This is a genomic window from Streptomyces sp. NPDC059010 (assembly GCF_042740355.1).
In the GTDB taxonomy this organism is placed as follows: domain Bacteria; phylum Actinomycetota; class Actinomycetes; order Streptomycetales; family Streptomycetaceae; genus Streptomyces.
The window spans coordinates 16,551-73,529 of sequence record NZ_JBHYJA010000036.1 but is presented as its reverse complement, the minus strand read 5'-3'; the positions used below and the strand labels follow the sequence as shown (position 1 = coordinate 73,529).

The following is a 56,979-nucleotide window of genomic DNA, read 5'->3' as shown; positions in this document are numbered from 1 at the left end:
GGGCGCGCGGGGGGGGCCGCGGGGCGCGGCCCCCCCCCCCCCCAAGGCCTCGGGGTCGAAGGGGCAGAGCCCCTGGAGATGGGACGGGTAGGGGCGGCGGGGGCGAGGAAACTACGGGGTCGCCGGAGCCGTGTTGTTCGTGTCCTGGGGCGTCGCCCCGGCGTCGTCGTCCGACGTCACCAGCCACGCCCCCACACCCGCCGCGGCGACCAACGCCACCGCCGCCGCCCCCAACGCCACCCGCCGCCGCCGCGCAACCGACCGATGACGCGCCGATCCCGGCCGCGGGGCTCCCGCGGCCCGAGGCACCCGCGCCGTCCCCCGCGCACCCCCGGCCAGCTCATCGGGCGCCGGCACCCTCATCGACGTATGCGTGTCCCGGTTGGAGTCGGCCGGCTTGGCCCCCGGCACCAACGGCACCGCGCCGCGCCGTCGCGCCCCCTCCCCCGAGGGCGCCGCTTTCTCCGCCGCGACCGGAGCCTCTTCCTCCACCGGCTCCGCGTCCGGCTCGTCCACGTCCAGCGGCGGCATCCCCGCCACCAGCGGGAGCAGCTCCCGCAGCCGTCCCCCCAGCTCTGACGCCCGCAGCCGCGAGGCCGGCGCCTTCGCCAGGCACTGCACGACCAGCTGCCACAGCTCGTCGGGGATGCCGGGCAGGGGGGCCACCGTCTCGGTGACATGGCGGCGCAGGACCGCACCCGGGTGACCGCCGCCGAACGGTGTGAAGCCCGCCAGCAGCTCGTACAGGACGGTCGCCAGCGCGTAGATGTCGACCGCGGCACGTGGCGGCAGGCCCTCCACGATCTCCGGCGCCAGGTAGTCCGGCGTCCCGATGATCTTCGTCGCACGGGTGCGGCGCGGTGAGTCGATGAGTTTCGCCACACCGAAGTCCGTCAGGAGGGCCGGGTGGGAGCCGCCCGGTCCCAGCGGGCCCTGCATGTCCAGCAGGACGTTCTCCGGCTTGACGTCGCGGTGCACGACGCCGGCCGCGTGCGCCGCCGCCAGCCCGTCCGCGACGTCCGCGACGATCGCGACCGCCGCCTCGGGCGCGAGCCGCCGGTCGCGGTCGAGCCGGGTGCGCAGATCCGTGCCCCGGACCAGGTCCATCACCAGCGCGAGGTCGTTGCCGTCGACCACCAGGTCACGCACGGAGACGACGTTCGGATGCTCCAGGCCCAGCAACGCCGTGCGCTCCTGTACGAAGCGTCCGACGAGCTCCTGGTCGGACGCGAGATCCTCGCGCAGCAGCTTGATGGCGACGGGCCCCTCGGGCCCCTCACCCAGCCACACCGTGCCGGCGCTGCCCCGCCCCAGGATCTGGTTGGCGGTGTACCGGCTACCGATCTTCCGTGCCAAGACTGCTCCTACCGACGCGTGTTGTCGCTAAAACTACGCGTCCGAGGAGCCGGCCTTCACCGCGGAGACGGAAATCACCCGCCAGATGTCGACAAATAACCAAACTGGCCGAGGCCCGTACCGCCGCCGGGGTCAGTTGGTGCCCGAGCTCCCGCCCAGCTCCCCGATCTTGTCGGTCACCGTGGTGAACCAGTCGCTGAGCTGCTCCCAGTAGCCCTTGCCCGTGCCGATCCAGTCCTGCAACGGGCTCAGCTCCCAGACCAGCCAGCCCGCGACGAAGAGGATGACGATCGTGAACAGGCACCCCTTGAGGCAGCCCAGCCCGGGGATCCGCATCGGGTTGGCGCTGCGTTGCCGCGGCGGACGCGGCTCACGCTGCGGACGCTGCGGCTCCGGGGCGTAGCGCTGGGGCTGGGGCTGCGGCTGGCGCGGCGGGGCGTACGGCTGCGGCTGGTGCTGCTGCGGCTGGCCGTACCCCTGGGGCCGGCCCTGCGGCGGCCGCTGCTGGGGCCGCGGCGGCTGCTGCGGGCGGGCGACCTGGCGCTGGGGCCGGCGGCGCAGCGGGTCCTCGTTGGGGTCGAGGTACTGGACCTGCGTCTGTTCGTTGCGGTCCCGGGCGGCGCGCAGCTGGTTCTGCCAGGGGTGCGGGTCCTCGGGTCCGGGCTGCCCGCCGGGCTGTCCGGGCGGCATCGGCGGCATCACGGCCGTCGGGTCGGCGCCGCCGTGTCCACCCGGACCGCCGGGACCGCCCGTGTGCGGCAGTACGGCGGTGGGGTCCGCGGCGCCCGCCGGGCCGGGGGCGCCGGTGTGCGGCAGGACGCTCGTCGCGCCGTTCGGGTCGAACGCCCCGGCGCCCGCACCGTGCTGCAGCACCTGCGTCGGGTCGGCCGAGCCGGGCACGGCCGTCGGCGCAGGGTCGGGGGCGAGCAGCGCGCCGACGCCCTCGGCCGCGGCGATCTGCGCGGAGTTCGCGTGCACGCCGACGCCCCCGGCGACGACGCGCAGGCCGCGCGCGAGGTTCTCGGCGCTGGGCCGTTCGTCGGGGTTCTTGCGCAGGCAGCGTTCTATGACCGTCCACAGCGGGTCGGGGCACGTGGACGGGCGGCGCGGCTCGGCGCTCAGGTGCTGGTGCAGGACCTCCAGGGCGGAGCCGCCACCGAACGGCGGGCGGCCGGTGACCAGCTCGTAGAGGAGGATTCCGGCGCCGTAGATGTCGACCGCGGACGTCTGCGGGCGGCCCTCGGCGGACTCGGGCGCGACGTACGCGGGCGTGCCGACGAACTCCTGGGTGCGGGTCAGGCCCGGGGAGTCGGCGAGGCGGGCGATGCCGAAGTCGGTCAGCAGCGGGTGCATCTGGCCGCCGTCCTGCCGGAGCAGGACGTTGGCGGGCTTCAGGTCGCGGTGGACGACGCCGTCGGCGTGGCTGGCGGCGAGGGCGTCGGCGATCTGTGCGGTGAGCAGGGCGGCGGCGACCGGGGTGAAGGGGCCGTTCTCGCGCAGGTAGCGGTGCAGGTCGGGGCCCTCGACGAGGTCCATGACCAGGGCGAGCAGCTCGCCCTCCACGACCAGGTCGCGGACCCGGACGATGTTCGGGTGGGTCAGCCGCAGCAGGACGGACCGCTCGCGCAGGAACCGCATGACGATGTCGGGATCGCTGGCGAGCTCCTCCTTGAGGACCTTGATCGCGACGGTCTCGCCGGGCTGCCCGGCCACCGCCGCCTCGGCACCCGCCGTCTCTCTCTGGCGCGCTCGCCAGACGGTCCCCGTGGCGCCGCGCCCGAGCGGCTCCTCAAGGAAGTACTTGCTGCCTACCGGCCGCACGTCGCGCTCCCTGCTGCTTGCCTACGTTCCGTCCCACTGTAGTGCCGTGCTCCGCGGCACCGACTGTCGTCATTCTGTGCGTCTTACGTACGGCTTCCCGTACATGTTCGAAGGAAAGACGCTCGGCTCTGTCTCGTGGTTGCCGCAAGCGGACGTGAGCGATCTCAAGTGATCACCGGCAGTGCACTTGTCATGCACTTTTGCGGGCAGAGCCGACCAATCAAGATCACTTGCCTTCGGGCGGGGGGCGCGTTGTCAGTGGCAGGTGCGAGGATGCGTGGAGTACTGGCCGATGTGCTCGTGTGGGGTGGGGAGTTACCGCGCCCTCGCAGAAGGGACCGCTGACGCCGATGCAGATCCGGCTGACCGTCGTAGATCCGCTGGCCCCGCCTGCCCCGGCGCGGGGACGCGCCGCGAGCTGTGACGTGCTGGTCACGGCGCCCGCGGGCACGGCCCTGTCGGCGGTGGCGTCGGCGCTCGCCTCGGCGGTGTCCGGCAGCGACGGCCCGGTCGTGCTGTACGCGGGGTCGGAGCGGCTGGACGACCGGCGCAGCACGCTGGGTGAGCCCCCGCTGACGGACGGCGCGGTGCTGGCCCTGGGCGCCCCGCCGGCCCCGGAGCCCCATCCCGAGCTGGACGACGCCCCGACCCAGCTCCATGTGGTGGCCGGGCCGGACGCGGGCGGGGTCCATCTGCTGCACGGCGGCGAGATCCGCATCGGCCGCTCCGCCGACGCCGACGTCCCGCTGGACGACCCGGACGTCTCCCGCCTCCACTGCGCGGTCACGGTCGCCGCCGACGGCCGTGTCTCGGTCGCCGACCTCGGCTCCACCAACGGCACGACGCTGGACGGCTCCGGCGTGACCACCCGCCCGGTGCGGTTCACACCCGGGGCGCTGCTGCGGATCGGCGAGTCGGCCCTGCGGCTGGCCCCGGCCGGGGGCCCGGGGGCGCGGGTGCGGACGGAGCCGGACGGCGAGGGACATGTGCGGGTCCCCGCCGGGGACCCGGACGACCGTGCCGTGGACGGTGCCGCCGGTCCGCGGAACGACGGGCACACGACGCCTACGGCACCCACGGCAGCGACCGGAACAAGCGGTGCGGTGCCGCACGCACGCGTGGCGGACGGCGGTGACGCCTCCGCGCCATCGGGAGGCATGCCGACCGCGCAGGAACACGGTCCCGTCGAGCCGCCCATCGTGCCGGTACAGGGCGGGGCCCCGCGGATCGAACGGCACGGACGGGCCGACGGGCCGCGTCCAGCACCGCGCGGCGGCGACACGCACGGCGCGGGCTTCGGGGTGGGCGCGCTCGGCGGGGGCGCCGAGCACGGATCGGACGGCAGCGGGCCCGGCGAGTCCCCGGCGAACGGCGGGCACGGCAGCAGCCGCAAGGGAACTCCGCTCCGGGGCACCGACATGCCGCAGGGCGTGCGCAGGCGCGGCGGCCTCTCCGCGTGGGCACGGCGGCTGGCCGGCGGGCGCGGGGAGCAGGAGCCGACCCGGCATGAGACGTACGACGACAAAGCACGCGGCGAGGCGATCGAGCTCCCCTCCGCGGTGAGCGGCCCCCGGCAGCCGGAGGCCTGGCCGGACCCGGCGTCGCTGCTGCTGACCGCCCTGGGTCCCGGACCCCGGCTGTGGGAGCGCGCACCGGGTCACCCGGAGGCGCTCACGGTGCGGCTCGGCACGGCGGACCGGACGGCGCCCGACGGCTCGGGGCTGCTGCCCGCGGTGCCGGTGACCGCCGGTCTGCGCGAGGTCGGGGCGCTGGGGCTGGCCGGTCCGCGCGAGCGGCTCGCCGGGCTGGCCCGCGCGGTGCTCGCCCAGCTCGCGGCGCTGCACTCGCCCGACGCCCTGGAGCTCGTCCTGATCAGCGCGGACCGCTCCCGCCCCCTGGAGGAGCGCACCGCCGAGTGGGCCTGGCTGGGCTGGCTCCCGCACATCCGCCCCGGGCACGGCCAGGACTGCCGCCTGCTGCTGGCCTACGACCGCGAACAGGCCATGGCCCGCACCGAGGAGCTGCTGCGCCGCCTGGAGGACATGACGGCACAGACGCCCGCGAGCGCCAGGTCCGCCGGTGCGGTGGGCGGGGCGGCGCGGGGCGCGGACGGGCAGGTCCCTGCCGAGCGGGCCGTTCGGCGGCCCTCCTGGGCGCGGGACGACGACCCGACGGACGGGTTCACGGGGCCGTACAGCGTGGTCGTCGTGGACGGCGATCCCGGCGGCGCCGATGTGCGTGAGGCGATGGCCCGGCTGGCCCTGGAGGGTCCGCGGGCCGGGATCCATGTCGTCTGCCTCGCCGAGACGGCCGCGGCCTCGCCCGCGTCGCCGGTGACGGAAACCTATGAGGCGGCCTGCACGGTGTCGCCGGTGTTCCGGGAGTGCGGCGCGGTCGCGCTGCTGAGCGGCGACGTGGCCACGGCGCTGCGGCTGATGCGGGTTGCCCGCCATGGCGTGGGCGCGGCGCAGGGAGCGGAGTCGCCTCAGGACGGCGGCGCTCCCGGCCCGGGGAGTCCTGCCGGTGCCGATACCGCCCCGGGCATGGCCGAGGCCCCGCCCGTGGACGAGAACCGGGCTGCCGGGGCCGGCAGCCGCCCCGTGGGCCACGGCACCGTCGCCGCCCTGGACGCCGTTTCGGTCGCCTGGGCGGAGCGGTTCGCGCGGGCTCTGGCGCCGCTGCGGACCGAGGGGACCGGTGGTGAGCGGCACGCGCGTGTGTCGGTGCCGTTGCCTCAGGCGGCCCGGCTGCTGGACGAGTTGGGGCTGGCGCGGGCCACCCCGGCGTCGCTGATGGCGCGGTGGGCGGACGCGGGCGATGACGCGGAGGCCCTCGGCGGGCGGGCGTGTGCCGTGCTCGGGGCCGGGCCGCGCGGGCCGGTCGGCGCGGACCTCGGCGCCGACGGACCGCATCTGCTGATCGAGGGTCCGTCCGGCAGCGGGCGTACGGAGTTGCTGCGGGCCGTCGTCGCCTCGCTCGCGGCGGCCGAGCGGCCGGACCGGCTGAGCGTGGTGCTGATCGACGGCCGGGACGGCACGGCCTCGGGCGGCGGCCACGGCGACGGACTGCGGGTCTGTACGGACGTCCCGCATGTCACCACCCATCTCACCGCCAACGACCCGGTGCGCATGCGGGAGTTCGCGCAGTCGCTCAGCGCCGAGCTGAAGCGGCGCGCGGAGCTGCTCGGGCGGTCCGACTTCACCGAGTGGCACACCGGCCGTGAGCTGTCGAGCCGGATGGTCGCGCAGCGTGCGACGGGCGCGGGGGCCGGAGTCGGCGCCGGGGCCGGGTCCGGTGACGGCTCGGGGGAGCTCGACTCGCCGTCCAGCTCCACGCTGCGGCTGCGGCCGGGGGCGGCCCGTCGGCAGGCAGCGGCCGTACCGCCGCTGCCCCGGCTCGTCGTGGTCGTGGACGACCTGGACGCGCTGGTCTCGCCGCCGCTGGGGTCGCTGGGCCGGCCCGCGGCGGGGTCGGTGATACGCGCGCTGGAGGCCGTGGCCCGGGAGGGCGAGCGGCTCGGGGTGCATCTGGTGGCCGCCGCCGCTGTCGGGGGCCGTACGGCGGAGTCGGAGCCGGCCCGCCGGGCGACGTTGCGGGTGACGCTGGACGCGGTGACCTCGGGGCCGGACGAACCAGCGCCGGGGCGTGGCCGGTTGGCCTGGGCGGACGGCAGAGCGGTGCCGTTCCAGGGCGGCCGGGTCACGGGGCGTATCCCGCGGACGGCGACGCTGCGGCCGACGGTCGTGCCGCTGGAGTGGCACCGCATGGGCGATCCGCCCACCCGCCGTCCGGTCCGCGAGCTGGGCAACGGACCGACGGATCTGGCGTTGCTGGCCAGCGCGTTGGAGCGGGCGGCGCGGCAGGTCGCGGCGGCTGAGGTGCCGTCACTCCTGTGACACTGGTCTGCGATTTCAGCCCGTTCCGGTCATTGAGGACGGCTCCGTTCGCGCCGATAGCAGGAGTGCGGGGTCCCTGGTCACGAGGTCGTCACGATCCCCCGGTTGACAGCGGACGCGGTCTTGCCGCCCCCAACCCCAAGGCGTAGACCAGATCAAACGGGACAGCGCTCGAACGTTCGACGATGCACGAAGAACGGGGCAGTGATGCGCAGCACGAGCAGCAGGAACCGGACAAGCAGGGCCGCCAGGACCGCGGCAGCCGTCTTCGCGGGCGCCCTCGCACTCTCGCTCACCGCGTGCGGAGGCGACGACGACAGCGGCAACGGCAACGAACAGGGCGGATCCGGCGAGGAGTCCGCCAACACCGTCACCCTTCCCAAGCTGAACGGCGAATCCCTCGAAGTGGCCGCCGTCTGGACCGGTGCCGAGCAGGAGAACTTCAAGAAGGTCCTCGCGGAGTTCGAGAAGCGCACCGGCGCCAAGGTCACCTTCGTGCCCGCCCAGGACCCGATCATCAACTTCCTCGGCTCGAAGGTCGCCGGCGGACAGCCGCCGGACATCGCGATGCTTCCGCAGCCCGGCGCCATAAAGCAGGCCGTGGAGAAGAAGTGGGCCAAGCCGCTCGGCCCCGAGGCGATCGACGAGCTGCAGGAGAACTACTCGCAGGGCTGGCAGGACATCGGCAAGGTCGACGACAAGCAGTACGGCGTCTACTACAAGGCCGCGAACAAGTCGCTGATCTGGTACAACGCCAAGGTCTTCGAGAACGCGGGGGCCACCGAGCCCAAGACGTGGGACGAGCTTCTGACGACCGCTCAGACGGTGTACGACTCCGGCGTCACGCCGTTCTCCGTGGGCGGTGCCGAGGGCTGGACCCTCACCGACTGGTTCGAGAACGTCTATCTCTCCCAGGCCGGTCCCGAGAAGTACGACCAGTTGGCGAAGCACGAGATCAAGTGGACCGACGCGTCGGTGAAGGACGCGCTGACCACGCTCGCCCAGGTGTGGGGCAAGAAGGACTATGTGGCGGGCGGCGCGAGCGGCGCGCTGCAGACGGACTTCCCGGCCTCGGTCACCCAGACCTTCACCGGCGGCGACCAGCCGAAGGCCGCGATGGTCTATGAGGGCGACTTCGCGCAGGTCAACATCACACAGGCCAAGGCGAAGGTGGGCACGGACGCGAAGGTGTTCCCGTTCCCGGCGGTCGGTGACACCGCGCCCGTCGTCTCCGGCGGCGACGCGGCCGTCATCCTGCAGGACTCCAAGGCCTCGCAGGCCCTGGCCACCTGGCTCGCCTCCCCGGACGCGGCGACGATCCAGGCGAAGCTGGGCGGCTACCTCTCGCCGAACAAGAACGTGGCCAACTCGGCGTATCCGAACGCCGTGCAGCAGAAGATCGCCAAGGCCCTCATCGGCTCCGGCGACGACTTCCGCTTCGACATGTCCGACCAGGCCCCGCAGGCGTTCGGCGGCACGCCCGGCAAGGGTGAGTGGAAGGCGCTGCAGGACTTCCTGAAGAACCCGTCGGACATCGCGGGCACACAGCGCAAGCTGGAAGCCGACGCCGCCGCGGCGTACGGAAACTGACGTCATGGCGTCGGCGGAAGCGGCAGGGGGCACCGCGCCCCCTGCCGCACCCAAGTCGCGCAAGAGCGTGACCGGCACACGCTTGACCATGGCGGCGCTCTTCCTGCTGCCCGCTCTCGTGCTGCTGGGCGCGCTCGTGGTCTACCCGATCGGGTACTCGGTCGTCCGCAGCTTCTACGACCAGTCCGGGGACGGCTTCGCCGGATTCGACAACTACGAGGCGCTGTTCACGGACGACGGCATCCGCACCGCCCTGAAGAACAACATCATCTGGGTGGTCTTCGCCCCGACCGTCGCCACCGCGCTCGGTCTGATCTTCGCGGTGCTGACCGAGCGGGTGCGCTGGGGTACGGCGTTCAAGCTGGTCGTCTTCATGCCGATGGCGATCTCGATGCTGGCGGCGGGCATCATCTTCCGGCTGGTGTACGACGCGGACCCGGACAAGGGTGTCGCCAACGCGGTCTGGGTCGGCGTCCATGACACCTTCGCGCAGTCGTCCGCGTTCCCGAAGGCGCACCCCGGGCGGGAGTCGCCGCTCGAAGCGGCACCGGGCGGCGCCTTCGTCACCAGGGCCACCGTCAGCGCCGGAACCCCGGTCACCCTGCCCCTCGTCGGCGTCGCCCCGGACCAGATGCCGGACGACGCCGAGAAGGCGGTGACGGCGAAGGCCGAGCCGGGCAAGGTCACCGGCACCACCTGGCAGGACTTCACCCGCGGCAAGGGCGTCGGCACGCTCGGCGGGGTCGACGCGTCCGAGCTGGGCTATCCCGGGATGAGGATCGAGGCGGTCAAGGAAGGCAAGGTCGTCGCCTCCACCGAGGCCGCCGCCGACGGCACGTTCACGCTGCCCGCCGCGGCCGACGGGGCCCGACTGCGGCTGCCCGGCGACAACTTCAAGGAGCCGTACAACGGCGTCGACTGGCTCGGCCCGTCCCTGGTAACGCCGGCCATCATCGGGTCGTACATCTGGATGTGGGCCGGTTTCGCGATGGTGCTGATCGCGGCCGGTCTCGCGGGCATCCCGCGTGATCTGCTGGAGGCGGCCCGGGTGGACGGCGCCAACGAGTGGCAGGTGTTCCGCAAGGTCACGGTGCCGCTCCTGGCACCCGTCCTCGCGGTCGTCACCGTCACCCTGATGATCAACGTCCTGAAGATCTTCGACCTGGTCTTCATCATCGCCCCGGGCTCCTCCCAGGACGACGCGAACGTCCTCGCCCTGGAGCTGTACCGCAAGGGCTTCTCCGAGGACCAGCCGGGCATCGCGAGCGCGATCTCGGTGTTCCTGCTGCTGCTGGTGATCCCGGTGATGTGGTTCAACGTACGCAGGCTGCGGCGGGAGGTCAGGCGATGAGCGCGGACACCGGCAGGCTCACCAAAGCGGCACCCGAACCGGTCGCCGGCGTCAAGGGCGAGCAGTCTCTCGGCGGGCGGCTCGCCTCGTTCGTCAGTGGTGGGCTGGTGCGGGTGTTCCTCATCGTCGTCGGGCTGTTCTGGCTGGTCCCGACGCTCGGGCTGCTGCTGTCCTCGCTCCGGCCGCCGGAGGAGATGACCGCGAGCGGCTGGTGGGAGGTCTTCAGCAAGCCCTCCCAGCTCACCTTCGACAGCTACGAAAAGCTCCTCAGCAACAGCGACATCACCGACTCGATCCTCAACACCGTGCTGATCACGGTCCCGGCCACGGTCCTCGTCGTCACCATCGGGGCGCTCGCGGGATACGCGTTCGCGTGGATGGAGTTCCCGGGCCGCGACTGGTGGTTCCTTGCCGTGGTCGGCCTGTTGGTCGTGCCGGTGCAGGTGGCGCTGATCCCGATCGCCGAGCTGTTCGGCAACATCGGCATCTTCGGGTCCCTGATCGGCGTGATCCTCTTCCACGTCGGCTTCGGGCTGCCGTTCGCGGTGTTCCTGCTGCGGAACTTCTTCGCGGAGATCCCACGGGAGCTGCTGGAGGCGGCCCGGCTGGACGGTGCCGGGGAACTGCGGCTGTTCTTCCGTGTCGTGATGCCGCTCGGCGGTCCGGCGATCGCCGCGCTCGGCATCTTCCAGTTCCTGTGGGTGTGGAACGACATGCTGGTCGCGCTGATCTTCACGGACTCCGGGAGCCAGCCGATCACGGTCGCGCTGCAGACCCAGGTACGCCAGTTCGGCAACAACATCGACGTCCTGGCGCCCGGCGCGTTCATCTCCATGGTGATCCCGCTGATCGTGTTCTTCGCGTTCCAGCGGCAGTTCGTGTCCGGCGTGATGGCGGGCGCGGTCAAGTAGCGGTACCGGAAGGCAGTGGCCCTAGACGAAGGACGGCTCGGCGGGGCGGACCGACACCGGTCCGCCCCCTGCCGTTCACCCACGGTCCCCCGGATGCCTCAGGCACCGTAACCAAGTCACTCCATTGGCCGTTTCCGGCAAGGCGAAAGCGCCCCACCGCACCAGCCGACCCAGTGGATGTCCCTTGCCCAGGTTCAGTGTCATTGTCCCCGCGTACAAGGTTCAGGCGTACCTGCACGAGTGCCTGGAATCGGTGCTCTCGCAGTCGTACCCCGATCTAGAACTGATCGCCGTCGACGACTGCTCGCCGGACGCGTGCGGCGCGATCATCGACGAGTTCGCGGCCCGCGATCCTCGGGTACGCCCCGTGCACCTCACCGCGAACCAGGGCCTGGGGCCCGCCCGCAACGCGGGGATGGCCGAGGCCACCGGCGACTACCTGGTCTTCCTCGACAGCGACGACACCCTCACCCCCGACGCCCTGGTCACGATCGCCGACCGGCTGAAGGAGACCGGCGAGCCGGACGTCCTGGTCTACGACTACGCGCGCACCTACTGGACCGGCGAGACGGTCCGCAACCAGGCCGCCGACCGGCTCACCGAGAAGGGCCCGGCGCCGTTCCGCCTAGCGGACCGCCCGGAGCTGCTGCGGATGCTGATGGTCGCCTGGAACAAGGCGTACCGGCGGGACTTCGTCGAGGAGGAGGGCTTCACCTTCCCGTCCGGCTACTACGAGGACACGCCCTGGACCTACCCGGTCCTGATGAGGGCGGAGTCGATCGCGACGCTGGACCGGGTGTGCGTGCACTACCGGCAGCGCCGCCGCGGCGGCATCCTCGGCACGGTCAGCCCGCGGCACTTCGACATCTTCGAGCAGTACGACCGGGTCTTCGCCTACGTCGACCGGAACCCCGAACTGGCCCACTGGCGCCCGCTGTTGTTCCGCCGGATGGTCGACCACCTGATCGTGGTCTTCGCGCGCCGCGACCGTCTCCCGCGCCGCAGCCGCGCCGACTTCCTGCGCACGGCCCGCACCTACTACCGCCGCTACCACGCCCCCGGCGCCCCCGCCCCGGCCCGCACCCGCCTCCACTACGCCCTCGTCCGGCTGGGCCTGCACCGCACCTACCGGGCCCTGCAGCGGACGGCGGCCCTGGCCCGTCGTACCGCCAAGCTCACGGGCCGTCTGCTGAAGGGCCTGCGTTCCGGCGTCCTGCGCCTGCACTACCGCGTCCAGCGCTGCCTCCCGGTGCGCGGCGACCGTGCCGTCTTCGCGGCCGACGGTGTCCGCGGCCACGGCTGCCACCCGGGCGCCCTGGAGCAGGCGTTCCGCACCCATGCGCCAGGCGTCCGTACGGCGTGGATCGCCGACGCCGAGGAGCATGCCGCCGTCCCCACCGGCACCCGCAGGGTGCGCCCCGGCACGGCCGCCTACTGGACGGCCCTCGCCCGCTCCAAGTACCTCGTGCACAACGCCGACTTCGACCGCCGGCTGGTCAAGCGCCGCGGCCAGGTCATGGTGCAGACCCGGCGCGGCACCCCGCTCAAGCACATGGGCCTGGACCTGCGCGAACGCCCGGCGGCCGCGGGCGACACGGACTTCGGCGAGCTCCTGGCCAACGTCGACAAGTGGGACTACCTCGTGTCCGCCAACCGCCACTCCACGCTGACCTGGGAGCGCGTGTGCCCCGGCCGCTACACCACCCTGGAGTACGGCAGCCCGCGCAACGACCGCTTCCTGCGGGCGACCTCGGCGGACGTGACCCGGATCCGGGAGTCGCTCGGCATCCCCGAGGGCGCGGTCGTGATCCTCTACGCCCCCACCTACCGCGACTACCGCCGCACCCAGCGCACCGCCCTCGACCTGCACCGCGTCGCGCGCCGTCTGGGCCCGCCCCATGTCGTGCTGGCCCGCGCCCACCACCGCCACGGCGGCCCCCTGGTCGAGGCTCCCCAGCCCGGCCTGGTCATCGACGTCACCGACCATCCGAGCGTGGAGTCGCTGTGCCTCGCCTCGGACGCGCTGGTCACCGACTACTCGTCGATCATGTTCGACTACGCCAACCTGGACCGGCCGATCGTGATCCACGCCGACGACCGGGAGGCGTTCGAGGCGGCCCGCGGCACCTACTTCGATCTGCGGGCCTTCCCGCCGGGCGCGGTGTCGCGCAGCGAGGACGAGCTGATCGACATCTTCGCCACCGGCCACTGGCACGGGTCGCGCTCCGCGCAGCTGCGGTCGGCGTTCCGTGAGCGGTTCTGCCCGTACGACGACGGTCGCGCCGCCGAGCGGGTCGTACGCCATGTGGTGCACGGCGCTCCGCTGGAAGGGCGGTCATAAGGCTGCGGGTCAGTGGGGGCCGGCCGCGCCCACGCGGCGGTAGCCGCACATTGGCACAGCCCCGCGCCCCTTCGGGGCGCTGCCGAACCGCGGGTGACCAGTTCCGGTCTCCTTCAGAACCTCGACAGAAAGGGCAGTATGCCCCGCTTCAGCATCATCGTTCCGTCCCATGGGGTCGCCGGGCGGCTGTCCCTGGCGCTGGACTCCGTCCTCGTCCAGTCCTTCGGCGACTTCGAGCTGATCCCGGTCTGCGACGCCCCCGACTCACCGGCGGCCGGTGTCGTCGCCGGGTATGCCGAGCGGGACTGCCGGGTGGCGCCCGTGCACTCGCCGCCCGCGGCCGGGCCGGCCGGGGCGCGCAATGCCGGGATGCGGGCGGCGTCCGGGGCGTGGCTGCTGTTCCTGGACGGGGACGACGTGCTGGTGCCGAGTGCGCTGGCGGCGCTGGACGCTCGGCTGCGCGAAACCGGTGACGTGGACGTCCTGCACTTCGAGCACGAGCGGACCCCGTGGTGGGTCGGCGAGCCCACCAATCCGGCCGCGCTCGTGCTGGCGGGGACACCGGACGGGGCCTTCTCCCCGGAGCGGGCACCGCAGCTGACGGGGGTGCAGCTCCCGGCCTGGAGTGCCGCCTACCGCCGTGCCTTCCTCGCCGAACGGCATCTCGCCTTCCCCGACGGCCACTTCACCGACGTCGGCTTCGGCGGTCTGGTCGTGGCGGGCGCCGAGCGCATGGCGGTGCTGCGGCAGGTCGTCGTACGGCATCTGGTGCGGCGGCAGGGCAGTCGGCTGGGGCTGCCCGGGGAGCACCACTTCGAGCTGCTCGACCAGGTGGAGCTGGTGCTGACGCGGGCGGCCAGGCAGGGGCTGTCCGGGGAGCGGTTGGCGGCGCTGTTCGAGCAGCTCTTCGGCGCCGTACTGAAGACGGCCGCGCATCCGCGTCGGCTGCCGCGTCGGCGACGGGCCTTCTTCCGCCGGGCGAGCAGGCTCTACCGACGGCACCGGCCCGCCGGGTTCCGGGTGCCGGGCGGGAGCCTCGGGGTGCAGCACCGGCTGCTGGCGGTCGGGGCGTACGCGGCGTTTCGGGCGCTGCGCGGGGTCAACCAGGCGCTGGCGAGGGCGGCCGCGGGCGCGCCGCGTCCGCACGGACTGCGCACCCGGCTGCGGTACCGGCGTCAGCTGCGCCGCCCGCTGGACCGGAACCTCGCCGTGTACTGCGCGTACTGGGGCCGCGGCTACCTCTGCAACCCGGCCGCGATCCACGCCAAGGCGCGTGAACTCGCCCCGCATCTGCGCTCGGTGTTCCTGGTGGAGGCGGACCAGGCGCACACGGTGCCGAAGGACGTGGAGTACGCGGTGATCGGCAGCCGCAAGTACTGGGATGTGCTGGCCCGGGCCAAGTACCTGGTGAACAACGCCAACTTCGCGGACGCGGTCGTCAAGCGCCGGGGCAGCGTGCATCTGTCGACGCAGCACGGCACCCCGCTGAAGAAGATGGGCGCCGACCAGGCGACGTATCCCGTGGTGGCGGCGGCGACCGGCAGCATCGCCAAGCTGCTGGCCCGGGTCGACCGCTGGGACTACAACGTCACCTCCAACCGGCACTCCACCGAGATGTGGGAGAGCGCGTACCCGTCGGCGCACGAGCCCCTGGAGTACGGCTATCCGCGCAACGACGTCTACTACACGGCGACCGCCGACGACGTCACCCGCGTGCGCCGCGAACTCGGGATCCCCGAGGGCAAGAAGGCCCTGCTCTACGCGCCCACCCACCGCGACTACGCCACCGGCTTCGAGACGAGTCTCGACCTGGAGGCGCTGTGCGAGGAGATCGGCGAGGAGTACGTGGTGCTGCTGCGCGCCCACTACTTCTACGACCGGGGCGGAGCGCGCGGCACCGGCCGGGTCATCGACGTCACCGGGCACCGCTCCTCCGAGGATGTGTGCCTGGCCGCCGACGCGCTGATCACCGACTACTCGTCGATCATGTTCGACTACGCCAACCTGGACCGGCCGATCGTGGTGTACGCCGACGACTGGGAGGTCTACCGGGAGCTGCGGGGCGTCTACTTCGACGTGCTGGAGGCGCCGCCGGGCCGGGTTGCGCGCACCCCTGGGGAGCTGGCGGCCGTCTTCCGGGACGGCTCGTGGGCGGACGCGGAGGCCAAGGAGCTGCGGGCCGCGTTCCGGGAGCGCTTCTGCCAGTTCGATGACGGGCAGGCCGCCGAGCGGGTCGTACGCCGGGTGCTGCTGGGCGAGCCGCCCGAGGCGATCCCGCCGGTGATCCCGCTCGCCGAGCGCATCCCCGCCCCCGCCGCGACGACCCTCGTGAGGAGCTGACGTGCCCCGCTTCAGCATCATCGTCCCCGTCTTCAAGGTGCAGGGCTTCCTGCGGGAGTGCCTGGACTCGGTGCTCGGGCAGTCGTACTCGGACTTCGAGGTGATCGCCGTCGACGACCGCTCCCCCGACGGCTGCCCCGCCATCCTGGACGGCTACGCCGAGCGCGACGTACGCGTGCGCGTGCTGCACCTGCCGGAGAACGTCGGCCTCGGCCGGGCCCGCAACGCCGGTCTGGAGGAGGCGAGCGGCGACTACGTCCTCTTCCTCGACAGCGACGACTCCTACACGCCGGGCCTGCTGGCCGCGGTGGCGGCCCGTCTGGAGTCGGCCGGCGATCCGGACATCCTGGTCTTCGACCACGTACGCACCCACTGGTGGGGCCGCGGCGGCCGCAGTACGGCGGCGGACCTGCTGGCCGCGGCCGGGACGGGCACCTTCGGCATCCGTGAGAACCCGGAGTACCTGCATCTGTTCCTGGTCGCCTGGAACAAGGCGTACCGGCGTGACTTCTTCCTCAAGCACGAGCTGCGGTACGCGCCGGGCCTGTACGAGGACGCGCCCGTCACCTACCGCTCGATGGTGCTGGCCGACCGGATCGCCTGTCTGGAGCGGATCGGGGTCGAGTACCGGCAGCGCCGGCAGGGCGCGATCACCAAGACGCCGGGGCGGCGGCACTTCGACATCTTTCCTCAGTACGAGGGCCTGTTCGCGTTCCTCGAAGGGCGCCCGGATCTTGCGTGGGCGCGCCCGCTGCTGTTCGAGCGGGCTCTGGACCACATGCTGTTCGTGCTGGCCCGCGAGGACCGGGTGACGCCCGCGGACCGGCCGGACTTCTACCGCGAGATCCGCGCCTTCCACGCCCGTCATGTCCCGCCGGAGGGCTTCACCCTCCCGGACGGCCGACGCGGCAAGGAGATGCGGCTGCTGGCGCGGGCACCCTACGCGTCGTACGCCATGGCGCGCGGGCTGCACGATCTGCGCAGGACCGCCGGGAGCGGCAAGCGGCGCGTCGCGCGGGCGGCGTCGCAGCAGGCCCAACGGGCCTGGTACGGCGTCCGGTCGAGGCTTCCGCTCGATCCGCGGCTGGCCGTGTACTCGGCGTTCTCGCATCGCGGGGTGCTGGGCGATCCGGCGGCGATCCACGCCAAGGCGCGGGAGATCGCCCCGCACATCAGGGGCGTGTGGGTGGTCCAGGAGGACGCGGTGGACGCGCTGCCGCCCGGCACCGACTTCGTGACGCCCGGCTCGCGGCGCTATCACGAGGTCATGTCGCGGGCCACGTACTGGGTGAACAACGTCAACTGGCCGGGCACGCTGGCCAAGCGCCCCGGCAGTGTGCATCTCCAGACCCACCAGGGCACCCCGCTGAAGTACATGGCGGCCGACCTGCTGGCCAAGCCCGGTGCGCGGCACGGCTTCGACGTGCCGAAGATGCTGTGGCGGGCCGACCGCTGGGACTACAGCCTGGTGGCCAACCGGCACTCGGAGCTGGTGTGGGAGCGGGCGTACCCGTGTCACTTCACCTCGCTCAGGACCGGCAGCCCGCGCAACGACGTGCTGGTCGACGCCGGTCCCGAGGCCGGTGCGGCGGCCCGTGCGCGGCTCGGCGTCCCCGCCGGGCACACCGTGGTGCTGTACGCGCCGACCCGCCGCGACTACCGCCGGGGCGGCCATGTCGACCGGATCGACCTCGCCCGGTTCGCCGCGGACCTGGGCACCGGCCACACCCTCGTCGTACGGCTGCACCCGTCGCTGGCGAAGGGCACGGCCCGCGGGATGGGCCTGGCCGATCTGCACCGGCGGGGCGTGCTGATCGACGCGACGGACGAGCCGCACGTCGAGGACGTGATGCTCGCCGCCGACGTCCTGGTCACCGACTACTCCGCCCTGATGTTCGACTACGCCAACCTGGACCGGCCGATCGTGATCCACGCCGACGACTGGGGGGCGTACGCGGCGAGCCGGGGCGCCTACTTCGACATCACGGCCGAAGCGCCGGGCCATGTGTCGCGCTCCTACCGGGAGTTGGCGTGGCTGTTCACGTCCGGGACCTGGCAGGACGAGGAGTCGCTGCGGGCGCGGGAGGCATTCCGGCGGCGGTTCTGCGAGTTCGACGACGGGCTGGCCGCGGAGCGGGTCGTACGGACGCTGATGCTGGGCGAGCCGATGCCGGGTTCGGCCGCCGCGACGGTGCCGGCTCCGGCGTCGGCGAGGTCGCTGCTGGACGCCCGCTGACGGGCTTGCAGAGGGGCCGCCGATGGGCTCACTCGATGTGGTGACGTGAGTTAATGCCGTTGACCCGGCCGGGAACATACGGCAAATGCCCCAGACCCACACAACCTCCACTGTCAGAAAGGCGGCCGTCGGGACTCTCGTCCGGAGGACCGTGCAGGGTGCCACGGCGTTGCGCGGTGGCCGCGTCTGGCATCCGACGCCGTACCAGGTCTTCGGGTTCCTGTTCTACCTGGTGATGCTGTTGGCGTACTGGGCCGTGCCGCTGTGCTGCGACGCCGGCCAGCACGCGGCGGTCGTGGAACGGCTCAGCGCGAACCTGCTCCACCCCCGCCATCCGATGGCGGACCTGCCGGGCGCGGGCAGCCCGTACTACTCGCCGTACGCCGTCGCGCAGGGCGCGTTCGCCCGGCTGACCGGGCTGGGCGGCTGGGAGGTGGTGCGGCTGGCCGGCCCGCTGAACCTGCTGGTGCTGCTGACCGGCATCGGGCGCTTCGTGCGGGTGCTCACACCACGGCCCTGGGCGCCGGTGCTGGCACTGGGCGCGATGACGCTGCTGTGGGGCACCGAGCGGGCCTGGTGGAGCGGCTATCTGAGCCTGATGTCGATGACCGGGAACCTCGGCTACCCGTCCGCTTTCGCCATCGGGCTCACCTTCTGGGCCTGGGCATGGACGGGGGTGCGGGCGCGCGGGGAGGGGCTCGTCCGGTACGTCGGGCCGAGCGGGCTGCCGGGGTTCGCCGGGTACGCGGGGCTGGGCGCGCTGTACGGGCTGATCCTGCTGATCCATCCGATCACGGCGGCGGCCGCGGTGCTGGGTGCGGTGGCGTTCGTGACCGGGTGGCAGCGGGGGTGGGGTGCTGCCGTGGCCGTGCGCTGGGGGCTGGCGGCGGGCACGGCGGTGCTGGTCGCCGCATGGTGGCCGTACTTCGACGTGTTCGCGCTGGCCGGGAACCGCAGCGTGGACTGGATGCACCGGCGGCTGTACGAGCAGCTGCTCGGACAGTTCTGGCTGGCGCTGCTCGGGCTGCCCGCGCTGTGGCTGCGCCGGCGGCGGGGTTCCTGGCGGGATCCGCTGGTGCTGCTGTTCGCCCTGGACTGTCTGCTCGTGGGGTACGGCTGGTTCAGCGGCCACTACACCTACGGCAGGATCCTCGGGCTCACCCTGGTGCCGTTGCAGTTCGCGCTGGCGGTGGAGCTGGCGGCGCCCCGGCCGTGGGGCAGGGCGCGCCGGGTGCTGGGCGGGGCCGCGGTGGCCGGGGCCTGCGTCGGGTTCCTCACCGTGCAGGGCGGGGCGGTGGTGCCGCGCGCGCTGGACCCGATCGGCCTGGAGCAGCCGTCGCGGTGGCCGTCGTACGCGTGGGTGGCACGGCATGTCGGAAAGGGCGAAGTGATCATCTCCGACGGGCACTTCGCCCCTCGCTCCATCCCCGGGTACGGACCGAACCTGGCCGCGCCGATCTGGCCCGACCCCGCCCTGGACGAGCGGGTCAGGGAACGCAGGGTCGCCGATGTCCGCGCCTACCTCTCCCCGACGTCGACCCGGGCCGAGCGCATCACCGTCGCCCGGCGCTACCACGCGCGCTGGCTGCTGCTGACGCGGTGGAAGCGGGTGCCGGAGGAGGCGGTGGTGGTGGCCTGGAGCGGGACGTCGGGGGAGGTGCTGGCGCGGATCGGGTGAGCGTCCGTGCGGCGCGTGGTTACTCGATGACGAGGTCGACCTCGATGTTGCCGCGGGTGGCGTTGGAGTAGGGGCAGACCTGGTGGGCGGTCTCGACGAGCTTGCGGCCGGTCGCCTCGTCCAGGGTGTCGGGCAGCTCGACGCGCAGCGTGACCTTCAGGCCGAAGCCCTCGCCCTGCTTGCCTATGCCGACCTCGGCGGTGACGGCGGCGTCGGAGACGTCGACCTTGGCCTGGCGGCCGACGAGACCGAGGGCGCTGCCGAAGCAGGCGGCGTACCCGGCGGCGAACAGCTGCTCGGGGTTCGTGCCCTCGCCGTTGCCGCCCAGCTCCACCGGCGGGGCCAGCTTCAGGTCGATCTTGCCGTCGTTGGAGACGGCACGACCGTCGCGGCCGTGGGTGGCGGTGGCGACAGCGGTGTAGAGCGCGTCCATGGAAAACCATCCCTCTCGAAGTCACGTTCCGGCGGCCCTGGTGTCGGCCGCCTCACGACCACAAGTAGAGCACACAATTCAGTTGCACACAACTAAATGGTGGGCACGAGGTACCCTGGAACCATGACGACCTCGCCCACGGCCGACTGGCTCCGCCTCGACCAGCAGATCTGCTTCTCCCTGAACGCCGCCTCGCGCGCCTTCGGCGGCGTCTACCGCGTGATCCTCAAGGACCTGGGGCTCACCTACCCGCAGTACCTGGTGATGCTGGTGCTCTGGGAACACGGCGACCTGCCCGTGAAGAAGCTCGGCGAACATCTGCGCCTCGACTCCGGCACCCTGTCGCCGCTGCTCAAGCGGCTGGAGGCGGCGGGTCTGGTACGCCGGGAGCGCAGCGCGCGCGACGAGCGCTCGGTGGAGGTGCGGCTGACGGAGCAGGGCGCGGCGCTGCGCGAGCGGGCCCTTCAGGTGCCGCGCCGGATCGCCCGGGCGACGGGGTTCGACGTGGACGAGATCCGCGCGCTGCGGGCCCGGCTGGATGAGCTCACCGAGGCGCTGGACTCGGCCGCGGTGGAGGAGGCGGTGGAGGAGACTCCGTAGGCGGAGCCCGGCGGGCGGCGGACGTAGAGCCGTAGCGGGCCGTCGGGCTGCCCGGTGCGCAGCGGGCGGAACTCCTCGCCGACGATGGTGAGCTTGGTGCGTTCGGTGGGGTTGCGGGGATACCAGGGCGAGTTCAGGGCGTACGGCTCGGCGACGACCCAGACCCGGTCGACCGAGTCGAGCCTGCGCCGCAGTTCCCGGGCGCCGACCTCGCGGCCGTACAGCGACCCCGACCTCGGTCCGGACTGGCCGAGCGCGATGTCCCACGCCCCCCGGAAGCCCTGCGGATAGGCGAGTGCCGAGCGCCGGCCGATGGACGGCAGGTACAGCACCGGGTCGCCGGGGCGCAGATGCCGGGCGGCGAAGGCGGAGGCGGCGGCGAGGTTGTCGGGGCGGTGGGCCGGGGAGCGGTCCTGGCGGTGGAGGGGGAGGTGGTGGAGGAAGGCGAGGGCGATGGCGAGGACGCCGGCCAGGGGGAGGTGACGGTGCGGGAGCCGGGCGGGGCGGCCCCGACCGAGGCGGCCGTGGCCGCGTTCCCGTGTCACGGCCACCGCCGGCCGATCCGCCCCGACCTCCGCCAGCCGGTCCGCCCCCACCTCCGCCAGCCGGTCCGCCCCTGCCACCACCCGGTCCGCCCCCGCCGCCACCAGCAGCGGCGCCCCCGCGAGGGCGTACAGCACATACCGGTCGTCGTACATGGGCCGCACCTGCGACACGGCCATGAGCAGGCCCGGCGGCACCACCAGCAGCGGCAGCGCGACCACGGCGACCCGGCGCACCGCGAGGCCGACCAGCATGAGCAGGACACACGCCCCGAACACAGCACCCGTGGGTCCGGCGGCGCACTCCCGGAGCAGACGCTGCGCACTCCCCCACCCCGGCGCCGCCAGCCACTCCACCTGCCCGGTCTGCGCCCGTGACACGGCGACCAGCGGCAGCAGGGCCACGCCCGCGCCCGCCACCGCGCGCCCCCACCCGAACCACACCCGGCCCGGCACCCGCCACGCCGCCAGGGTCACCGCATGGGCGCCCACCACCAGCACGGCCAGCTCGTGCAGCAGACAGCCGGCCCCGAGGACGACGCCGTACGCCCACCACACCCGCCGCACCAGCAGCAGCGTCGCCCCCGCCACCCCGGCGGTGACCAGCGCGTACGACCGGCCCTCCTGCGCGTAGTGCCCGACCAGCGGCGTCACCGCGAACAGCAGCCCGGCCCACAGCCCGACCCGCGGCCGGGCCAGCCGCACCCCGAGCGCCGCGATCAGTCCCGCCGCCGCGGTCGCGCCCAGCACCGACGGCAGCCGGAGGGCGACCTCGCCGGGGTGTACGGCGAGGACGGCGTGCATGAGCAGGTAGTACAGGCCGTGCACGGCGTCCACGCCCTGCACCAGCCGCCAGATCTCCGGCACGGAGCGCCGGGCGACCTGGAAGGTCACCCCCTCGTCCCGCCACATGCCGCCGCGGTCGAGCCCCCACAGCCCGATGCCGAACATGACGGCGACGGGCACACAGACGGCGGCGACCCTTGGCGTCCTCGGCTCCTGCTCCTGCTCCCCGTCATCCATAGGGCCGATTTTGTGCTATTAGCCGACAAATATTCTTTATTGACGGCGTATCTCCGCGCATATGGCATTCGCCCGGCCTACGATCCCCGCGACGAACCACCTCCGCCCCACCCGCCTCTTAGCGGGCGGATACCCAACATCCCTGCCCTCCCTACGCTTCCGGAACGTGACCCCATGCACTCTCACGCCCCGCAGGTCGGCGTCATCGTCATCGGCCACGACGACGCCGCGCATGTGACGACCGCCGTCCGCTCGGCGTTGGCGCAGGGGCCCGCCGTGCGGGAGGTCGTCGCCGTCGACGACTGCTCGACGGACGACAGCGTGGAACTGCTCGACCGTCTCGCCGCGAGCGAGCCGCGGGTGCGGGTGGTCCGGCGCCGGGTCAACAGCGGCGGCTGCGGCAGCCCGCGCAACACCGGGCTCGACCGGGTGACATCGCCGTACGTGATGTTCCTGGACAGCGACGACGTCCTGCCGCCGGGCGCGGTTAACGCGCTGCTCGGGGCGGCGACGGGGGCGGACGCGGCGGTGGCGGGCGGGCTGTGCGTGCGGCGGGAGCTGCCGGAGGGGCGCGAGGTGCCCTGGGAGGCGGGCCTCTACGCCGGGCGCGCGGTGTACGAGAGCCCGGCGCAGCGCCCGCGCCTGGTCCACGACACGCTCTGCGTCAACAAGCTCTACCGCACCGACTTCCTGCGCGAGCACGGCATCCGGTTCCCCGAAGGCCGCTTCCCCTACGAGGACTTCGTCTTCACCGCGCGCGTACTGGCCGCCGCGCCGCGCATCGCGCTCGTCCCGGACCGCGTGTACATCTGGCATGTGCGCCGCACCGCCGCCCGGCTGTCGATCTCCCTGGACCGGGCCGGCATCACCAACTGGCTGGCGCGAACGGAGGCCTGCCGGCTGGTGTACGACATCCTGCTGGGCGCCGGACAGAAGGAGCTGGCGCGAGCCGCGCGAGGCAAGTTCCTGGACCACGAACTGCGCATGTACGCCCGGGAGTTGGGTCTGCGTGACGCCGGCTACCAGCGCGCGTGGTGGGCGCACACCCGGTCGTTTCTCGCCGAGTACGACGCCTCCGACTGGACCCAGAACCCTGCCGCGCCCGGCCGCCTCATCGGCCGCCTCGTCCTGGCCTCCCCCGAGCCCCGCGACCTGCCCCGCCTCAGGGACCTCGCCTCCCGCCCCGCCCGTCTGCTCCCGCCCTACGCCCACACCCCCGACGGCACCCCCGTCTGGTCGCCCGACCTCCCCCAGCTCACCCTGGAACCGCTGCTGACCCGCCCGGTCCGCCGTCTCCCCCTCGCCGTGGACGCGGAGCTGCGCCCACGCGCGCGTGCCTTCCTGCTCCGGCTCCGTCTGCACGAGCTGTACGGCAGGGTGGCGCAGGCGGGACCGGAGGCGCTGGAGGTGGAGTGGCGCTGCCGGGAGACGGGGCGTGCGGCGGGGCCCCGTACGACGGTGGCGCTCACGCCGGGAGACGGAGTCTGGTCGGCTGCGACGACGGTGCGCTGGGCCGGGTTCGGGGCGGGTACCTGGGATCTGCGGCTGCGTGTGCGCTTCCGGAGCGGGGCGTATCGCGAGGTCACCGCCTGCGTCCTCCCGGGCGCCGGTCCGCTGCGCCGTCGCGCCGTGGTCAGCGCCCGGCACGCCGTAGTACTCGTACACCCGTACCTCACGCACTCCGGGACACCGGCATTACGTATGGCCACGGGTTTACGCGGAGTCATGACAGTGGTCCGCGGCAGGCTTCGCCGCCTGCTTCACTGTCACTGACCCCGAGCGCGGTCCGCCGAGACCGACATCGGCACCGAAACCGACACCGACACCGACCAAGCACGAACCACAGGCTCATCGACGATGACTGACAAGGACTGACGAGGGGACGGCGGCACATGACCTGGCTGATCACCGGCGGCGCCGGTTACATCGGAGCGCATGTCGTACGGGCGATGACCGGGGCGGGCGAGCACGCCGTGGTGTACGACGACCTGTCCACGGGGAATCCCGACCGCGTGCCCGACGGCGTACCGCTGGTCGTCGGCTCGACCCTGGACCCCGAGCGCGTCGCCCGCGCGATCATGGCCCACCGCATCACCGGTGTCGTCCATCTCGCGGCGAAGAAGCAGGTGGGCGAGTCGGTCGAACTCCCGATGCTCTACTACCGGGAGAACCTGGAGGGCCTGCGCATCCTCCTGGAGGCCGTGACGGCGGCGAAGGTGCGGTCCTTCGTCTTCTCGTCCTCCGCCGCGGTCTACGGCATGCCGGACGTCGACCTGGTGACGGAGGAGACGCCGTGCGTGCCGATGTCGCCGTACGGCGAGACCAAGCTGGCCGGCGAGTGGCTGGTCCGGGCGACGCACCGCTCGACGGGCCTGTCCACGGCATCACTGCGCTACTTCAACGTGGCGGGCGCGGCCAGTCCCGAACTCGGCGACACCGGCGTCTTCAACCTCGTCCCGATGGTGTTCGAGAAGCTGACGGCGGACGAGCCCCCGCACATCTTCGGCGACGACTACCCGACCCCCGACGGCACCTGTGTCCGCGACTACATCCACGTCGTCGACCTGGCCGAGGCCCATGTGGCCGCGGCCCGCGCCCTGAAGTCGACCCCCGGCAAGGATCTCACCCTCAACATCGGCCGCGGGGAAGGCGTTTCGGTCCGCGAGATGGTCGACCTGATCAACGAGGTCACCGGCTACGACCGCCCCCCGACCGTCACCCCGCGCCGCCCCGGCGACCCGGCCCGCGTCGTCGCCTCCGCCGACCGCATCGCCACGGAGCTGGGCTGGAAGGCCAGGTACGACGTACAGGACATGATCGAGTCGGCGTGGGAGGGGTGGGTGCGGCAGCATCCGAAGGCGGCCCGGCACTGAGGGCCTGTGCTATATCCGCGGCCGGGTACCTGGGTCAGCGGGCCACTTGCGCGCAGGTCTCGTCGGCGTCGTGCGCGGTGATCTCCGCCTTGGTCTGCGGGGCCGGGCCCCGGAGGACGACCGTGAAGCAGCGGTCGACCGTGGTCTGTGCCGGTCCCAGGATCGGCATCGAGCGCCGGTAGGTGCGGGAGAACTGCACCACGGCACGGGTGCGGTCCTCGGTGGAGTCCAGCGCGTACAGCAGGCCGTTCTTCGTGCCCGCGGCCGAGTCCAGGGCCCGTTGGATGTCCTGCCGGTCGTGGGGCGGGCCGCTGTGCTGGGCGATGACGGCGTCCGCGAAGTGCCGTGCGTCGGCGCGGGTCGCCTCGAAGGCGGAGTCCTCGCGGTCCTGTTCGCGGCTGCCGCCGACGACGTGGGCGACGATCAGGGTCGCCACGAGCGCGAGGAGGACCGCCCCGAGGGCCTTGGCCCACGGGGCGGTCCGTCCGACCTGCTGGGTTGCCATGGATGCCTAGAGGTTGCTCACCGCGCGGCGGAACGCCTCGGCGTACGCGGAGGTGCCTACGCCGTTCGGATGATAGCTCTCACGGCTGACGCACCAGGTGCCGCCGACGCTGCAGTCGAAGTCCCCGTCGCCCTGCGGGGCTTTGACGATCTTGTTGATGCCCTCGGGGTCGTCACAGGCCCGCCTCCCTTCGAAGTCGGCGTCGGGAGATTCGTAGCTGACCGGGATGTTCGCCGCCTTGAGCGTGGCGACCAGCTGCTTCTGCTGGGTGGCCATGTAGTCGGCCATGGCGTTGATCCGGTTCATCCCGGCGCCGCCGACACCGCTCACGCAGGTGAGCGAGCTCGCGTTGAAGATCTTCGGGTAACCGAGCAGCACGATCTTCGCGTTGGGTGCGGCACCGTGGATCTGCCGGAGCGCGTCCTCGACCTTGGGCATGGTGGTGTCGATGTCGCGATGTACGTCCTCCTCGGCCGGGCATCCGGTGGTGGCGCACTGCTGCATCACGACCGGGAAGCCGGCGTCGTTGCCGCCGACGGTGAGGCCCACCAGGGTGGTGTCGGCGCTCAGGACTCCGGAGTCGAGCTGGGACTTCTCGTGGAAGTTGCCGTCCCAGCCCCATTCGCTCGGGTCGCCCGCGGTGACCTGGCTGGTGAAGGCGCCCGAGCAGGAGACGTTCTGGACGTCCAGGGTCGCCGAGTGGTCGTCGGTCAGGGTGCCGATGGTGGACGAGTATCCCGGCAGGGTGGTCTTGCGGGACCAGGAGTTGTCGCTGCGCCGGCAGGCGTTCCAGCGTGAGTTGTCGTCCTCGTCGTAGTCCTTGTCGCTCTCCGGCGAGTAGGCGCCGGCGCCCTCTCCGGAGGTGTAGGAGTCGCCGAGGATCGCCACGACCTGCTTGGGCTTGGCGCCGATCGGCTGGAAGGCGACCGCGTCCCAGGCGACGTCGTCGTCCCCGGTGCCGTCGTCGGTCTGGCTGGTCAGCTGTACGCGAGGGGTGCCGCTGACCTTGTAGACGCCCAGGGACACCCAGGTGTTCTTGCCGTGTTCCTGGCCGATGTAGCGGTGGCGGGTGAAGGTGCCGCTGCCGGTGTCGATGTCGTAGCGGGCCTGCTGGGTGTGGGCGCCGTGGTCGGGCACATGGACCATGATCCGGACCCATTCGTCCAGGGAGCGCCCGAGCTTCCAGGTGCCGGTGGTGAGCAGCCGGTCGCCGTCGGACGTGCCCGCCTCGCGGGTGTGGGTGAACCAGAAGTGGTCACCGAAACCGGCCCCGATCTGGTGCAGGTCGATCTTGCCGGGATAGGTGCCGTTGGAGTTGTTGAACGAGAAGCCGAAGCTGCCCGCCGACTCCGCCGGGCCGCAGGTGTGCCCGTCCTGCCCGGCCGGTCTGGTGCCGTCGGCGACGTCGTCCACGACGAGGGTGCCCGAGGGCAGCCCCGGGTCGCAGCGGGGCGGGTAGGAGGAGTTCTCGTTGGGCTGCTCGGGATAGTCGTCGTTGTTGAACCGGTGGACGGGGTTGCCGCACTGCGCCGCGCTGCCGCAGTCCTTCCACTTCACGGCCTCGTGCCACCAGCACTTCAGATACAGCGGGTCGGTCTCGTTCGGATCGCCGGGGAGCTTGCACGGACCCGCCCCGGTCTGGTTCGAGGAACCCTCGCCGATCTTGGAGCTGTCGCAGTCGTTCGACGCGGTGCAGAACGTGCCGATCGGCGGCTTGGCGCTGGTGCGGTCCGCGCGGGTGTTCCACCAGGCGGCGCGGTAACCGGCCTGCATGTCGCCGGGCTTGAACAGCGCGGAGATGGGCCGGGCGGCCCAGCCGATGACCTTCTCCTGGTACGGCCAGTCCTGCGGGTGCGCGGCGTGGCTGTAGTCGTCGGCGCCGGTGGAGTCCTCCAGGAAGGGGGTGCGGTTCTCCTTCCACAGCGGGTTGGCCGGGTTGTTGGTCCAGCCCACACCCCACTTGCCGCTGTTGCTGCCGGCGTCGGCCTTCGCGTGGTAGCCGGAGTTGTACGCCCACAGCGCGAAGAACCAGTTCTCGATGTACTTCGGCTTGCCGTCGTTGACGGTCAGGCCGTCGCTGCGGGTCTCGTTCCACTTGGAGGCGAGGATGTCGGCGCCGTAGGCGATGTTCGCCGTGTAGTCGAGCGCCGCGGCCTCCTTCTGCGCGTTCGTCAGGCTCGTGTCGGCCTTGCGCATGCCGTCGGTGACCTGGGTGATGCCGTAACCGCAGTCCGCCTTGGCCCAGTTGACGCCCCAGGGGTCGCCCTGGGTGCCGTCGGCGGAGTACTTGATGCCGTAGTAGTTCCCGATCAGCGAGTTGCCGGTCAGGCCCGGCACCACGGTGCGGGCGGCCTGCCACATGTTGGACTCCTGCGCGGTGATGCCGAGCAGGATCTGGGCGGGGATGTGCCATTCGTCGGCGCGGTCCGGAATCCCGTTCGGGTCACCGCTCAGGGCGCGCAGCGGGAACAGGGTCTGCGGCCAGTAGTAGCCCATGCCGGTGCCGTTCCAGTTGTCCGGACGGCTGATCCACGGGTCGAGACCCCGGATGACGGCTTGGTCGACGGCCCATTCCGCCTGCCGCGGGGTCGGCTGGAGCGCCTGCTTGGTGAGGCTGCCGCGGGGCACGGAGCAGGTGCGCTCGTCCTCGACCGGGTCGGTCGGCGAGGCCGCCAGCGTCTGCCGGGTGGCCGTGGCGCCCGCGGTGAGTGCGGGGGACGTCTGCGCACCGAGCCGCACGCGTGCCGGGGAGACGGGCCGGTCGCCGGGGGTCGTGGTGAGGCTCGCGGTACGGCCGGTGGCGCGAGTGAGGATGGTCGTGGTGACCGGACGCTCCGCGAGGGTGTCCGTGCCCTTCGGCGCCTGCTTGGCGTGCTGCCACTTGGTGGCGACCAGGGCCTCGCCGCGGGTGGAGGCGATCGCGTCCTTCGCGGCACCGGAGTTCTTCACGGCGCCGGGCAGCGAGCGGGCGGTGGTGTTCGCCTTGCCGGTGATGAAGACCGTGCCGTCGGCCGAGGCGGTCAGATCCACGTCCGCGAGCCGCCCCTTGGCGAGGGTGGTCGTCCTCCCGCCGACGGCGCGCTTGACCGCGCTGGTGGCGTTGCCCGTGCGGTCCAGGAAGACCAGGCCGCCGTCACGGTCGCCGCGCAGCTGGAACGGTACGCCGCTCGCCGCGCCCAGGGTGGTGCGCTTGCCGTCCTTGGCTATCTTCACCACGCGGTAGCCGTCGGCGGCGGCGATCCCGCCCTGGTAGGGGATGGCCGAGGTGACCTGACCGTCGAGCCGGAGCGGCTTGCCGACGGCTCTGCCCGCGCGGGCGTCGACGGTCACCAGCCGGGACGCGCTCTGCTTGGCCGAGTCGTCGGTGAACTGTGAGACGACGGCCGTCTCGCCGCGCCCGCAGCCGGGCGAGAAGTAGGCGAGGGAGGACTGCACCGGCAGCTTGGTGACCTTGCCGTTGGTCAGGTCGACCACGGCGGTGAAGGCACCGCGGCTCATCAACTCGGGCCGGTTGGTGAAGGTACGCGGCGCGTAGACGGCGACGGCCCGGGTGCCGGAGGCGGTGACACAGGCGTTGCCGATCCAGGCGTCCGCGTCGAAGCCGGGCTCGGACAGCGACGCGGCGGTCTTCCACGCGTAGCCGGACTTCTTGTCGGCGGTGAGGATATGGAAGCCGCCCGCGTCCGAACTGGTCGTCCACACCCGGTCGTTGGACGACTTCCAGCCGACCCCTAGGAGCCGCGCCCGCTGCGTGCCCGGCACGCCGGAGGACGCGTTGGGGGTGTGCGCGGCGGTCGGCCGGGGGCCGGTCGGGCTGGTGGACTTGGTCGGGTTGGTCGCGGGCGGGGACTCACTGTCGGCGACGGCGACGGTCTGAATGAACCCGCTGAGCACGGCACCGGCCGCGACAGCGGCCAGCCCGGTGCGGGCCCGTGGGGAGGGTCTCAACCCTGAATCCTTTCATCACATGGCGAACCGGCCACCACAGCGCATGGAGTGCATGCAGCGCATGGAGAGAGGAGAAGGGGCTGTGGCGGCAGGACGGATGGCGCAAGGCGGATCGGGGAGGAACGGCAGGCGGAAGCGTCGCGCAAGAAATGCGATCGGGATTTCAGTGCGTGTCGATGCGGCCGCGTGCCTGAATGCCGCATAACCAGCTCACATATTGAAGATTTTACTGACGCCCCACGGCCCGCAACAGCCCCACAAGGCACGCCAAGTTGGGCATACGAGCCATTCCCTGTGGCGCATTCACGCCACTCCCAATCGGAATGCTCAATTCCCGAGAATGGCGCTCACCGCGACGGCCCCTGCGGCCCGAGTTCGAACCAGACGCCCTTCCCGCCCTCACCGCCCCCACGCCCCGCCCGCCACCCTCGCCGCTCAGCACCCCACCGCCCCGCGGTGACCGAGTCGAGGATCCACAGCCCACGCCCACTCTCGCCGTCGTACCCCTCCTTCATCACGGGCAGGGTGACGTCCGTGTCGAAGACGGTGGCCCGCAGGCCGACCGGGTTGGTGACGAGGAGGAGTCCGGGTCCGGCGCCGGCGCCGGTGGCGCTTCCGGCCGCGTGGACACAGGAGTTGGTGACGAGTTCCGAGATGCAGAGTGCGGCGTCGTCGACGATGGCGCCGAGGTGCTGCGCTTGCAGGACGGAGGTGACGAACTCGCGGGCGATGCGGGGGGAGGTGGCGTGGGAGGGGATGCGGAGGCTGTATTCGGGCATGGGGGGTCAGCTCCAAGTCGCCTTAGGCATGGGTGAGTTGAGGCAGGGCGGGAGATGTGCGCAACGGAGAGTGCCGCCTGCATCACAGAAGGTAGGCTGCAACGTATATGCACTGCAACCTGTATGCCGAAACTGCCAACCGGCCGAGTGACCGTGCCATGCTGGCCCGGCACATCCGCAGGCCGGAAAGACCAGAGGGACGTCAAAGATGCCGCTCAGGAGCAATCCCACCTACCGCCAGGAGCGCTTGGGGGCCGAGCTGCGCAAGATGCGCGAACGCGCGGGCATCACGGCGAGGGCCGCAGCCGCCCTGCTCAGCTCAAGCCCCATGTATCAGAGCCATCTTGAGAACGGCCGCAGCGGCATCAGCGAGGACCGCCTCCGACGCCTGGCGGCCCACTGCGCGTGTGACGACGCCGCGTACGTGGATGGGCTGGTTGCCATGGCCGCGGAGCGGGGGAAAGGGTGGTGGGAGGAGTACCGCGGCATCATCGTCCCCGCCGGCCTCAATGTGGCGGAGCTGGAGCACCACGCCGTAAGCATCCAGACTTTTCAGATGCCGCACATTCCAGGCCTGTTGCAGACCGAGGATCACATGCGAGCCGCGTTCCGCTACGCGTCACCGGAGCTGACGCCCCAGGACCTGGAAGCGTATGTGGCGTTCCGGCTGCGCCGCCAGCATGCCATCACCGATTCACCGGTGAAGCCGTACGAAGCGATCATCCACGAGGCGGCTCTGCGCATTCTCGTCGGCGGCCGCAAGACAGCCCACGCGCAATTGGAGCGCATCCTGGAGCGCTCGGAGCTGGACCATGTGACCGTGCGCGTCCTGCCGTTCGCCGCCGAGGACTTCGCTGGCGCCGGGCACTCGATGGACTACCTGCACGGCCCCGTCCCCCAGCTGGGCACCGTGCTGACCGAGACCGGCCACAGCAGTGTCTTCTTCGATGCCGAGCCACTGCTCAAGCAGTACCGCAAGCGGTATGACAGAGTGGCAGGCTCTGCCCTGAGCCCGGCCGAATCCCGGGACTTCATCGTCCACATGCTCCAGGAACTTTGAAAGGCTCCCCGTGATCGCACCCCTCACTTGGCAGAAGTCGTCCTTCTCAGGCGGCGGCACGGGCGACAGCTGTATCGAATTCGCCGCCCCCATCACGTCTCCCACCTCCATACACCTCCGCGAAAGCGACGACCCAGCCACCATCCTCACCACTACCCCCACCGCCCTCCACGCCCTCCTCACCACCCTCAAGGCCAAGCCCCTTGCCTGACCCCCACCTGCAGCGCGCCCTCGGCACTGTCATCGGCTCCGCCGTAGGCGACGCCCTGGGCGCCCCCTTCGAGTTCGGGCCGGAGCACGCCTTCTCCGCCCGCTTCCCGAAGGGCACCGGCGACGAGATGTGCGGGGGCGGCGGCTGGGAGCCCGGCGAGGCGACCGACGACACGCAGATGGCCGTACTCGTCGGAGAGTCGTTGTTGGAGTGCGGCGGGCTGGAACTCCCGGACGTCTTCCGGCGTTTCCAGCGCTGGGCGGCGGCCGAGCCGAAGGACATCGGCCTGCAGACGGAAGCCGTGCTGAGCAGCGGCGACCCCTGGGACATGGCCGCCGCGCTGCACTTCCAGGTGAGTCAACGGGCCGCGGGCAACGGGGCGTTGATGAGGGCGGCGACTTCCGCCGTGTACTTCTCCCACGCCGGCCGCGAGGCCACCATGGACGCGGCCCGCAGAATCGCCGCCCTCACTCACGGAGACCGCGCGGCGTGGGAAGGCACCGCTGTCTTCCATGAGTTGGTGCGCGTCGCGCTGACCGGGGAGGACCCGCTCACCGCCGTCCCGGACACCCTCGATGCGGTCCACCCCGACCACCGGGAGCGCTACGCCGTCGTCCTCGCCCCGGACTGGCACCCCGACAAGGCGACCGAATTCAACGGCGCCGTATGGCCATGCCTGGGTTCCGCGGTCTGGGCCCTGCGGACCACGTCGTCCTACGAAGACGCCGTACGCGCCGCCATCGACCTCGGCGGTGACACGGACACGGTGGCGGCGGTGACCGGCGGGCTGGCCGGGGCGGTGTACGGCATCGACGCGGTGCCGGAGCGGTGGACGTCGGCCCTCCATGTGCCGTTGCCGGGGTTCGGTGAACGCGTCCTGGGCACGGCGGAGTTGACCGAGCTGGCACTGCGGCTGAGCGAGGCGGGCGCCCCGTCGTGAGGGGCGCCGCAGCCTGGATCACGGGGCTGATCGCGAGTCCGAGGAACCGGCCGTGCCGTGAAGGCCAGGTGGCGAGGGCGACCGAAGCGCTTCGAAGCGCTTCGACGTGATGTCTGCAGGCGAGAGTGTCCGTAGGTGAAAGAAATGTGTCTTCCTGCGCAGAGCCTTGCCGTTGATACGTCCCATCATTACTGTCCCCAGACGCAAGCGCTTCGACGCTTCGCATCTGCGTCTGACAAGCCCGCGCCACCTCGACGACCCGCGCCACCCACCATCGCGAGCAGCACCGCATGCGAACGGAGCGAAGGTGTCAGCACGTCAGCTGATCGACCGCCTTCGCCAGGGCCGACCATCGAGCCGATCAGTCGGCCCACTGCGCAAGCACCTCGGACGGAGCTGAGTCGCGCCGTCCCGAGCCCGAGGGGTCCGGAGCAACCCGTCGCCGTCCTTGGAGGGACACATGAGATGGCAAGCCCTTAAATCCATCAGCAGCAAGTCGGCCGGGTTCGGTCGGCTGGCCCTGATAGCCGCCGTGATAGCCGGGTTCCTGAGCATCGCGTCTCCGGCGCAGGCCGCGGTGTACTCCACCTGCGACCGGTGGGGCAGTTACACCCAGGGCACCTGGACGGTCTACAACAACGTCTGGGGCGACAACCACGGCCCGCAGTGCCTGACCGTCGACAGCATCAAGTCCTGGTACGTCGATGCCAACCACTCCGGCGGCGGGATCAAGACCTACCCGAACACCTCGGTCCGGCCCCAGACGCCGCTGTCGCAGTTGAACTCGGCGGGCTTCTGGTACAACACGTCGTCGGCTCCCGTCGGCGGCAGTGACCACTGGAACTGGACGAGCGACCTCTGGTCGACCAACAACCAGGACGAGATCATGGTCTTCACCAGCTGGGCCGGGAGGACCGGCGGCTGGGGAAGGCAGATCGCGTCCAACGTGACCATCGGCGGCATCCTGTACGCGGAGGTCTGGCAGGCCGATCCCGGCTGGAACGTCCTGCAGCTCATCCCCGCCCAGCAGACCAACACCGGCAGCATCGACGCCTCGGCGGTCTGGCGATGGGCCGCGTCGTGGAACCTCCTGCGCAACACCAACTTCGACACGATGCAGTTCGGCCTTGAGATCACGTCGACCAGCGGCGTGCAGAAGCGGTACTCGCTGAACGCCTACAGCGCCTGGTGGAACAACACCTCCGGCGGCGGATCAAGCATCTAGCCGCACTACGCGCGACACGACGGTGCACTCCGTCCGCGCGTAGAGACGAGCGCCGGAGCGATTCCCCAACGCATACCTGGCCGCCGGGCCTCGAACGACAAATCCCGGCGGCAAGGTTTGCTCATGACCGCCGCCCGGCCTCTCCAGCGCTAGCGCACCACGCGATGGCGGAGGTAGACGACCTTGGAGCCGAAGGGGCGGGTCTCTACGAGTTCGAGGTCGACCCGGCGCTCGTGCCGGGGGAAGAACGGAATGCCGCCGCCGACCAGCACCGGGTAGACCATGGTCCGGTACTCGTCGATCAGACCCGCCTCGGCCGCCTGGGCGGCGAGCGTCGCGCCGCCGATCGCGATCTCACCCTCCCCCGGCTCGGCCCGCAACCGCTCGATCTCCTCCGCCACTCCGCCGGAGGCCAGGCGGGCATTGCCCTGCACCGTCGACAGCGTGCGGGAGAACACCACCTTCGGGAGCGGATTCCAGAGCGCGACCCACTCAAGCTCCGCGTCGTCGAGCGACGCTTCCTGCTCGGCGGTCTCCCAGTACAGCATCGTCTCGTACAGCCGTCGTCCCAGCAGATGGACGTCGACCCCCCGGATCTCGTCGATCCAGAAGCGGAAGACCTCCGGCTGGGGCCCCGACCAGTCGAAGCCGCCGTCCGGCCCGACGATGTAGCCGTCCAGTGAGACGTTCATCGAATAGGTCACGCTGCGCATCAGAAGTCCTCCTCGGTGACGATCCTGGAGTCGCCGTTCCCCGTCCACACGATGCGACCGCGCGCGTCGGCCCGCACCCCAAGCGCGGCGAGCAGCCCTTACACGTTGTTCAGGTACGTCAGCACCGCGAGCACCCTGCGATGCCCGCTGTCGCTCTGCGGCAGGCCGAGCTTCAGGAAGACGTTGCCGATGTGCTTGTGGACCGCGCGTTCCGTGACGACCAGCGTCTTGGCGATGGTCGCGTTGTCGTGGCCCTCGGCCATGAGGGACAGCACCTCGCGCTCGCGGGGGGTGAGGGAGTCGAGCGGGGAGTCGGGGCGGCGGGTCAGGAGTTCGGTGACGACCTCGGGGTCCAGGGCGGTGCCGCCCGCCGCGACACGCTCCAGGGCGTCCAGGAACTCGTCGACCCGGCCGACCCGGTCCTTGAGCAGATAGCCGAGCCCGCTCGCACCGCCGGCCAGGAGTTCGGCGGCGTAGGACTCCTCGACGTACTGGGAGAGGACGAGGACCGGCAGCCCGGGCATCTCCTTGCGCGCGGCGAGGGCGGCGCGCAGCCCCTCGTCACGGAAGTCCGGCGGCATCCGTACGTCGAGCACGGCGGCGTCGGGACGGTGTTCGAGGAGGGCGGGCAGGATCTCGGGGCCGGTGCCGGCGACGGCCACGACCTCGTGTCCGGCCGACGTCAGGAGGAGGACCAGACCCTCGCGCAGCAGGGCGTTGTCCTCGGCGATCACGACTCTCACGGCAGTTCCGCCTCTACTCCGGCTCCACGCGGGTCACCGGTCCGGCCACCTGTCCGGTCGCCCGTCCGGTCATCCCCGCGCGTCGCGGTGACGCCGCCTCGGTCAACCGGCGTTCGATGCGCGCAGCCTACTCACCGCGCCGTTCTCAGCGTCGTTCACAGCGCCTTCAGGGCGTGCGCGGTGGCCCGGGCCAGGGCGTCCAGATACCCCTTGGGCACCTTGGGTCTGCGGATCACGACGGAACGCCAGTACAGGGGGCCCGAGATCAGGTCGAGGGCCAGCTCCTCGTCGATGCCCGGACGCACCTCGCCCCGCTTCTCCGCGGCCATCACGATGCCGTTGGCCACGCTCGCCTGACCGTCCCGCAACGCCTTCTGCACGGCCTCGGCGATCTCGGGACTGCGGGCCGCCTCGGCCTGGAGGTCCGGGAGGATCTGCGAGGCCAGGGGGTGGCGCAGGGCGCGCGCGGTCACCTCGTACAGCAGCCGCAGGTCCCCCTCCAGCGAACCGGCGTCCGGCACGGGCAGCCCCATGACCGCGACCGCCGACACCACGTCGAGCACCAGGTGCAGCTTGGAACGCCAGCGCCGGTACACCGCCGTCTTGCCCACGCCCGCACGGCGCGCGATGCCCTCGATCGACATGCGCGCATAGCCGACGGCCGCCAGCTCCTCGAAGACGGCCGCCCGGATCGCCTCCGTCACGTCCTCGCGAAGTACGGCCGCCCCGGCGGGGGCCCGACGGCGCGGCGGCGTCTTGGGCTGGTCGGCGTTGGTCGTCATGCGGAACAGCATAGGGGCGTAGCGACGGTACGGTCCCGTCCCTACGCGACGGCCCCGGCCCCCTCACTCCGCCCCCACGCCATCCCACCCCAGCCCACCCGAGTCCACCCGAGTCCACCCCCGTGCACTCCACCCGTTATATCGATCACGTCACGACGAAACGGTTGCGTTCCGACGCCCCTTCGCCCTACGCTCGCGTTGCGACGATACGGTCCCGTCCCGACGTAAGAAGACGTGAAGAGTCACGTAAGAGAACGCCAGGGACAGGAACCCCAGGAACAGCAACGCCAGGGACCGTCCCCGCACCCCTCCCCCCGAGCGAAAGCAGCGGATGTGAGCCAGGTCCTCGACACACCGCCCCCGACGACAACCGCCCCGGCCCCGGTCGACCTCGCGGACCTCGCCGCCCGGCACGGCCTCTCGGTCAGCGGCGCCCGCCCCACGCTGCCCCAGTACGTCCGCCAGCTGTGGGCGCGCCGCCACTTCATCAGTGCGTTCTCCACGGCCAAGCTCACCGCCCAGTACAGCCAGGCGAAGCTCGGCCAGGTCTGGCAGGTGCTCACGCCGTTGCTGAACGCGGCGGTGTACTACTTCATCTTCGGCGAGCTGATGGGCACCAGCCATGGCGTGCCCGACTACATCCCGTTCCTGGTGACGGGCGTGTTCGTGTGGACGTTCACGCAGAGCACGATCATGGCGGGCACCCGCGCGATCTCCGGGAACCTGGGCCTGGTACGGGCGCTGCACTTCCCGCGGGCCGCGCTGCCGATCTCCTTCGCGTTGCAGCAGCTCCAGCAGCTGCTGTTCTCGATGGCCGCCCTGGTCGTCATCCTGCTCTGCCTGGGCATTCCGGTTTCCGCGTCCTGGCTGCTGGTGATCCCGACGCTGTTCCTCCAGTTCGCCTTCAACGCGGGCGTCGCGATGGTCATGGCGCGCATGGGGGCGAAGACTCCGGACATCGCCCAGCTGATGCCGTTCCTGCTGCGCACCTGGATGTACGCGTCGGGCGTGATGTTCAGCATCAGCGCCATGATGCACAAGCACACCGACGTGCCGTCCTGGGTGACCACGGCCCTGCAGGCCAACCCCGGCGCCGTCTACATCGACCTGATGCGCTTCGCGCTCATCGACAGCTTCCACGCGAGCCAGCTCCCGCCGCACGTGTGGGCCATCGCGACGGGCTGGGCGCTGCTGGCCGGCGTCGGCGGCTTCATCTACTTCTGGAAGGCTGAGGAGACGTACGGCCGTGGCTGAGAACCCGAGCGACAACATCCCCACCGTCATCGCCGACGGCGTCGACATCGTCTACCGCGTCAACGGCACGGGCGCCGGCCGCGGCTCCGCAACCGCCGCCCTCAACCGCATCCTGCGCCGCAGGCAGACCGAGAAGACGTCCGGTGTGCGCAAGGTGCACGCGGTCAAGAAGGTGTCGTTCGTCGCGTACAAGGGCGAGGCCATCGGCCTCATCGGCACCAACGGCTCCGGCAAGTCGACCCTGCTCAAGGCGGTCGCGGGCCTCCTGCCGGTCGAGAACGGCCGTATCTACACCGACGGCCAGCCCTCCCTCCTCGGCGTGAACGCGGCCCTGATGAACGACCTCACCGGCGAGCGCAACGTCCACCTCGGCGGCCTCGCCATGGGCATGTCCCGTGAGCAGGTCAAGGAGCGGTACCAGGAGATCGTCGACTTCTCCGGCATCAACGAGAAGGGCGACTTCATCACCCTGCCCATGCGCACGTACTCCTCCGGCATGGCTGCCCGGCTGCGGTTCTCCATCGCCGCCGCCAAGGACCACGACGTCCTGCTGATCGACGAGGCGCTGGCGACGGGCGACCGTTCCTTCCAGAAGCGTTCCGAGGCCCGGATCCGTGAGCTGCGCAAGCACGCGGGCACGGTGTTCCTGGTCAGCCACAACAACAAGTCGATCCGCGACACATGCGACCGCGTGCTGTGGCTGGAGCGCGGCGAGCTGCGCATGGACGGGCCGACGGACGAGGTCCTCAAGGAGTACGAGGCGTTCACGGGCGACAAGTCGGCCAAGCCGGCCCCGAAGCCACAGCCGAAGCCGACACCCGCCCCGGCCGCCCTTCCCTCGTGAGGCGCAACTGAGAGTCACTCCTTCACCCCATTAGTGACACTATGTCCTAGGTCGGACAAGGTGCGCCCGGCACGGTGAAAACGGTGAAGGAGTCCCCGCGATGCCCGAGCTCAGCGTCATCGTCCACGGGCCCAACACCCAGGACCGTCTGACCGCGCTCCTCGCCTCCCTGGCCGCGCACCCCCACCCCGAGGTCGAGGTCGTCGTGGCCGCGGTCGGCGCCTGGGCGCAGGAGACGGCGGCGGCGTACGCCTCCGAGATGCTGGTGCTGCCTCTGCCGGACGGGACGGACGACGCCACGGCGCGGTCGGCGGGGGCGGCCCGGGCCTCCGGTCGCTGGCTGCACTTCGTGCGCGCCGAGGACGGTCTGCCCGTCGGCGCCCCGCGCATGGTCGCCGAGCGCCTCGCGGAACTGCCGGACGAGGTGGACGTCCTCCTCTTCGACCACGTCCGCTCCACCTGGGACACCTCGGGGCTGCCCTCCGACGACGGCCCCCTCCTCGCCCGCGCGGGCCGCGCCGCCCACCGCCTCGACGACATCGCCCGCACCGCCCTGCGCGTCACCCCGCTCCTGGGCAACCGAGCGCTGCGCACCCCCTTCTGGCAGGTGCACGAACGCCAACTCACCACCCCTGACGAGCCGTTCGCGTCGTACGCCGCCCTCCTTCTCGCCGACCACATCGCGGCCCTGAACCAAGTGGCGTACGACCACCACGAACTGCGTCCCGAGAGCCTCCCCCCGGTCACCCCCGAGGACCACTACACCCTCGTGGACCGCTACGAAACGCTCCTCACCCTCGCCCTCGACCTCACCCTCGCCCGACACCGAGCGGCCGCCGCCCCCTCCCTTCCCGGCAGCACGGGCGACGCCCTCCCCCGCTCGCTCCCGCACGCCGTCCTCTACGACGTCATGGTCCGCGACTGCCTGCGCACCTTCGCCCGCGTCCCCATGCCCGACCCGGTGGCCAGGGAGTTCTTCCGGCGCGCCGCCGAAGCGGCGACTCGGCACCGCCCGCCCGGCCATCGCCGCCCGGCCGGTCCCGAGGGCATCCGCCGGAGTCTCCTCGAAGAGAACGCCTACACCAGGTACCGCGCCTTCCAGGCCGCCAACCGCGCCCGCCGGGCCGTGAAGTCGGCCGTACGAACCCGAAGCCGCCAGGTCACCGACGCCCTCGGCGACCGCCACTACCGCAAGGCCCTCTCCCAGCCGGTCAACCCGAACCTGGCGGTCTTCGCGGCGTACTGGAACCGCGGCGTGGCGTGCAACCCGGCGGCGATCGCGGCCAAGCTCACCGAACTGGCCCCGCAGATCCACCCGGTGTGGGTGGTGACCCCCGACAACGCCCCCCTGCTCCCACCCCACACCGACCACGTGCTCCCCGGAACCCGCCGCTACCGCGAGGTGCTGGCCACGGCGAAGTACCTGGTCAACAACGTCAACTACCCCAACGCGATCGTGAAACGCCCGGACGCGATCCACCTCCAGACCCACCACGGCACCCCGCTCAAACGCATGGGCGTCGACCAGATGGAGTTCCCGGCGGCGGCCAAGGGCCTGGACTTCCCGGCACTGCTGGCCCGTATCGACCGATGGGACTACAGCGTCTCGGCGAACAGCCACTCCACGCGCATGTGGGAGCGCGCGTACCCGTCCCGCTTCGTCTCCCTCGACTACGGCTATCCGCGCAACGACGTCTTCTACACGGCCACCGCGTCCGACATCCGCGCGATCCGCGACCGCCTGGGCATCCCCCCGGCCCACCGCGCGATCCTCTACGCCCCCACCCACCGCGACTACGAGGCCGGCTGGACCCCCCGCCTGGACCTGGCCACCCTCGCCGACCGGCTCGGCGAGGACACGGTCCTCCTCATCCGCGGCCACTACTTCTACGACGGCACACCGTCCCCCCTGACGGCCCTGCGCCGCACGGGCAGAATCATCGACGTCTCGGCCTACGACCCCGTCGAAGACCTCGCCCTCGCCGCGGACGCCCTGGTCACGGACTACTCGTCCATCATGTTCGACTACGCCAACCTGGACCGCCCGATCGTCATCTACGCCGACGACTGGGAGACGTACCGCTCCACCCGAGGCGTCTATTTCGACCTGATGGCCGAGTCACCGGGCCCGGTGGCCCGCACCCAGCAGGACCTGACCGAGATCCTCACCACCGAGGCCTGGCACGACGAGGGCGCGGCGAAGGCGCGGGTGGCCTTCCGCCGCCGTTTCTGCGAGTACGACGACGGACGCGCCGCTGAACGGGTCGTACGCCGCGTGTTCCTGGGCGAGAGCGTGGACACCCTGCCGCCGGTGACGCCGCTGGAGGACCGCACGCCGGCCCCGAGCCCGAGGGAGGCGCTGTGAACCCGGAAGCCGTGGAAGCCGTAGAGGCCGCGGAGGCCGCACCCCCGGACGTCACGGTGACGGTCATCGTCTACAACGACGCGCGGCGCCTGCCACGGGCCGTGGAGTCGGTACGCCGCCAGACCCACCGCAACATCGAGATCATCATCAGCGACGACCACTCGACGGACGAAACCCCGGAGGTGGCAAGGAGACTGGCGTCCCAGGACCCCCGTATCCGCCGGCTCCGCCTGCCGCGGAACAGCGGCGGCTGCAGCGCCCCGCGCAACCGGGCGCTGGAGATCGCGCGGGCGCCGTACGTCATGTTCCTGGACAGCGACGACGAACTCACCGACGACGCGGTGGAGTTGCTGCTGGCGGCGCACCGCGAGCGGGAGATCGACTTCGCGATGGGGGCGGTGGTGCGGGTCCGGGAGGACAGCGGACGCCGTACGAGATGGATGCCGCACCTGGTCGCCGAGCGCCGCACGGTGATCGGCATCGAGTCCGAACCCCGGCTGCTCTTCGAGCACCTGTCGACGAGCAAGATGTACGCGCGCACCTTCCTGGACCGCCACGACCTGCGCTTTCCCGAGGGCATCCACTACGAGGACCAGCTCTTCACGGCGCAGGCGTACTGCCTGGCCAAGGAGTTCACGGTCATCCCGGAACCGGTGTACCGCTGGTACGTGGCGCAGTACGCGGCCACGAGCACGGCGACGGCGTCGATCTCCAACCAGCGCGACCGGCTGGACAACGTCCGCGACCGCGTCCGGGTGCAGCGCCTGATCGACGACTTCCTGGCCGAGAGCGGGCACGCCGGGCTCCGTGAGGACAAGGACTACAAGTTCCTCAAGCACGACTTCCGGATGTACGCGGGGGACGTGCCGTACAGGGACGACGCCTGGCTGGCGGCGTTCGCCGACCTCACGACCCCCTACCTCGACTCCCTCGCCCCGACGGCCTACAGCCGACTCCCGCGCACGGAACGGGTGGTCCTCCAGCTGATCCGCGAGCGCCGCTTCCCGGAGGCGAGACTGGCGGCCAGGGGCCTGGGCCGCGCTGTGGCACCGCGCCATGTGACATCGGACGTGACAGAGGGCGCCGCGTACTCGGGCAGAACCATCCCCACGCACTGGGGCAAGACCATCCCCACGTACTGGGGCGAGACCGTCCCCACCACCGACACCTCCCGCCGCGAACTCGACGTATCGGACCTGGAGTTGGACACCCGTCCCTTCCGCAGCGCCCTGTTCCGCCACGAGATCACGGAACTCACCCGCGGTCCCGGTGCCTCGATCGACCTCACCATCCGCACCTACGACCCGGGCCGCCGCCTCCCGGTGGGCCCCCACCGGGCCGGCCTCCTCCTCACCCCCGGCCGACGCCGCCTCACCGTGCCGTTCCGCCTGTCCCCGGTGAGCCCCGGCATCTTCGAAGGCCAGGTCCATCTGGACCTGACCAGGGCCCCCGTCCCCCACCACGGCTTCACCGGCACCCGCCACCCCCTCCTCCGCATCGAGTGCCAGTCCCTGCACAACACGGCGGTGCTGCTGGCCCCCCTGGCCTTCCCCATCCTGACAACCCGCATCGACTACCACTCCGGCACGGCCCCCCACCGGGTGACCGTCGAACCGGAGCCCCACGGCCCCGGCCGCCTCCAGATCCGCTGGCAGCCACTGGGCATCACGGGGAACTTGGTACACCCGGTGGTACGACGCCTGGCCCGACCGAGGGTGCGAAGAGCGGCCCGCCTGCTGAGAAGCGCACTGCGTTAGCGACGAGCCGCTGCCGAACAGCTACCGGACCACCTCGTACAACACCTGCCCGCCCGGCCCCCAGGTCACCACCCGCACCCCCTGGCCCCTTCCAGTCCCCGTCCCCCGATCCACAACCCACCGCACCCCGTACGCCGCCGCGATCCCCCGCCGCACCCCCACGGACGCCCCCGCCCCGAAGTACCGCCGCACAGCCGCCTCCCGACGCCCCGCATCCGCCAGGAACACGTCGGGATACCCGGGCGCCACGGTGTACGCCCCGTACGCCGGAATCTGCCGAGCCGGCATCGTCCGCGCCATGACCACGTCCCCGTACTTCACCCAGGGCGTGACCCACCAGTACCCCGCCCAAGGCACCCGGTACTTCGCCGCGACCACCCCCGGCAGCACCCCACGCGGCACGACGTACCCCACGGCCCCGACCTGCGTCCAAGCCCCCACCACCAGGGCCGCACCCAGCACCCCCGCCCACACCCCACGCCACCGCATCCCCCTCCCTTCCTCCACCACCGCCAACGCGGCAGCGACCTGCGCCGGAATCAGCGCCGCGGGCAACGCCCGCCCCCACGAGTAGTGCCCACTCACCCCACCAACCGCCACGACCACCACCCCCAGCACGAAGAACAGCACCAGCGGATCCCATCGATCCCGCCGCCACCGCACGACCAGCGCACCGACCCCCACCATCACCAGCCAGTACCGCCCCGCCAGTTCCCGGTACAACCCCCGATGCACCGCCTCCAGTTCACCCCCCGCCCCGACCAGCGCGAAGAAGTCGTAGTACGGCCACACCCACAGCACCACGACCCCCACCACGACCCCGCCCCCGACGCGCAGCCACACCCCGCGCCCCACACGGCCGCCCCGTCCCGCCCACGCGGCAACCACCGTGGCCAGCGCCCCCAAAGACGCCACGACCCCCGAGAACTGATGGCACAGCAGAATCACCGCCCACAGCACCCCGAGCCCGGCCCAAGCTCCCTGCCCAGCCCCCGACCGCAGCGCCCGCGCCAGCCATGCCCAGAAATGAAAGGTCAGCCCCAACGCGAACACACTCGGATACGCCACCGTCAACGCCAGCGAGTTCAGCCCCAGAAACCCGCTCCACTCGAACAGCGACGTCCCCCACAGAAACACCAGGCACAGCACGGCCAACGCGGGCGCCGCCCGATGCGCGCTGAGCGTCCGCACGTATCGCCACACCCCCGTGACCAGCAGCCCCAGCCCCACCACCGCACCGATCCGCAGCACGACGAACACCGAGAGCCCGGACACCCGCGCCACGCACCCGAGCACCAGCATCCACGGCGAGTAGTACGGACTCGGCGTATCCGCGTCGACCAGCGGATTCCCGGGATCGACCAGGTCGTGCCGGAGCCGCTGCACGGTCGCCGCGTGCATACCGAGGTCACCGACCCAAGGGAGCCGGACGATCACCAGGAGAAGCAGCAGAACGACCAGGGCGGCGACAGCCTGCGGCACGACCGTCGTACTCCGCAGCGCACCCCGCATCATGCTCATCCGAGCACTGTAAGTCCCGTTTTGCCCCAAATACGCGAGCGCCCCGGGCTGTCACGGCCCGGGGCGCCCTGATGTGCGTACGGCTTACGCGTGGTCGGCCTATGTGTGCGTCCGCAGCAACGTCCGCATCGTCCGCATGGCCACCGACAGGTTCGCCAGATCGAACGCGTCCGACCCCCGGATCTCCTCCAGCGTCGTACGCGCCCGTCCCAGGATCGCGCCGTTCTTCTGCTCCCACGCCTCGTACCGCTGCTCTGGCGTCGAGGTGCCGTTGCCGACGGCCAGGACGTCCGAGGTCAGGGCCGCGTGGGCGGCGTACAGGTCCTCGCGGATGGAGGCACGGGCCATGGACTGCCAGCGGTCGGAGCGCGGCAGCTCGATGATGCGGTCCATCAGCTGGGTGATGTTCAGCCGGTCGGCGAGGTCGTAGTACACCTCGGCGACGTCCATCGGGTCCTTGCCCATCCGGTCGGCCACCGACACGATGTCCAGCGTCGGGAAGGCGGAGGAGAAGCCCGCCACCCGGGTGGCCAGTTCGGCCGGGACACCGGCGCCGGTCAGCTCGTCGTAGATCTGCTGGTACCAGTCCAGATCCGCGCCCTTGAGCAGCTTCGGCAGCTGCGACCAGACCTCCTCGACCCGCTCGGCGAAGAAGTCGACGGTGTCGGCGATCTGCAGCGGCTGCGGCCGGTTGTTGAGCAGCCAGCGCGTGCCGCGCTCGACGAGGCGGCGCGAGTGCAGCCGGATCCGGGTCTGGACGCCGGCCTCGACCTTGTTGTCGAGCGCCTCGACCGCGTCCCACACCGCGGCCGAGCGGAAGATCGCGCGGGCCACGGTCTGCGCCCGGACGATCTCCTCAAGCGAGGCACCGGTCTCCTCGCGCAGCCGGTGCAGATACGTCGTACCGCCCGTGTTGACCGTGTCGTTGACCAGCACGGTCGTGGTGATCTCTCGGCGCAGCGGGTGGCTGACGAGGTGCTCCGGGAACTGTTCGCGCAGCTCGGTCGGGAAGTACGCGTGCAGCAGGGTGCTCAGGTACGGGTCGTCCGGCAGCGTGGTGTGCAGCAGTTCCTCGGCGACCGTGATCTTCGTGTACGCCATCAGGACGGCCGTCTCCGGGCCGGTCAGGCCGTGGTCGGCGTTCAGGCGTTCGCGGATCTGGCGGTCGGTGGGCAGGAACTCCAGCGCCCGGTCCAGATGCCCCTCCCTGACCAGGTGCTTCATAAAGCGCTGCTGGGCGTGGAGCATGGCGCTGGACTGGGCGAGGGCGTTGGCGATCGCCGTGTTCTGCGCGTAGTTGTTGCGCAGGACGAGCCGGCCGACCTCGTCGGTCATCTCGGCGAGCAGCTTGTTGCGCTGCTTGACGGTCATGTCGCCGTCGGCGACCAGGCCGTTGAGCAGGATCTTGATGTTCACCTCGTGGTCGGAGGTGTCCACGCCCGCGCTGTTGTCGATGGCATCGGTGTTGATCTTGCCGCCCTGGCGCGCGAACTCGATCCGGCCGAGCTGGGTCAGACCCAGGTTGCCGCCCTCTCCGACGACCTTGACGCGCAGGTCGGCGCCGTCGACGCGGATCGGGTCGTTGGCCTTGTCACCGGCGTCCGCGTGGGACTCGGTCGAGGCCTTCACATACGTACCGATGCCGCCGTTCCACAGCAGGTCGACCGGCGACTGGAGGATGGCCTTCATCAGCTCGGCCGGCGTCATCTTGGACACCTTGCCCTCGATGCCGAGGGCCTCGCGGATGTGCGCGTTGACCGGGATGGCCTTGGCGCTGCGCGGGAAGATGCCGCCACCGGCCGACAGCAGCTCGGTGTTGTAATCCTCCCAGCTGGAGCGGGGCAGCTCGAACAGGCGGCGGCGCTCGGCGTAGGAGGTGGCCGCGTCCGGCTTCGGGTCGATGAAGATGTGCCGGTGGTCGAAGGCGGCGACCAGGCGGATGTGCTCGCTGAGCAGCATGCCGTTGCCGAACACGTCACCGGACATGTCGCCGATGCCGACGACCGTGAAGTCCTCGCTCTGCGTGTCCACGCCCAGCTCACGGAAGTGCCGCTTGACGGACTCCCAGGCGCCGCGCGCGGTGATGCCCATGCCCTTGTGGTCGTAACCGGCCGAGCCGCCGGAGGCGAAGGCGTCGCCCAGCCAGAAGTTGTACTGCTCGGCGACCCCGTTGGCGATGTCGGAGAAGGTCGCGGTGCCCTTGTCGGCGGCGACGACGAGATAGGTGTCGTCCTCGTCGTGCCGGACGACGTCCGAGGGCGGCACGACCTCGCCGGCCACCATGTTGTCGGTGATGTCGAGCAGCGCCGAGATGAAGGTCTTGTAGCTCGCGACACCCTCGGCCAGCCAGGCGTCCCGGTCCACGGACGGGTCGGGAAGCTGCTTGGCGACGAAGCCGCCCTTGGCGCCGACCGGCACGATGACGGTGTTCTTCACCATCTGCGCCTTCACCAGGCCGAGGATCTCGGTGCGGAAGTCCTCACGCCGGTCGGACCAGCGCAGGCCGCCGCGCGCGACCTTGCCGAAGCGCAGGTGCACGCCCTCGACCCGCGGCGAGTAGACCCAGATCTCGTACGCCGGGCGCGGCGCCGGCAGGTCGGGGATGGCCTGCGGGTCGAACTTCATGGAAACGTAGTCGTGCGGCTTGCCGGCCGCCGCCTCCTGGAAGAAGTTCGTACGGAGCGTCGCCTTGATGACGGTGAGGAAGGACCGCAGGATCCGGTCCTCGTCCAGGCTCGCCACCTGGTCGAGCGCCGCGTCGACCTCTTCGAGGAGGGCGTCGACGATCTCGTGGCCCGCGCGCTGGCGGTCCGGCGACATCCGCGCCTCGAACAGCGACACCAGCAGCCGGGTGGTGTGGACGTTGTTGCGGAGGGTGTCCTCCATGTAGTCCTGCGAGAAGGTGGAGCCCGCCTGCCGCAGGTACTTCGCGTACGCCCGCAGCACCATCGCCTGCCGCCAGGTCAGCCCGGCGCTCAGCACGAGGGCGTTGAAGCCGTCGTTCTCCGCCTTGCCGGTCCAGGTCGCGGCGAACGCCTCGGAGAAGCGCTCGCGCGCGTCGTCGCCGAGGTAGTCACCGCCGCCCACCGACTTGGGCATGCGCAGACCGAAGTCGTAGATCCAGGCGACGCTGCGGTCCGAGCAGCGCAGTTCGTACGGCCGCTCGTCGACGACCTCGACGCCGAGCCGGTTGAGGACCGGCAGGACCGCGGACAGGGAGACGGCCGGGCCCTTGCGGTAGATCTTGAAACGACGCTCCTCCGGGGCGGCGCCGACCGGCTCGTACAGGCTCAGCGAGAAGTTGTTCTCCTCGGTGAGCTGCTCGATGTGGACGAGGTCGGAGACCGCGGAGCGCGGGGTGTGGTCGGCCTTGTAGCCCTCGGCGAAGGCGCCCGAGTAGCGGCGCAGCAGCTCGGCGGCGCGCTCCTCGCCGAGCTCGGCGTTCAGCGCGTCGGCGAAACCGTCGGCCCAGGAGCGGGCGGCCTCGACCAGGCGGGCCTCGATGCGCTCCTTGTCGGCGTCGGACAGCTGCGGCAGCTCGGTGCCCTGCGGGACGCGGACGACGAAGTGCAGCCGGGACAGGATCGACTCGGTGTTCCAGGCGGTGAAGTCGACGCTGGTGCCGTCGAGCTCCTCCTTCAGGATGTCGATGATCCGCAGGCGCACGCCGGTGGTGTAGCGGTCGCGCGGGAGGTAGACGAGGGCGGAGTAGTAGCGCCCGTACTCGTCCTGCCGGAGATAGAGGCGCAGCCTGCGACGTTCCTGCAGGTAGAGGACGGAGGTGGCGATCCGCTGGAGCTCGGGGACCGGGGTCTGGAACAGCTCGTCGCGCGGGTACGTCTCCAGGATCTGCAGCAGGTCGCGCCCGTCGTGGCTGTTGGGCGAGAACCCGGCGGCCCGCAGCACGTCGTCGACCTTGCGCCGGACGACGGGCACCCGGCGGACGGACTCGGTGTAGGCGGCGGAGGAGAACAGCCCGAGGAAGCGGCGCTCGCCGACGACCTCGCCGTTCTCGTTGAACTTCTTCACCCCGACGTAGTCGAGATACGACGGCCGGTGCACGGTCGCCCGGCTGTTGGCCTTGGTGAGGATGAGCAGCTTGTGCTCGCGGGCCTTGGCGCGGGCGTCGGCGGGCAGCCGCTCGAAGGACGGGCTGACGGGGTGGCTGTCGGTCTCCGAGTGGTGCGGGTCGGAGCGCAGGATGCCGAGGCCGGTGCCCGGCACGGCGGCCAGCGAGTCGTCGCCGCGCAGCTCGTACTCGCGGTAGCCGAGGAAGGTGAAGTGGTCGTCGGCCAGCCAGCGCAGCAGCTCGCGGGCCTCCTCGAACTCCAGCTCACGCAGGTCGGAGTGGGGCTCCTGGGGCAGCTCGTCGGCCATCCGCAGGGCCAGGTCCCGCATCTTGCTCCAGTCCTCGACGGCCTCGCGGACGTCGGACAGGACGCGCAGCAGGTCGGCGGTGATCTGCTTCAGGTCGCCGCGATCGGTCTCGCGGTCGATCTCCACATGGATCCAGGACTCGGTGTGCGCGTCGTGCGGCAGCTCGCCGGAGGGCGGAGTGCTGAGCACCTCGATGAGCTTGCCGGTGAGGTCGCGGCGGACGAAGACCTGCGGGTGGATGACGACGTGGATGCCCCGCCCCTGCCGGGTCAGCTCATTGGTGACGGAGTCGACCAGGAAGGGCATGTCGTCGGTGACGACCTCGACGACGGAGTGGCTGCAGGTCCACCTGTTCTCTTCGACGGTGGGCGTGTGAACCCGCACGTTGGCCGTGCCCTGCGGGCGGTTCTCGGCCAGCCGGTAGTGCGAGAAAGCGGCTCCGAAGATGTCGACCGGGTCGCGGTCGGTGAGGTCCTCCGGGGCGGTGTGCAGGTAGTAACGCTGGAGGAACGCGAGCACGGTGTCGTGGTCCGGGGTGCCGGCTGTGCCCTTGTCCGTCGTCCCGGTCGGTAGATACCCCCCGACCGGGCTGTTCTCAGCTACCCGGGCGGCCCTTTCGAGCAGCTCGGCCTTGGCTTCGTCCAGCTTGGTCTGCATTGTCCTCTGGCTCCTGTCGCGCGCCGTTGCGTGACGTTGAAGGAAGTTCGGTCTCTTCCCCTCGGACGTAACGCCGTGACGCGGGGTGTCCGGTCTGCTTCGACGCTATGCCGCGAGGTGAGATGAGCGGGGATATATGAGCCAATTTTGAGCTGCCCACGGGGTGTGACGCTGCTCTCTGCGACGCCTGGGCCCGGGGTGTGGATGACCTCCCGGGAGCCCTTACGCCCCCCTCCCGCCCACGAAGACCAGCGACTGCCGCCCGGTCACGGATGTCGTCCGTGCTCGCCGGGCGCAGGGCAGGGGCACCAATGCCCCCGCGAGCTATCGCGCTGATCACGCCACTAAGGCTATCGCTCCTTACAGGGGAGCCGTCATGAGCCGTATGTGTACAAAACAAGGGGGAGAACTTTGACGTTCTGCACAGGGTCAAAGGGTGCGGTGAGGGCGTAACTGGCGGGGCCGGACACGGAGGGGGAGGCTGGGGTGCAGAGCTGCGACGACCCCAGGGCCGAGAAACGGACCCGAAAACCGGCCGTCGGGTGGCCACCCGTGTCCGAAAACAGGCCTACGGACAGCTGTGCCAGCTGTGCCCCTCGGCACCGACCCGCACCAGGCGGCACCCCGCACCGCACGGCCCCTTGGCAAGACCCCCGCCCCGAGGCACGTTGCCCATAGACCCGGCGAAGACGCAGACCACGGAGACGCAGACCACGGCCCACAAGAGGAGCGCATCCGACATGACAGCGAAAATCCTCATCGTCACCGGCGACGCCGCAGAGTCACTGGAGGTCCTCTACCCCTACCAGCGCCTCCGCGAGGAGGGCTACGACGTCCATATCGCCGCCCCCACCCGCAAGAAGCTCCAGTTCGTCGTCCATGACTTCGAACCCGGCTTCGACACCTACACCGAGAAACCCGGCTACACCTGGCCCGCCGACCTCGCCTTCTCCGAGGTCGACCCCGGCGACTACGCCGCCATCGTCATCCCCGGCGGCCGCGCCCCCGAGTACCTCCGCAACGACCCCGAACTCCGCAAGATCCTCAAGTCGTTCTTCGACTCCGACAAGCCGGTCGCCCAGATCTGCCACGGCCCCCTGCTCACCGCCGCGACCGACAGCCTCCGCGGCCGCCGCGTCACGGCGTACCCGGCCCTGGAACTGGACATGCAGGCCGCCGGCGCCACCTTCCAGGACGCCGAGGCGGTGGTCGACGGCACCCTGGTCTCCGCCCGCGCCTGGCCGGACCACTCCGCCTGGATGCGGGAGTTCCTGACGGTGCTGCGAGCGAAGGCACCGGTGACGTGACGTCCACTGGGCCGGCGGGGCCGCGTTGGGCGGGCGCCTGAGCGGACGAACGTGACCGGCCGAGATGACATGACCGGCCGAACCGACGTGACCGGCCAAGACGACGTGACCGGCCGACCGGACCGGCGACCCCAGACCGGTCGGCCGCCACATCACGGGCCCGGACCGCACCACCGGGACCAGCCGCACCAGCGGAACTCGGCTGCACCGCAGGCCCCGGACGGCCCGCCCGCTACGCCGCCATCCGCTCCGCCTCCGCGACCGCCTCCCCCAGCGTGTCCACGACCGGCACCCCGACTTCCTCAAGGCTCGCCCGGCTGTGCGACCCCCCGGTGTAGAGCACGGCCCGCGCCCCCACGTGCAGCGCCGCCACCGCGTCGTCGGCGGCGTCCCCGATCACCACCGTGCGAGCGGGATCCACGCTCGCCAGCGCCCCGATGTGCCGCACCATGTGCTCGGCCTTGCTGCCCCCGGACGGCCCGGTCCGCCCGTCGACACGTATGAAGTGCTCCTCGATCCCGAACCCCCGCACCAACGGGACGAGTTCGTCATGCACATACATGCTGAGGATCGACTGGCTGCGCCCCGCCGACCGCCATTGCCCGAGCAGCTCCGCCACGCCCTCGGTGAGCCCGCACCGCACGCGGTGCTCGGCGTAGTACCGATGGAAGGTCTCGTCCATGACCTCCCACTCCGTCTCGGTCGGCAGCCGCCCCATCAACCGCTCGTAGAACTTCGGCACCGGCACGCAGTACAGCGCCCGGTAGCGCTCCATCGTGATCGGCTCCAGCCCGAGCTCGCCGAACGCCGCGTTCGTCGCCCCGATGATCGCGTCATTGTCATGGAACAGCGTCCCGTTCCAGTCCCAGACGATGTGCGCCCCTACTCGCTTCCCCATGCCAAAAACCGTACCCGCCACCACTGACAATCAAGAGAACAGCAGGTCAACGAGGCGCTGGGACCCATCTGCCCATCAGGACACCCAGCCCATCAGGGCACCCAGCCCATCAGGACACCGAGGCCTTGGCCTCAGCCGTCCAGCCCCACCAGATTCGGAATCTCCTGAGTCGCGAACCACAGCAGCTCATGGTCCTCGGCCCCGTCCACCACGAACTGCGCGTCGTCGTCCCCGCCGTCCGCCGCCCGCAGCGCCTCCGCTGCCGCCGCCACATCCGCCTCCGCGTCGCCCGAGTCGACATGCACGGCGGCCGCCTTGGCCAGCGCCACGCCCTGGGCGATCCGCACCTCACCCAGCGCCGCCGGATCCAGCCCCCGGTCGGGATCGGCCATCGCCGCACCGTCGGGCACGTCGGCGGCGACCACGACCCGCCGCCGCACCGCCCCGGCGTCCGCCGCCAGCAGCCGTAGCGAGGCCAGCGCGGCCCGGTTCAGCGCCGCGTACTCCAACTCCTCGATGTCGTCGGAGAGATACCACTCGCGCAACGCGGGCGTGACGGCGTACGCGACGAGCGGCCCACTCCCCAACTCGCCCGTCTTGTACGCCTCGGCGAGTCCGGGGAGGGTCAGAGGGACGTAGACGCGCATGGCTGGCCGCTTTCGTACTCGTAAGGCTCCGCACGGACTCGGAAGGGCGGGTCCCGCACCTCCCGGAGGGCCTTCAGGATACGTGCGGGCGTCCCCTTTCGAGTCCCCACCACCACCCCGCAGAGCGTCCACTCCGCTCCGGAATCTCACCCTGTACCGGCCCGCCATCACCGGCTCCCGCCCCCCTCGGTCACCCAGATAGGTGAGTTTTCTGGCCGTCCGTTCCGAGCTCCCGCTTTCTTGCCCCCGACGCCCCGGACCCCGTACAAGATCACCAACCTCGAAGTTACTGCCCGGTATCACCCGGGCCCACCGAACGGGGACCCCATGAACAAGGTCATGACCAGGACCCAGCACCGCCTCGGCACCCGCCCGCCGACCCGCCGCGACACCCGCCGCCCCGGCGGCGCCCCACCCCGCACACCGAGCGGCGGCCCATCCCGTACGACGTCGCCCGGCGCCCGCCCATCGGGCTCACCGACCACCCCGGGAACCCGCGCCCGCACAAGCCCCCGGGACACCCGCCCACCGACCGCCCCCACCCAGCCACGGGCGACCGTGCCGCAACAGTCCCCACAGACACCGTGGACCCCACAGACGCAGGAGACCCCACAGACGCCGCAGACGCCGCAGACCCAGACCCCACGAACGCCCCAGACCTCACAGGCCCAACATGCCCAGCAGGGCCAACAGCCCCCGCTGAGGCCGTTGCCGCACCCCCGCCCCACCGATGTCTTCGCCGATCGTCTGCTTCTGGTCCTGAGCGGCCAGCGCCCCGTCCACTCGATGCTGCGCCACACCGCCGGCCGCGCCTACGACGAACTCGCCTGGCTCGCCGAACGCGGCCCCCTGCGCACCCACGGCACCCGCCCCGTCGTCCGCGACATCGGCTACTTCGAACCCCGCCCCGGCGCCGTCGAGGCCTTCGCCCGCATCGGCGCCGGAGATCAGCTGCGCGCCATGGCATTCCGCCTGGAACGGGGCGGCGACCTCCGCTGGCGCTGCACAGCCGTGGAACTGGGCGGCCCACGCAGGCCACACACGGTCGACGACTGACACCACACAGGGGCGGCCCACGGACCCCGACGAACCGACGCGGGCCGCCCTCAACCGAGGGCCGGACCCCACGCGGGCCGCCCACGACCGACGCCCGACGGCCACACGGGCGCCCCAGGGGCGACGCCAGACGACTACCCGGACCAGCCGGCCCACGGCGACCGGCAAACCACCGCCACGGCCCGCTCAAGGCGCCGAGCCCGGCCTTCCCACCGGAGCATCCGGAGCGCCCGGGGCGTCCGGGGCGTCCGGGCCCGGCGCGCACCCAATCCGCCGCCACTGAGCCCTGCCCTGCCCCGCCCACCCACCCGCCCACTCACCCAGACAAGCCGAAGGGCCGGACCCCCACAAAGGAGGCCCGGCCCTTCCGGCCGCTACGGCGCCCCAGGCACCGCCACTGTTACTGCCACTCTCTACTGCACGGCGTTACTTCTTGCGGCGCCGTCCACCACGTGACTGCTTGCGGCGCTCCGCGCGCGTGAGGCCGTCGGCCTCGGAACGCACCGGCTCGTCGCCGTTGTCGAAGTCGCCCTCGACGATGTCGCCCTCGCCGTCCACCTTGGGCGCGGTGTAGTGCAGCCGGTCCGGGCGGCGCGGAGCCTCAAGTCCCTTGGCGCGGATCTCGGGGCGCGCACCCGCCTGCGCCGGCACCGCGTCCTGCTTCTCAAGGTCGGCCACCGGCTTGGCGTCCTCGACCGGGACCTCCTCGACCTGCTGCTCGACCTGGACCTCCAGGTTGAACAGGTAGCCGACGGACTCCTCCTTGATGCCCTCCATCATCGCGGTGAACATGTCGAAGCCCTCGCGCTGGTACTCGACCAGCGGGTCCTTCTGCGCCATCGCGCGCAGGCCGATGCCCTCCTGGAGGTAGTCCATCTCGTAGAGGTGCTCGCGCCACTTGCGGTCCAGGACCGACAGCACGACCCGGCGCTCCAGCTCACGCATGATCTCGGAGCCGAGCTGCGCCTCACGCGCCGCGTACTGCTCGTGGATGTCGTCCTTGATGGACTCCGCGATGAACTCGGCGGTGAGACCGGCCCGGTCGCCGGCCGCCTCCTCCAGCTCCTCGATGGTGACCTTCACCGGGTAGAGCTGCTTGTAGGCGCCCCACAGCCGGTCCAGGTCCCACTCCTCGGCGAAGCCTTCGGCGGTCTCCGCACCGACGTACGCGTCGATGGTGTCGTCCATGAAGTGCTGCACCTGCTCGTGCAGGTCCTCGCCCTTCAGGACGCGGCGCCGCTCGCCGTAGATGACCTCACGCTGGCGGTTGAGGACCTCGTCGTACTTCAGGACGTTCTTACGGGTCTCGAAGTTCTGCTGCTCGACCTGCGACTGGGCGGACGCGATCGCGCGCGTGACCATCTTGTTCTCGATCGGCACGTCGTCGGGGACGTTCGCCATCGACATCACGCGCTCGACCATCTGGGCCTTGAAGAGCCGCATCAGGTCGTCGCCCAGGGACAGGTAGAAGCGGGACTCGCCCGGGTCGCCCTGACGGCCGGAACGACCGCGCAGCTGGTTGTCGATACGACGGGACTCGTGCCGCTCGGTGCCCAGGACGTAGAGACCGCCGAGGTCCTTGACCTCCTCGAACTCCGCCTTGACCGCCTGCTCGGCCCGCTCCAGGGCCGCGGGCAGGGCGTGGGCCCACTCCTCGATGTGCTCCTCGGGGTCGAGGCCCCGCTGGCGCAGCTCGGCCTCGGCGAGGTCCTCGGGGTTGCCGCCGAGCTTGATGTCGGTACCACGGCCGGCCATGTTGGTGGCCACGGTCACGGCGCCCTTGCGGCCGGCCTGGGCGACGATGATCGCCTCCCGGTCGTGCTGCTTGGCGTTCAGCACCTCGTGCTGCACACCGCGCTTGCTGAGCTGCTGCGACAGGTACTCGGACTTCTCGACCGACGTCGTACCGACGAGGATCGGCTGGCCCTTCTCGTGCTTCTCGACGATGTCGTCGACGACCGCCTCGAACTTCGCGACCTCGGTGCGGTAGATCAGGTCCGACTGGTCCTTGCGGACCATCGGCTTGTTGGTCGGGATCGGAACGACGCCGAGCTTGTAGATCTGGTGGAACTCGGCGGCCTCGGTCATCGCCGTACCGGTCATGCCGGAGAGGCCGGGGACTTCCTTGCCGTTGTGGTCCTGGCGCTTGTAGAGGCGGAAGAAGTTCTGCAGGGTGATCGTCGCGAGCGTCTGGTTCTCGTCCTTGATGTCCACCCCTTCCTTCGCCTCGATCGCCTGGTGCATGCCCTCGTTGTAGCGGCGGCCGGCGAGGATACGGCCGGTGTGCTCGTCGACGATCATGACTTCGCCGTCGATGACGACGTAGTCCTTGTCCTTCTTGAACAGTTCCTTGGCCTTGATGGCGTTGTTCAGGTAGCCGACGAGCGGCGTGTTCACCGACTCGTAGAGGTTGTCGATGCCCAGCCAGTCCTCGACCTTGGAGACACCGGACTCGTGGATGGCGACGGTGCGCTTCTTCTCGTCGACGTCGTAGTCGCCGGTCTCCTCAAGACCCTTGAGCGGGTTGCCGGCCTCGCCCTTCTTCAGGCGCGTGACCAGCTTGGCGAAGTCGCCGTACCACTTGGTGGCCTGGTCGGCCGGGCCGGAGATGATCAGCGGCGTACGGGCCTCGTCGACGAGGATGGAGTCGACCTCGTCGACGATGGCGAAGTTGTGGCCGCGCTGGACGAGTTCGTCCTGGGACCACGCCATGTTGTCGCGCAGGTAGTCGAAGCCGAACTCGTTGTTCGTGCCGTACGTGATGTCGCAGGCGTACTGCTCGCGGCGCTGGGCCGGCGTCATGTTGGCGAGGATGCAACCGACGTTCAGGCCCAGGAACTTGTGGACGCGGCCCATCATCTCGGAGTCGCGTTCGGCCAGGTAGTCGTTGACCGTGATCAGGTGGACACCCTTGCCGGACAGCGCGTTCAGATACGCGGGCAGGGTGCCGACGAGGGTCTTGCCCTCACCGGTCTTCATCTCGGCCACGTAGCCGAGGTGGAGGGCCGCGCCACCCATGATCTGCACGTCGTAGTGGCGCTGGCCGAGCGCGCGCTTTGCGGCCTCGCGCACGGTGGCGAAGGCCTCGGGCAGCAGGTCGTCCAGGGTCTCGCCGTCAGCGTAGCGCTGCTTGTACTCATCGGTGAGGGCGCGCAGCTCGGCGTCGGAGAGGTCGACGAAGTCCTCTTCGATGGAGTTGACCTGGTCCGCGATGCGGTGCAGCTTGCGCAGGATCTTGCCTTCGCCTGCACGCATGATCTTCGAGAGGACGGACACGGGGGTTGGTCTCCTTGCCGGTCGGGCCTGGGACGGTCGGTTTCCATTTGACTTGACTGAGCAACGGCCATCGTATGCGAGGACCCCGCCGCGCCGGGAGCCTGCCGTGGGTGCCGATGATCCGCTGCTTCAAATCTCCGTCAAAGGGACAACGGCCGGGGGCCACGGATGGTGCCGCGTTCGGTCAACGAATTGTGCGAACCGCGATCACACGCTCACCCACCGCATCGTTCACACGCCGCGTAAAGAATGGCGCTCACACCGACCCCCGAGCAGAATCGGCCGATGGAACCCGTCACGCTCACCACCGACCGCCTCCTCATGCGCACGGTCGGCCCACAGGACACCGATGCCGTGTACGAGGCCGTCCAGGACCCCGACATCCTGCGCTGGACCACGATCCCCTCGCCCTACCTGTACGAGCACGCCCACAGCTTCACGCACGACCTGGTCCCCGAGGGCTGGCGCAACGGCTCGATGTTCACCTGGGGGCTCTTCCTCCCCGAAGGGGAGGACCTGGCGGGCATGGTCGGCCTCACGATGCGTTCCATGAGCGACGCCGAGATCGGTTTCTGGTGCGCGAAGCAGCACCGCGGCAACGGCTACATCTCCGAGGCCGTCCTGGCCGCCTCCCGCTGGGCCTTCGTCCACCTCTCGATCGACCGCGTCGAATGGCGCGCGGAGGTGGGCAACATCCCCTCCCGCACCGTGGCAGAACGCACCGGCTTCACCCTGGAAGGCACCCTCCGCTCCGCCATCGTCCACCAGGGCGTACGCCGAGACTGCTGGCTCGGCTCCCTACTCCCCTCAGACCTGAGCCTCCCCTCAACAGCCCCCTACCTCCCCGCCCGCACAACGCCCCCCACCCCCTGACCCACAGAGCCCCCTTCCCCAGCTCCCCCCAACGCGCCCGACATCTCTCAGCGCCGACCGCATCTCTCAACGCCGCCCGACCTCCCTCAAAGCCGACCGCCTTCCCTCAAGCTCAAGGCCTACCCCCTTCCCTCAAGGCCGACCGGCTGCTCTCAACGCCGGCCCGCTTCGTTTCTTTCAGCCCGTCCCGCGTTTGTGGACAATCCCCCATCCTCTCTCTTATAGACAACTCCCAGCCCACCAGACACCC

36 protein-coding genes are annotated in these 56,979 nt (G+C 71.1%); 22 read left to right on the top strand and 14 right to left on the bottom strand.

What is annotated here, in order from left to right; translation table 11 throughout:
- Positions 1-111 precede the first annotated feature (111 nt).
- Positions 112-1,356 carry a serine/threonine-protein kinase gene (locus tag ACFWYS_RS32410; protein ID WP_384776467.1) on the bottom strand — a complete coding sequence of 415 codons (1,245 nt, stop codon included), beginning with the start codon at positions 1,354-1,356 and terminating at the stop codon, positions 112-114.
- 132 nt (positions 1,357-1,488) lie between these two features.
- Complete coding sequence (locus ACFWYS_RS32405) at positions 1,489-3,177, bottom strand: serine/threonine-protein kinase (protein ID WP_384776465.1); 1,689 nt, start codon at positions 3,175-3,177, stop codon at positions 1,489-1,491.
- A gap of 350 nt (positions 3,178-3,527) precedes the next feature.
- On the opposite strand from ACFWYS_RS32405, the gene ACFWYS_RS32400 reads away from it, so the two are divergent.
- From ACFWYS_RS32400 to ACFWYS_RS32365, 8 genes are all read left to right on the top strand, one after another.
- Complete coding sequence (locus ACFWYS_RS32400; protein ID WP_384776463.1) at positions 3,528-7,073, top strand: FHA domain-containing protein; 3,546 nt, start codon at positions 3,528-3,530, stop codon at positions 7,071-7,073.
- Between the two features lie 207 nt (positions 7,074-7,280).
- Positions 7,281-8,663 (top strand): ABC transporter substrate-binding protein, encoded by a 1,383-nt coding sequence (locus ACFWYS_RS32395; protein ID WP_384776461.1) that lies wholly within the window; start codon positions 7,281-7,283, stop codon positions 8,661-8,663.
- Between the two features lie 4 nt (positions 8,664-8,667).
- Positions 8,668-10,014, top strand: a complete 1,347-nt coding sequence (locus tag ACFWYS_RS32390; RefSeq protein ID WP_384776459.1) for a carbohydrate ABC transporter permease — start codon at positions 8,668-8,670, stop codon at positions 10,012-10,014.
- Positions 10,011-10,925 (top strand): carbohydrate ABC transporter permease, encoded by a 915-nt coding sequence (locus ACFWYS_RS32385; protein ID WP_384776457.1) that lies wholly within the window; start codon positions 10,011-10,013, stop codon positions 10,923-10,925. The genes ACFWYS_RS32390 and ACFWYS_RS32385 overlap by 4 nt, the downstream gene beginning before the upstream one ends.
- A 184-nt stretch (positions 10,926-11,109) precedes the next feature.
- Entirely contained in the window at positions 11,110-13,266 is a 2,157-nt protein-coding gene (locus ACFWYS_RS32380; protein WP_384776455.1) for a CDP-glycerol glycerophosphotransferase family protein, read from the top strand.
- Between the two features lie 138 nt (positions 13,267-13,404).
- A complete protein-coding gene (locus ACFWYS_RS32375; protein ID WP_384776453.1) occupies positions 13,405-15,606 on the top strand; it encodes a CDP-glycerol glycerophosphotransferase family protein in 2,202 nt (733 codons plus the stop codon).
- Between the two features lies 1 nt (position 15,607).
- Positions 15,608-17,842, top strand: coding sequence for a CDP-glycerol glycerophosphotransferase family protein (locus ACFWYS_RS32370; protein ID WP_384776451.1), 2,235 nt, complete (start codon positions 15,608-15,610; stop codon positions 17,840-17,842).
- Between the two features lie 85 nt (positions 17,843-17,927).
- Positions 17,928-19,520 (top strand): hypothetical protein, encoded by a 1,593-nt coding sequence (locus ACFWYS_RS32365; RefSeq protein WP_384776449.1) that lies wholly within the window; start codon positions 17,928-17,930, stop codon positions 19,518-19,520.
- 19 nt (positions 19,521-19,539) lie between these two features.
- Here ACFWYS_RS32365 and ACFWYS_RS32360 read toward each other — a convergent pair whose 3' ends face one another.
- Positions 19,540-19,953, bottom strand: a complete 414-nt coding sequence (locus ACFWYS_RS32360; RefSeq protein ID WP_384776447.1) for an organic hydroperoxide resistance protein — start codon at positions 19,951-19,953, stop codon at positions 19,540-19,542.
- 123 nt (positions 19,954-20,076) lie between these two features.
- On the opposite strand from ACFWYS_RS32360, the gene ACFWYS_RS32355 reads away from it, so the two are divergent.
- The 3 genes from ACFWYS_RS32355 (at position 20,077) to galE (ending at position 24,991) form a co-directional block, all read left to right on the top strand.
- Positions 20,077-20,553 (top strand): MarR family winged helix-turn-helix transcriptional regulator, encoded by a 477-nt coding sequence (locus ACFWYS_RS32355; protein WP_384776445.1) that lies wholly within the window; start codon positions 20,077-20,079, stop codon positions 20,551-20,553.
- 1,739 nt (positions 20,554-22,292) lie between these two features.
- Positions 22,293-23,891 (top strand): glycosyltransferase family 2 protein, encoded by a 1,599-nt coding sequence (locus tag ACFWYS_RS32350; RefSeq protein ID WP_384776443.1) that lies wholly within the window; start codon positions 22,293-22,295, stop codon positions 23,889-23,891.
- Positions 23,892-24,010: 119 nt separating this feature from the next.
- The gene (galE, locus tag ACFWYS_RS32345; RefSeq protein ID WP_384776441.1) at positions 24,011-24,991 is read left to right on the top strand and encodes a UDP-glucose 4-epimerase GalE; all 981 of its coding nucleotides are present in this window, start codon (positions 24,011-24,013) and stop codon (positions 24,989-24,991) included.
- Between the two features lie 34 nt (positions 24,992-25,025).
- Here galE and ACFWYS_RS32340 read toward each other — a convergent pair whose 3' ends face one another.
- From ACFWYS_RS32340 to ACFWYS_RS32330, 3 genes are all read right to left on the bottom strand, one after another.
- Positions 25,026-25,496, bottom strand: a complete 471-nt coding sequence (locus ACFWYS_RS32340; RefSeq protein ID WP_384776439.1) for a hypothetical protein — start codon at positions 25,494-25,496, stop codon at positions 25,026-25,028.
- Positions 25,497-25,502: 6 nt separating this feature from the next.
- Positions 25,503-29,444, bottom strand: coding sequence for an SGNH/GDSL hydrolase family protein (locus ACFWYS_RS32335; RefSeq protein ID WP_384776437.1), 3,942 nt, complete (start codon positions 29,442-29,444; stop codon positions 25,503-25,505).
- Positions 29,445-29,791: 347 nt separating this feature from the next.
- Positions 29,792-30,223, bottom strand: a complete 432-nt coding sequence (locus ACFWYS_RS32330; protein ID WP_384776435.1) for an ATP-binding protein — start codon at positions 30,221-30,223, stop codon at positions 29,792-29,794.
- Positions 30,224-30,431: 208 nt separating this feature from the next.
- Here ACFWYS_RS32330 and ACFWYS_RS32325 point away from each other — a divergent pair, with 208 nt between their 5' ends.
- From ACFWYS_RS32325 to ACFWYS_RS32310, 4 genes are all read left to right on the top strand, one after another.
- Complete coding sequence (locus ACFWYS_RS32325; protein WP_384776433.1) at positions 30,432-31,283, top strand: DUF5753 domain-containing protein; 852 nt, start codon at positions 30,432-30,434, stop codon at positions 31,281-31,283.
- Positions 31,284-31,293: 10 nt separating this feature from the next.
- A complete protein-coding gene (locus tag ACFWYS_RS32320; protein ID WP_384776431.1) occupies positions 31,294-31,494 on the top strand; it encodes a DUF397 domain-containing protein in 201 nt (66 codons plus the stop codon).
- On the top strand, positions 31,487-32,434 hold the full coding sequence (locus tag ACFWYS_RS32315) for an ADP-ribosylglycohydrolase family protein (protein WP_384776429.1): 948 nt from the start codon (positions 31,487-31,489) through the stop codon (positions 32,432-32,434). Before ACFWYS_RS32320 ends, ACFWYS_RS32315 begins: the two co-directional genes overlap by 8 nt.
- Before the next feature lie 460 nt (positions 32,435-32,894).
- The gene (locus tag ACFWYS_RS32310) at positions 32,895-33,659 is read left to right on the top strand and encodes a hypothetical protein (protein WP_384776427.1); all 765 of its coding nucleotides are present in this window, start codon (positions 32,895-32,897) and stop codon (positions 33,657-33,659) included.
- A 149-nt stretch (positions 33,660-33,808) separates the two neighbouring features.
- On the opposite strand, the gene ACFWYS_RS32305 is transcribed toward ACFWYS_RS32310, so the two are convergent.
- The 3 genes from ACFWYS_RS32305 to ACFWYS_RS32295 all read right to left on the bottom strand — a co-directional run bounded on the left by ACFWYS_RS32305 (position 33,809) and on the right by ACFWYS_RS32295 (position 35,909).
- Positions 33,809-34,372: a dihydrofolate reductase family protein gene (locus tag ACFWYS_RS32305; protein WP_384776425.1), complete on the bottom strand. Its 564-nt coding sequence runs from the start codon at positions 34,370-34,372 to the stop codon at positions 33,809-33,811.
- A 98-nt stretch (positions 34,373-34,470) separates the two neighbouring features.
- Positions 34,471-35,115 (bottom strand): response regulator, encoded by a 645-nt coding sequence (locus ACFWYS_RS32300; RefSeq protein ID WP_384776423.1) that lies wholly within the window; start codon positions 35,113-35,115, stop codon positions 34,471-34,473.
- Between the two features lie 155 nt (positions 35,116-35,270).
- Complete coding sequence (locus tag ACFWYS_RS32295; protein ID WP_384776421.1) at positions 35,271-35,909, bottom strand: TetR/AcrR family transcriptional regulator; 639 nt, start codon at positions 35,907-35,909, stop codon at positions 35,271-35,273.
- Positions 35,910-36,230: 321 nt separating this feature from the next.
- Between ACFWYS_RS32295 and ACFWYS_RS32290 the strand changes: the two genes are divergently transcribed.
- The 4 genes from ACFWYS_RS32290 (at position 36,231) to ACFWYS_RS32275 (ending at position 42,117) form a co-directional block, all read left to right on the top strand.
- Positions 36,231-37,151 (top strand): ABC transporter permease, encoded by a 921-nt coding sequence (locus ACFWYS_RS32290; RefSeq protein WP_384776419.1) that lies wholly within the window; start codon positions 36,231-36,233, stop codon positions 37,149-37,151.
- Complete coding sequence (locus ACFWYS_RS32285; RefSeq protein ID WP_384776417.1) at positions 37,144-37,995, top strand: ABC transporter ATP-binding protein; 852 nt, start codon at positions 37,144-37,146, stop codon at positions 37,993-37,995. The genes ACFWYS_RS32290 and ACFWYS_RS32285 overlap by 8 nt, the downstream gene beginning before the upstream one ends.
- A gap of 100 nt (positions 37,996-38,095) precedes the next feature.
- Positions 38,096-40,360 carry a CDP-glycerol glycerophosphotransferase family protein gene (locus tag ACFWYS_RS32280; RefSeq protein WP_384776415.1) on the top strand — a complete coding sequence of 755 codons (2,265 nt, stop codon included), beginning with the start codon at positions 38,096-38,098 and terminating at the stop codon, positions 40,358-40,360.
- Complete coding sequence (locus ACFWYS_RS32275) at positions 40,357-42,117, top strand: glycosyltransferase family 2 protein (RefSeq protein ID WP_384776413.1); 1,761 nt, start codon at positions 40,357-40,359, stop codon at positions 42,115-42,117. The genes ACFWYS_RS32280 and ACFWYS_RS32275 overlap by 4 nt, the downstream gene beginning before the upstream one ends.
- A gap of 21 nt (positions 42,118-42,138) precedes the next feature.
- On the opposite strand, the gene ACFWYS_RS32270 is transcribed toward ACFWYS_RS32275, so the two are convergent.
- Positions 42,139-43,638 carry a hypothetical protein gene (locus ACFWYS_RS32270; RefSeq protein ID WP_384776411.1) on the bottom strand — a complete coding sequence of 500 codons (1,500 nt, stop codon included), beginning with the start codon at positions 43,636-43,638 and terminating at the stop codon, positions 42,139-42,141.
- A gap of 99 nt (positions 43,639-43,737) precedes the next feature.
- Positions 43,738-48,672: an NAD-glutamate dehydrogenase gene (locus ACFWYS_RS32265; RefSeq protein ID WP_384776409.1), complete on the bottom strand. Its 4,935-nt coding sequence runs from the start codon at positions 48,670-48,672 to the stop codon at positions 43,738-43,740.
- Positions 48,673-49,412: 740 nt separating this feature from the next.
- On the opposite strand from ACFWYS_RS32265, the gene ACFWYS_RS32260 reads away from it, so the two are divergent.
- Positions 49,413-49,979 carry a DJ-1/PfpI family protein gene (locus ACFWYS_RS32260; RefSeq protein WP_384776407.1) on the top strand — a complete coding sequence of 189 codons (567 nt, stop codon included), beginning with the start codon at positions 49,413-49,415 and terminating at the stop codon, positions 49,977-49,979.
- 232 nt (positions 49,980-50,211) lie between these two features.
- Here ACFWYS_RS32260 and ACFWYS_RS32255 read toward each other — a convergent pair whose 3' ends face one another.
- Positions 50,212-50,877 (bottom strand): HAD family hydrolase, encoded by a 666-nt coding sequence (locus ACFWYS_RS32255; RefSeq protein ID WP_384776404.1) that lies wholly within the window; start codon positions 50,875-50,877, stop codon positions 50,212-50,214.
- A gap of 131 nt (positions 50,878-51,008) precedes the next feature.
- Positions 51,009-51,524: a DUF6912 family protein gene (locus ACFWYS_RS32250; RefSeq protein ID WP_384776402.1), complete on the bottom strand. Its 516-nt coding sequence runs from the start codon at positions 51,522-51,524 to the stop codon at positions 51,009-51,011.
- A 327-nt stretch (positions 51,525-51,851) separates the two neighbouring features.
- On the opposite strand from ACFWYS_RS32250, the gene ACFWYS_RS32245 reads away from it, so the two are divergent.
- Positions 51,852-52,580 carry an Rv3235 family protein gene (locus ACFWYS_RS32245; RefSeq protein WP_384776400.1) on the top strand — a complete coding sequence of 243 codons (729 nt, stop codon included), beginning with the start codon at positions 51,852-51,854 and terminating at the stop codon, positions 52,578-52,580.
- A gap of 426 nt (positions 52,581-53,006) precedes the next feature.
- Here the strand turns inward: ACFWYS_RS32245 and secA are convergent, their stop codons facing one another.
- Positions 53,007-55,856 carry a preprotein translocase subunit SecA gene (gene secA, locus ACFWYS_RS32240; RefSeq protein ID WP_384776398.1) on the bottom strand — a complete coding sequence of 950 codons (2,850 nt, stop codon included), beginning with the start codon at positions 55,854-55,856 and terminating at the stop codon, positions 53,007-53,009.
- Positions 55,857-56,141: 285 nt separating this feature from the next.
- Between secA and ACFWYS_RS32235 the strand changes: the two genes are divergently transcribed.
- Positions 56,142-56,729 carry a GNAT family N-acetyltransferase gene (locus tag ACFWYS_RS32235; RefSeq protein WP_384776396.1) on the top strand — a complete coding sequence of 196 codons (588 nt, stop codon included), beginning with the start codon at positions 56,142-56,144 and terminating at the stop codon, positions 56,727-56,729.
- Positions 56,730-56,979: the final 250 nt, after the last annotated feature.

Bases quoted from the DNA above. Each gene is read 5' to 3' on its own strand.
- ACFWYS_RS32390 (WP_384776459.1), top strand. From the start codon at position 8,668: ATGGCGTCGGCGGAAGCGGCAGGGGGCACCGCGCCCCCTGCCGCACCC.
- ACFWYS_RS32330 (WP_384776435.1), bottom strand. From the start codon at position 30,223: ATGCCCGAATACAGCCTCCGCATCCCCTCCCACGCCACCTCCCCCCGC.
- ACFWYS_RS32305 (WP_384776425.1), bottom strand. From the start codon at position 34,372: ATGCGCAGCGTGACCTATTCGATGAACGTCTCACTGGACGGCTACATC.
- ACFWYS_RS32235 (WP_384776396.1), top strand. From the start codon at position 56,142: ATGGAACCCGTCACGCTCACCACCGACCGCCTCCTCATGCGCACGGTC.
- ACFWYS_RS32365 (WP_384776449.1), top strand. From the start codon at position 17,928: ATGCCCCAGACCCACACAACCTCCACTGTCAGAAAGGCGGCCGTCGGG.
- ACFWYS_RS32385 (WP_384776457.1), top strand. From the start codon at position 10,011: ATGAGCGCGGACACCGGCAGGCTCACCAAAGCGGCACCCGAACCGGTC.
- ACFWYS_RS32280 (WP_384776415.1), top strand. From the start codon at position 38,096: ATGCCCGAGCTCAGCGTCATCGTCCACGGGCCCAACACCCAGGACCGT.
- galE (WP_384776441.1), top strand. From the start codon at position 24,011: ATGACCTGGCTGATCACCGGCGGCGCCGGTTACATCGGAGCGCATGTC.
- ACFWYS_RS32270 (WP_384776411.1), bottom strand. From the start codon at position 43,638: ATGAGCATGATGCGGGGTGCGCTGCGGAGTACGACGGTCGTGCCGCAG.
- ACFWYS_RS32310 (WP_384776427.1), top strand. From the start codon at position 32,895: ATGAGATGGCAAGCCCTTAAATCCATCAGCAGCAAGTCGGCCGGGTTC.
- ACFWYS_RS32400 (WP_384776463.1), top strand. From the start codon at position 3,528: ATGCAGATCCGGCTGACCGTCGTAGATCCGCTGGCCCCGCCTGCCCCG.
- ACFWYS_RS32250 (WP_384776402.1), bottom strand. From the start codon at position 51,524: ATGCGCGTCTACGTCCCTCTGACCCTCCCCGGACTCGCCGAGGCGTAC.
- ACFWYS_RS32340 (WP_384776439.1), bottom strand. From the start codon at position 25,496: ATGGCAACCCAGCAGGTCGGACGGACCGCCCCGTGGGCCAAGGCCCTC.
- ACFWYS_RS32355 (WP_384776445.1), top strand. From the start codon at position 20,077: ATGACGACCTCGCCCACGGCCGACTGGCTCCGCCTCGACCAGCAGATC.
- ACFWYS_RS32395 (WP_384776461.1), top strand. From the start codon at position 7,281: ATGCGCAGCACGAGCAGCAGGAACCGGACAAGCAGGGCCGCCAGGACC.
- ACFWYS_RS32325 (WP_384776433.1), top strand. From the start codon at position 30,432: ATGCCGCTCAGGAGCAATCCCACCTACCGCCAGGAGCGCTTGGGGGCC.
- ACFWYS_RS32295 (WP_384776421.1), bottom strand. From the start codon at position 35,909: ATGCTGTTCCGCATGACGACCAACGCCGACCAGCCCAAGACGCCGCCG.
- ACFWYS_RS32245 (WP_384776400.1), top strand. From the start codon at position 51,852: ATGAACAAGGTCATGACCAGGACCCAGCACCGCCTCGGCACCCGCCCG.
- ACFWYS_RS32255 (WP_384776404.1), bottom strand. From the start codon at position 50,877: ATGGGGAAGCGAGTAGGGGCGCACATCGTCTGGGACTGGAACGGGACG.
- ACFWYS_RS32260 (WP_384776407.1), top strand. From the start codon at position 49,413: ATGACAGCGAAAATCCTCATCGTCACCGGCGACGCCGCAGAGTCACTG.
- ACFWYS_RS32265 (WP_384776409.1), bottom strand. From the start codon at position 48,672: ATGCAGACCAAGCTGGACGAAGCCAAGGCCGAGCTGCTCGAAAGGGCC.
- ACFWYS_RS32350 (WP_384776443.1), top strand. From the start codon at position 22,293: ATGCACTCTCACGCCCCGCAGGTCGGCGTCATCGTCATCGGCCACGAC.
- ACFWYS_RS32360 (WP_384776447.1), bottom strand. From the start codon at position 19,953: ATGGACGCGCTCTACACCGCTGTCGCCACCGCCACCCACGGCCGCGAC.
- ACFWYS_RS32375 (WP_384776453.1), top strand. From the start codon at position 13,405: ATGCCCCGCTTCAGCATCATCGTTCCGTCCCATGGGGTCGCCGGGCGG.